The sequence below is a fragment of the Agriterribacter humi genome (assembly GCF_009192765.1).
Taxonomy (GTDB): Bacteria; Bacteroidota; Bacteroidia; order Chitinophagales; family Chitinophagaceae; genus Agriterribacter; species Agriterribacter humi.
Genome location: NZ_VOHQ01000001.1, coordinates 461,374 through 519,044, shown reverse-complemented (window position 1 = coordinate 519,044; position 57,671 = coordinate 461,374). Strand labels below are relative to the sequence as shown.

40 protein-coding genes (2 of these 40 only partly in view) are annotated in these 57,671 nt (G+C 42.0%); 30 read left to right on the top strand and 10 right to left on the bottom strand.

Going from position 1 to position 57,671, the window contains the following annotated elements; all coding sequences use genetic code 11:
* From aldA to FRX45_RS01940, 10 genes are all read left to right on the top strand, one after another.
* Positions 1 to 470: the 3' end of an aldehyde dehydrogenase gene (aldA, locus tag FRX45_RS01980; RefSeq protein WP_152266709.1), read on the top strand. It extends 991 nt beyond the left edge of the window; only the last 470 of its 1,461 coding nucleotides appear in the window; its start codon lies beyond the left edge, outside the window; its stop codon occupies positions 468 to 470.
* A 75-nt stretch (positions 471 to 545) separates the two neighbouring features.
* Positions 546 to 2,279 carry an apiosidase-like domain-containing protein gene (locus FRX45_RS01975; protein WP_193311551.1) on the top strand — a complete coding sequence of 578 codons (1,734 nt, stop codon included), beginning with the start codon at positions 546 to 548 and terminating at the stop codon, positions 2,277 to 2,279.
* A gap of 119 nt (positions 2,280 to 2,398) precedes the next feature.
* Positions 2,399 to 3,181: an SDR family NAD(P)-dependent oxidoreductase gene (locus tag FRX45_RS01970; RefSeq protein WP_152266707.1), complete on the top strand. Its 783-nt coding sequence runs from the start codon at positions 2,399 to 2,401 to the stop codon at positions 3,179 to 3,181.
* Between the two features lie 107 nt (positions 3,182 to 3,288).
* Positions 3,289 to 4,137, top strand: coding sequence for a sugar phosphate isomerase/epimerase family protein (locus FRX45_RS01965; RefSeq protein WP_152266706.1), 849 nt, complete (start codon positions 3,289 to 3,291; stop codon positions 4,135 to 4,137).
* A 41-nt stretch (positions 4,138 to 4,178) separates the two neighbouring features.
* The gene (locus tag FRX45_RS01960; protein ID WP_152266705.1) at positions 4,179 to 5,822 is read left to right on the top strand and encodes an aldolase/citrate lyase family protein; all 1,644 of its coding nucleotides are present in this window, start codon (positions 4,179 to 4,181) and stop codon (positions 5,820 to 5,822) included.
* Positions 5,823 to 6,193: 371 nt separating this feature from the next.
* Positions 6,194 to 9,277 carry a SusC/RagA family TonB-linked outer membrane protein gene (locus FRX45_RS01955; protein WP_226804850.1) on the top strand — a complete coding sequence of 1,028 codons (3,084 nt, stop codon included), beginning with the start codon at positions 6,194 to 6,196 and terminating at the stop codon, positions 9,275 to 9,277.
* 24 nt (positions 9,278 to 9,301) lie between these two features.
* Positions 9,302 to 10,849: a RagB/SusD family nutrient uptake outer membrane protein gene (locus FRX45_RS01950; RefSeq protein WP_152266704.1), complete on the top strand. Its 1,548-nt coding sequence runs from the start codon at positions 9,302 to 9,304 to the stop codon at positions 10,847 to 10,849.
* 144 nt (positions 10,850 to 10,993) lie between these two features.
* A complete protein-coding gene (locus FRX45_RS01945) occupies positions 10,994 to 13,795 on the top strand; it encodes a family 78 glycoside hydrolase catalytic domain (RefSeq protein WP_152266703.1) in 2,802 nt (933 codons plus the stop codon).
* A 17-nt stretch (positions 13,796 to 13,812) separates the two neighbouring features.
* On the top strand, positions 13,813 to 13,935 hold the full coding sequence (locus tag FRX45_RS23680; RefSeq protein WP_262884194.1) for a hypothetical protein: 123 nt from the start codon (positions 13,813 to 13,815) through the stop codon (positions 13,933 to 13,935).
* Between the two features lie 15 nt (positions 13,936 to 13,950).
* Positions 13,951 to 16,479, top strand: a complete 2,529-nt coding sequence (locus tag FRX45_RS01940) for a glucosidase family protein (RefSeq protein ID WP_152266702.1) — start codon at positions 13,951 to 13,953, stop codon at positions 16,477 to 16,479.
* Between the two features lie 288 nt (positions 16,480 to 16,767).
* Here FRX45_RS01940 and FRX45_RS01935 read toward each other — a convergent pair whose 3' ends face one another.
* Positions 16,768 to 17,460, bottom strand: a complete 693-nt coding sequence (locus tag FRX45_RS01935; protein ID WP_152266701.1) for a sigma-70 family RNA polymerase sigma factor — start codon at positions 17,458 to 17,460, stop codon at positions 16,768 to 16,770.
* Positions 17,461 to 17,631: 171 nt separating this feature from the next.
* On the opposite strand from FRX45_RS01935, the gene FRX45_RS01930 reads away from it, so the two are divergent.
* The 10 genes from FRX45_RS01930 to FRX45_RS01885 all read left to right on the top strand — a co-directional run bounded on the left by FRX45_RS01930 (position 17,632) and on the right by FRX45_RS01885 (position 31,352).
* Positions 17,632 to 18,306, top strand: coding sequence for an FAD-binding oxidoreductase (locus tag FRX45_RS01930; RefSeq protein WP_152266700.1), 675 nt, complete (start codon positions 17,632 to 17,634; stop codon positions 18,304 to 18,306).
* A 229-nt stretch (positions 18,307 to 18,535) separates the two neighbouring features.
* Positions 18,536 to 19,840: a hypothetical protein gene (locus FRX45_RS01925; protein ID WP_193311550.1), complete on the top strand. Its 1,305-nt coding sequence runs from the start codon at positions 18,536 to 18,538 to the stop codon at positions 19,838 to 19,840.
* Positions 19,841 to 19,981: 141 nt separating this feature from the next.
* Entirely contained in the window at positions 19,982 to 20,587 is a 606-nt protein-coding gene (locus FRX45_RS01920) for an RNA polymerase sigma factor (protein WP_152266699.1), read from the top strand.
* Between the two features lie 114 nt (positions 20,588 to 20,701).
* On the top strand, positions 20,702 to 22,366 hold the full coding sequence (locus tag FRX45_RS01915) for a BACON domain-containing protein (RefSeq protein ID WP_152266698.1): 1,665 nt from the start codon (positions 20,702 to 20,704) through the stop codon (positions 22,364 to 22,366).
* 616 nt (positions 22,367 to 22,982) lie between these two features.
* The gene (locus FRX45_RS01910; protein WP_193311549.1) at positions 22,983 to 24,128 is read left to right on the top strand and encodes an SGNH/GDSL hydrolase family protein; all 1,146 of its coding nucleotides are present in this window, start codon (positions 22,983 to 22,985) and stop codon (positions 24,126 to 24,128) included.
* Between the two features lie 159 nt (positions 24,129 to 24,287).
* Positions 24,288 to 24,515, top strand: coding sequence for a hypothetical protein (locus FRX45_RS01905; RefSeq protein WP_152266697.1), 228 nt, complete (start codon positions 24,288 to 24,290; stop codon positions 24,513 to 24,515).
* A 205-nt stretch (positions 24,516 to 24,720) separates the two neighbouring features.
* Positions 24,721 to 27,084: a PDZ domain-containing protein gene (locus FRX45_RS01900; RefSeq protein WP_152266696.1), complete on the top strand. Its 2,364-nt coding sequence runs from the start codon at positions 24,721 to 24,723 to the stop codon at positions 27,082 to 27,084.
* 214 nt (positions 27,085 to 27,298) lie between these two features.
* Positions 27,299 to 27,727, top strand: a complete 429-nt coding sequence (locus FRX45_RS01895) for a hypothetical protein (RefSeq protein WP_152266695.1) — start codon at positions 27,299 to 27,301, stop codon at positions 27,725 to 27,727.
* Positions 27,728 to 27,802: 75 nt separating this feature from the next.
* Entirely contained in the window at positions 27,803 to 30,088 is a 2,286-nt protein-coding gene (locus tag FRX45_RS01890; protein ID WP_152266694.1) for a TonB-dependent receptor, read from the top strand.
* A 37-nt stretch (positions 30,089 to 30,125) separates the two neighbouring features.
* On the top strand, positions 30,126 to 31,352 hold the full coding sequence (locus FRX45_RS01885; RefSeq protein WP_152266693.1) for a sialidase family protein: 1,227 nt from the start codon (positions 30,126 to 30,128) through the stop codon (positions 31,350 to 31,352).
* Between the two features lie 145 nt (positions 31,353 to 31,497).
* Here FRX45_RS01885 and FRX45_RS01880 read toward each other — a convergent pair whose 3' ends face one another.
* On the bottom strand, positions 31,498 to 34,416 hold the full coding sequence (locus tag FRX45_RS01880; protein WP_152266692.1) for a two-component regulator propeller domain-containing protein: 2,919 nt from the start codon (positions 34,414 to 34,416) through the stop codon (positions 31,498 to 31,500).
* Positions 34,417 to 34,606: 190 nt separating this feature from the next.
* Between FRX45_RS01880 and FRX45_RS01875 the strand changes: the two genes are divergently transcribed.
* The 5 genes from FRX45_RS01875 to FRX45_RS01855 all read left to right on the top strand — a co-directional run bounded on the left by FRX45_RS01875 (position 34,607) and on the right by FRX45_RS01855 (position 43,005).
* Complete coding sequence (locus FRX45_RS01875) at positions 34,607 to 37,717, top strand: SusC/RagA family TonB-linked outer membrane protein (RefSeq protein ID WP_152266691.1); 3,111 nt, start codon at positions 34,607 to 34,609, stop codon at positions 37,715 to 37,717.
* A 24-nt stretch (positions 37,718 to 37,741) separates the two neighbouring features.
* A complete protein-coding gene (locus FRX45_RS01870; protein WP_152266690.1) occupies positions 37,742 to 39,454 on the top strand; it encodes a RagB/SusD family nutrient uptake outer membrane protein in 1,713 nt (570 codons plus the stop codon).
* A 182-nt stretch (positions 39,455 to 39,636) separates the two neighbouring features.
* Positions 39,637 to 40,443, top strand: a complete 807-nt coding sequence (locus tag FRX45_RS01865) for a glycoside hydrolase family 16 protein (protein ID WP_152266689.1) — start codon at positions 39,637 to 39,639, stop codon at positions 40,441 to 40,443.
* 336 nt (positions 40,444 to 40,779) lie between these two features.
* Entirely contained in the window at positions 40,780 to 41,784 is a 1,005-nt protein-coding gene (locus tag FRX45_RS01860; protein WP_226804848.1) for a phytanoyl-CoA dioxygenase family protein, read from the top strand.
* Positions 41,785 to 41,835: 51 nt separating this feature from the next.
* A complete protein-coding gene (locus tag FRX45_RS01855; protein WP_226804846.1) occupies positions 41,836 to 43,005 on the top strand; it encodes a M20 metallopeptidase family protein in 1,170 nt (389 codons plus the stop codon).
* 105 nt (positions 43,006 to 43,110) lie between these two features.
* Here FRX45_RS01855 and FRX45_RS01850 read toward each other — a convergent pair whose 3' ends face one another.
* Entirely contained in the window at positions 43,111 to 43,575 is a 465-nt protein-coding gene (locus FRX45_RS01850; protein ID WP_152266687.1) for a DUF1572 family protein, read from the bottom strand.
* A gap of 310 nt (positions 43,576 to 43,885) precedes the next feature.
* Between FRX45_RS01850 and rpsA the strand changes: the two genes are divergently transcribed.
* The 3 genes from rpsA (at position 43,886) to FRX45_RS01835 (ending at position 47,136) form a co-directional block, all read left to right on the top strand.
* Positions 43,886 to 45,826, top strand: a complete 1,941-nt coding sequence (gene rpsA, locus FRX45_RS01845; protein WP_152266686.1) for a 30S ribosomal protein S1 — start codon at positions 43,886 to 43,888, stop codon at positions 45,824 to 45,826.
* A gap of 251 nt (positions 45,827 to 46,077) precedes the next feature.
* Entirely contained in the window at positions 46,078 to 46,311 is a 234-nt protein-coding gene (locus FRX45_RS01840) for a thioredoxin domain-containing protein (RefSeq protein WP_152266685.1), read from the top strand.
* Positions 46,312 to 46,521: 210 nt separating this feature from the next.
* A complete protein-coding gene (locus FRX45_RS01835; protein WP_152266684.1) occupies positions 46,522 to 47,136 on the top strand; it encodes a MarR family winged helix-turn-helix transcriptional regulator in 615 nt (204 codons plus the stop codon).
* A gap of 153 nt (positions 47,137 to 47,289) precedes the next feature.
* Here FRX45_RS01835 and FRX45_RS01830 read toward each other — a convergent pair whose 3' ends face one another.
* The 5 genes from FRX45_RS01830 to FRX45_RS01810 all read right to left on the bottom strand — a co-directional run bounded on the left by FRX45_RS01830 (position 47,290) and on the right by FRX45_RS01810 (position 52,735).
* The gene (locus FRX45_RS01830) at positions 47,290 to 49,251 is read right to left on the bottom strand and encodes a M1 family metallopeptidase (RefSeq protein ID WP_152266683.1); all 1,962 of its coding nucleotides are present in this window, start codon (positions 49,249 to 49,251) and stop codon (positions 47,290 to 47,292) included.
* Between the two features lie 130 nt (positions 49,252 to 49,381).
* Positions 49,382 to 50,134: a hypothetical protein gene (locus FRX45_RS01825; RefSeq protein WP_152266682.1), complete on the bottom strand. Its 753-nt coding sequence runs from the start codon at positions 50,132 to 50,134 to the stop codon at positions 49,382 to 49,384.
* A gap of 38 nt (positions 50,135 to 50,172) precedes the next feature.
* Positions 50,173 to 50,532 (bottom strand): dihydroneopterin aldolase, encoded by a 360-nt coding sequence (gene folB / locus FRX45_RS01820; protein ID WP_152266681.1) that lies wholly within the window; start codon positions 50,530 to 50,532, stop codon positions 50,173 to 50,175.
* A 126-nt stretch (positions 50,533 to 50,658) separates the two neighbouring features.
* The gene (gene trxB, locus FRX45_RS01815) at positions 50,659 to 51,606 is read right to left on the bottom strand and encodes a thioredoxin-disulfide reductase (protein ID WP_152266680.1); all 948 of its coding nucleotides are present in this window, start codon (positions 51,604 to 51,606) and stop codon (positions 50,659 to 50,661) included.
* Between the two features lie 271 nt (positions 51,607 to 51,877).
* Complete coding sequence (locus tag FRX45_RS01810) at positions 51,878 to 52,735, bottom strand: sigma-70 family RNA polymerase sigma factor (protein ID WP_152266679.1); 858 nt, start codon at positions 52,733 to 52,735, stop codon at positions 51,878 to 51,880.
* A gap of 364 nt (positions 52,736 to 53,099) precedes the next feature.
* Between FRX45_RS01810 and FRX45_RS01805 the strand changes: the two genes are divergently transcribed.
* Positions 53,100 to 54,143 (top strand): threonine aldolase family protein, encoded by a 1,044-nt coding sequence (locus FRX45_RS01805; RefSeq protein WP_152266678.1) that lies wholly within the window; start codon positions 53,100 to 53,102, stop codon positions 54,141 to 54,143.
* A 185-nt stretch (positions 54,144 to 54,328) separates the two neighbouring features.
* Positions 54,329 to 55,981, top strand: coding sequence for a glucose-6-phosphate isomerase (gene pgi / locus FRX45_RS01800; RefSeq protein WP_152266677.1), 1,653 nt, complete (start codon positions 54,329 to 54,331; stop codon positions 55,979 to 55,981).
* An 83-nt stretch (positions 55,982 to 56,064) separates the two neighbouring features.
* Here the strand turns inward: pgi and FRX45_RS01795 are convergent, their stop codons facing one another.
* Both FRX45_RS01795 and FRX45_RS01790 read right to left on the bottom strand, forming a co-directional pair.
* Complete coding sequence (locus FRX45_RS01795; RefSeq protein ID WP_152266676.1) at positions 56,065 to 56,493, bottom strand: DUF3276 family protein; 429 nt, start codon at positions 56,491 to 56,493, stop codon at positions 56,065 to 56,067.
* Between the two features lie 117 nt (positions 56,494 to 56,610).
* A protein-coding gene (locus FRX45_RS01790; RefSeq protein WP_152266675.1) for an ABC transporter ATP-binding protein crosses the window boundary here: on the bottom strand, positions 56,611 to 57,671 show its 3' portion. 793 nt of this gene lie beyond the right edge of the window; 1,061 of the gene's 1,854 nt are visible here — the last part of the coding sequence; the start codon falls outside the window, past its right edge; the stop codon is at positions 56,611 to 56,613.

The following is a 57,671-nucleotide window of genomic DNA, read 5'->3' as shown; positions in this document are numbered from 1 at the left end:
CGCAGATCAATACAAAGCAACTGGACAAAATAAATTCAATGGTAAAAAAAGCGCAGGAAGAAGGAGCTAAAGTTGTGTTGGGAGGTAAGAAGAATGAAAGCTTTTCAAAAGGATATTTTTATGAACCAACTGTATTGGTAGATGTAAAGCAGCATTTTGAAATAATGCAAAAGGAAATATTTGGACCTGTTTTACCTGTGATGAAAGTTAAAAATTTTGATGAGGCGCTGCAATTGGCCAACGATAGTGATTATGGACTAACATCTTCAGTATACACTACAGATCTTAATAAAATGCTTAAAGCAACAAAGGAACTTAAATTCGGTGAGGTTTATTTTAACAGGGAAAATTTTGAAGCCATCCAGGGATTTCATGCAGGCTGGAGAAAATCAGGTATTGGCGGAGCTGATGGAAAACACGGGTTGGAAGAATACCTCCAAACGAAAACAATTTATATACAACAGAGCTGACGACTTTTTTAAAAATTATACCTGTCTTACTTAAATCTGAAAATTGATATTATGAACAATTGCATACCTGAATATATGAACAGAAAAAGAGAATTACTGCAGTCAGATCAGACGGCCATCAAACATGCCAGCAGATCTTTTAGTGTGTATATGCCGTTAATTTCAATGATCATATTGTTATGCTGTGCAGGACTGCCTGCAATCGTTAAAGGCAATGATCTTGAAGTAAGAACCGAAACCAATAAAATGGCGGAAATCACGCTTACGTCCACCCGCACTTATTCTGATCCCTTTAACCAGGTGATGCTTGATGCTGTATTTACTGATCCCAATGGGAAAGAATTTAAAGTGCCTGCATTTTGGACAGGTGGCAATGTCTGGAAGGTGCGGTATGCCTCTTCTGTAAGGGGTAATCATCGTTTTAAAACGATATGTTCAGAAACAGATGACAACGGCCTGCATGGCATTTCGGGTATAGTGATCGTTAAGAATTATACAGGACAAAATCAGCTTTATAAACGCGGCGCCATAAAAATTGCAGATGATAAGCGACATTTCGCTTATGGCGATGGCACACCTTTTTTCTGGCTGGGGGATACCTGGTGGATGGGATTAACAAAGCGGTTACGGTGGCCTGAAGATGTTAAAATGCTTGCTGCCAACCGTCAGGAAAAGGGATTTAATGTTATACAAATTGTTGCAGGATTATACCCGGATATGCCCGCATTTGATGAGCGTGGGGCAAACGAAGCAGGATTTCCCTGGGACACGGCATACACTGTTATCAATCCGGCATACTTCGATGCAGCAGATCAAAGGATATTTTTTCTTGCTGATCAGGGCTTTGTTCCATGCATTGTAGGCGCATGGGGATACCATCTGCCCTGGCTTGGAACTGGAAAAATGAAACAGCATTGGCGTTATTTAATTGCACGCTGGGGAGCCTTGCCCGTGGTATGGTGTGCTGCAGGTGAAACAACTATGCCCTTCTACCTTTCTAAAAATAAAGAAGCAGATAAGGAATTGCAGAAAACTGAATGGACAAAAGTTATACAGTATATGCGTGATACAGATCCTTTTCACAGGGTTGTAACAACGCATCCATCAAGAACGGCCCGGGCCTCATTGAGCGATCCTTCTCTCCTTGATTTTGATATGCATCAGAGTGGCCATGGTTCCGTTGCTTCCAAACAATCTGCGTTAGCACTGGAAGGTTGGAATACAGAACCTGTTATGCCTGTTATCAGTGGTGAGGCAAGATATGAAGCATTGGCTATACCTATCCCACTTCCTGCAGCGGCTGCAAGGCAGGCATTCTGGGCGCATACAGTTAATTCAGGTTTAGCCGGACATACGTATGGCGCCAATGGTATATGGCAGGTAAATGGTCAGGATAAACCTTATGGCGCTTCGCCCGGGGGAAATAACTGGGGAATTACTCCCTGGCAGGATGCGATGAATTTAGCAGGATCAGCACAGCTTGGAGCAGCCAGAAAGCTAATTGAATCACTTCCGCAATGGAATAAGTTTGAGCCGAAACCTGAATTGATCACAAGCTGGTCAGGAAAAGATACTTCGCTTTGTGCTGTAGCGGGTGAACAGACAGCTTTAGCATATTTGCCTTCGCCGGGTACAATAAAGCTTCGGTTATCCGGCGCCGGTACTAAGTATACAGCTTCGTGGTTTGACCCTGTTGCAGGCAATAAGCTTCCGGAGTTTATACTGACTGCCGATAGCTCAGGAAATGTCACCTCAACATCCCCCGCCGGGAATCAGGACTGGGTGCTTACGCTCAAAAAAAGAAAATAAAGGATAAACAATCCTATTGCATCAGGAGTAATTTGAAATATGCTTCTGCCTGAAAAAGACAGATCTAAGTACAATTAATATAAATACAATCAACCACGAACGTAAAAGGAAAAGATACAATGAGTCAAAGATTTACAAATAAAGTTGTTTGGGTGAGCGGTGCAGCACAGGGAATTGGTCGTGGAATAGCGGAGTATTTCGCAGAGGCAGGGGCAAAGGTAGCTTTGATAGATATCAAGAAAAAAGAAGGTAGTGAAGTAGCTGAATCAATCAGAAGCGGAGGGGGTATTGCCGAGTTCTTTTTTTGCGATCTTAATGTAGAAGAATCAATCCATAGCTCTATAGAAAATACCGTAAAATTTTTCGGCGATCTTCATATATTGGTCAATAACGGAGCAGTGAACTTTGTAAAAGACCTGCATGAATATAGTTCAGAAGAATGGGACTGGCAGATGAGTGTAAATCTGAAGGCTATATTCCTGAGCTTTAAGTATGCTTATGCGCATTTGAGAAAACATGCGTCAAGCCATATTGTAAACATAGGTTCAGTCAGCAGTTTTGTTGGTCAGGCCAAAACACCCGGATATATTGCCGCCAAGGGTGCTGTAATTATGCTAACGAAATCTATTGCCATAGATTATGCATCTGAAGGCATACGATGTAATGCTGTTTGCCCGGGTATAACGGATACACCCATGCTTAGAGCACACATGGGTAATGATGTGGATATACAGGAACGCCTGCAAAGAGTGCCCGGAGGACGTATGCTCAAACCAAAAGAAATAGCTGGAAGTGTGGCATACCTGTGCTGCGATGATTCGGCCGGCGTTACAGGCATAAGCTTAATTGTAGATGGCGGTTATCTCGCAACAGCGGAATGGAAAGGGATACCGGCTTTATGATAACCATTGAGGTATTTGTTTTGTTACACCTGCTTATTATTCATTTGCTGGTGAATATTTATAAGCTTGATTATTTGATGTGTAAAAGATGATAAAATAGTGAACACATGAAGGAATTACAACTATCATGCGCAGATTTTACTTTCCCTTTACTACCGCACGATAAAGTGCTTAGGCTTATTGCTATGCTTGGGTTTAAAGGGATAGATGTGGGTCTTTTTAGCGGACGTTCTCATTTAACGGCGGAAAGCGAATTTCCACAAATAACTAAGCAGGCAAAAAATCTTAAAAAGAAAGCGGGTGACTGCGGACTGATTGTAGCTGATATTTATCTGCAACTCGATAATGATCTTGCGAAATATGCTGTCAATCATCCTGATAAGAAGCGCAGACAATTTGCAAGAGATGGTTTTTTGAAACTGCTTGATTACGCTAAAGAAGCAGGTGCAGATCATATTACATGCCTGCCGGGAATGCAATTTGAAAAAGTAGAGCCACTTGATGTTTCTATTGGCCGGAGTTACGATGAGTTAAGCTGGAGGATAGAGCAGTCCAAAGCTATGGAACTTTCTTTTTCTGTAGAAGTACATGTAGGGTCTCCTTTTTTGGGATTGAAGGCTGTTATGGCTTTAGTTAAAGCTGTGCCGGAATTGCGGCTTACGCTGGATTATACACATTTTATCAGGAATGGCTTTTCACAAAATAATGTGGATTCTCTATTGCAATATGCCAATCACTTTCATGCACGTGGAGCCAGGAAGGCAAAACTGCAAACTTCGATGACGGAGAATGTAATAGACTATAAAGATATTATTAGAAAAATGAAAAGCATGCAGTATAGCGGATGGATTGGCCTTGAATATATCTGGATAGCCTGGGAACAATGTAACCAGGTAGATACACTATCTGAAACAATTCGTTTGAAAAAAGTTATAGAAGCCGCATACGCAGGTTAAAAGCATTTGGTAAGAAAAAAATATTTGAAACAGCATTATAAATGAAAACGGAAGCACTTAAATTATTCAGAGAAAAAATATCCAGGAACGAATGTGTGTATGGAATATGGGTAACCCTTGAATCTGCAAGCATTACTGAAATAGCGATAGCATGTGGTATGGATTGGGTAGTAATTGATGCAGAACACGGGCACCTTGACTGGCAGGATATTATGCAACACATACGTGCCGCAGTACGGAGCAATACGGTAATATTGGTTCGTATCTCACATCTTGATGAAGCGCTTATTAAACGTGTGTTGGACATAGGTGCAGATGGAATAGTAGTTCCTCATATAGAAACTGCAGATGAGTTGCAATGTGCGTTATCCTTTGCAAAATATCCACCTGCCGGCAGCCGGGGTATTGGAGCAGAACGTGCCACTGCCTGGGGGGCATGTTTTATGGACCATGTAAAAGAGTCCAACGAAAATGTTTTGGTTGTTCCTATTATTGAATCCGTTTCCGGGGGAAATAATATCAAAAAAATGCTGGAAGTTTCCGGCACGGATATTTTCTTTTTTGGACCTGCAGATTACTCCGCTTCTGCAGGTTATGCAGGCCAATGGGAAGGCCCCGGCATTGCCACTCAAATTAGCAACATTAAAAATGCTGTTGTAGATGCAGGAAAATCCTGTGGCATCATAGCCTCTGGTATAGATGATATATTATACCGGACCAGGGAAGGGTTTCGAATGATAGGCTTAGGTACTGACGGCGGATTGATTTTGAAAACAATGAAAAATCTTTTAACAAACCTGGGGAAAGAGATTAATATCAGGCCTGATCTTTCTGTAACCAATATAAAGGCTGGTGAACAATATACATTACCGGACAATATACCACAATCCAATCGTTTAGAAACGATTTGTAAAACAGGCGAAGGCGACAAAGTTGAATTAGCACCGGGAATTATTTGCGAAGCGCTTACAGGAGCACACAATAATGCAGTAGCATTATTTACGGCTATTGTAACATTTGATAAAGGTTATACTGTATTACCCGCACACACACATCCGCATTCAGAATCAATAACACTGATCAGCGGAAGTGTATGCATTGAAGTAGAGAACCGGAGATATTTTCTTCAGCCCTTAGATAATATTACTATTCCGGAAGGACAGGCTCATTGTGTTAAAAATACGTCTATGGAGGAGAACGCGGTTTTGCATATCGCTATGCCGGTTGATTCACCACAACGTGACCTGGCAAAGATGTCTGAAACCGGACTCAAAAATATACCTGATGATTTTTGCGGGCATGCCGGTCCTGAACGTATTACCCGCTATAATTTTGCACGGCGTTACAGTGCAGGGCCTAATACTGAGTTTATTGATTTCTTTAATGACAGTATGATGCCTGGAATTGGTATGAGTGGCGGGTTTGGGCTTTTTTATGAGGGTGGCAGGTTGCCGGCGCATTTTCACGATTTTGACGAATCCATTTGTATCACTTCCGGAAAAGCGACCTGCTTTGTGGAAGGAAGAGCGTATATCATGTCTGACTTAGCCACTGCGTTACAGCCACGCGGACGGATACATTATTTTACCAATCAGTTTTCACAACCAATGGCAATGATATGGGTATATGCCGGTGCAATGCCGGTTAGGGTAGAGGTTCCTGATAAATATGCATTGCCAAAATAAATATATAATGTTAGATAGTCTCTAAATAATATAGCCGCATTCTGTTCGCCTGGTAGAATCAGACAATAAAAAATCTGTTCATCAAATCTCATCTTCATCAAAGTAGGGCAGGACCTTATTTTAATTAATCAGCTTTGATAGAGCGGCAATCAGGAATTTTAACACTCTTAATAAGTAGTGCTGAACAATAATTTTTTATGCTGTTTTAACAATAAAACAATCAACAATCAAAAAGTATAAATGAATTGTCAGGATGTCCATTTCAACTCAATTATCATTACAGTAATTTTAGCACATTAATATTTCCTTTATTCCAAAACTCACTTTCACAACGCAGCAACAAATCTGTAAAAAAACAAAAACTAGTTATTATGAAAAAACGAGGATTGCCATTCCCGTCCTGGAAGATGTGTAGCATGATATTGATTGTACTACTCGGCTTTCACAGTTATTCTTCCGCTCAGAACCTTTTAAAAGTTTCCGGTATAGTTGCCGATTTGGCAGACGGAAATCCTTTGGTCGGTGTTACTGTAACGGTTCAGGGTACCAACAAAGCTACCAAAACCAACAATGCGGGTGCTTTTACTATTGAAGCTGTTAAGGGCGCTTCTTTGGTATTCAGCTTTACAAGTTACAATTCACAAACCGTAGTGATTAACGATGACAACGACATTAATATTACTATGAGCGCAGTATCACAAAACCTCAGCGAAGTAGTAGTAGTCAGCTATGGTACACAGAAAAAGAGAGAAATAACCGGCGCCATTAGTAATATCAGTGCCAAAGAATTAAAAGACTTGCCGGTTACCAATGTAGGACAAAAATTACAAGGCCGCTTAGCCGGGGTTCAAATTAATCAGAACACCGGGCAGCCGGGTGCTAATATGGCCATCCGTATACGTGGTGCGGCATCTATTAATGCAGGTAATAATCCATTGATTGTAGTAGACGGGTTCCCTATTGAAAGCGGATTGAATGCCATTGATCCGGATATGATTGAATCGGTGAGCGTGCTTAAAGACGCGGCAGCATCTTCGCTTTATGGTTCAAGAGCTGCTAACGGCGTATTATTGATCACCACCCGTCAGGCTAAAGCGGGTCAGCGCAACATACAATTCACGAGCTATGTAGGTGTGCAAACCGTTTCAAACCGCGGCAAGCCCGATTTAATGGATGCACGTGAATTTGCACAGTTCAAAAAAGAATATTACGAAGACGCTGCGAGATATGAAGGCTATACCGGTGGCGTGCCGGCACAATACCAGAATCCTGAACAGATTGATCCATCTAAAGGAACCAACTGGTTTGATGTATTGTTGAGAGATGCACTTATCCAGAATTACAGTTTATCGCTTTCATCGGGTAGTAAGTTTGTAAGATCAGTAGTAGGCGTAAGCTACAATAACCAGGATGGAGTAATGATCAATCAAAATTCCAAGAGGTTTACAGCATCAACCAATAACACGTTTTACGCTTCAGATAAACTTACATTTGGTTTGAACGCGGGTATTACGCATCAAACAGATAATATTACACCTGGTCTTGGTAATGGTCGTAATATTATACAGGTAGCCTACCTGAGTGATCCGGCGCTGAAATACAAAAATGATGATGGAACCTACCCCATCGGGTTCGCTCCTCCGGGCATGTTCTCCACTCCAAACTATTACAAGGTGTTAATGGAAACCGTTAATCCCAATAAATCATTAACGCTCATAGGTAGTGCCTACGGTGCGTATAAAATAATTGACGGACTTGAGTTCAAAAGTAGCATCAACGTTAATATTAATAATACAATTAACAGGACATTCAGGCCTTCAACTATCCTGGGCGGTCCTCAACCGGCTGCCTCTGCATCGGCCAGTTACAATACCAGCAGCTTTACATCATGGATGACTGAAAATACGCTCACTTATACCAGGCAGTTGTTTGAAAAGCATAACATCGAAGCGTTTGCAGGCTATACTGCACAAAAAGTTACGTTTGAAAACAGCGGTATCAATGGTTCGCAATTCCCTGACAATAACATTGAATGGCTGAACGTAGCGGCTACCAGAATTGGTACAGTAAGCGCTAACGATTACTCGGTATTGTCATATATAGGCAGGGTAAATTACAACTATGATGGTAAATACATTTTATCGGTTGCACTTAGAAGCGATGGCTCGTCAAAGTTCGGAACCAACAACAGGTACGGTACCTTTCCGTCTGTTTCTGCCGGTTGGGTAGTATCGGATGAAAAATTTATGGGTGGTATCAGCGCCATAAACTTCCTTAAGCTTAGAGGTAGCTGGGGTAAAGTAGGCAACAATAATATTGGTTATTATACTTACCTGGCAGGCGTAGCCCAATCCAATTATGTATTCAATAATCAACTGGCATCAGGAAGTGCTTTAAATGGTATTGGCAATGCTAACTTAACCTGGGAAACTACAGAAGGATATGATATAGGTCTGGATGTGTCGTTATTGAATAACCGTATTTCATTTGCATACGACTACTATCGTAAAAAAACGGATGGTTTACTATATGGAATTGACATCCCTGTACAATCCGGTTTTTCTACCATTACTTCCAATATCGGCCGCTTTGATTTCTGGGGTCATGAATTTACCATTGATACCAGGAATCTGACCGGGGCACTCACATGGAACACAAATTTCAATATTTCCATACCCAAAAACATTGTTAAAAAACTGGGAACCAATGATGCGCCTATAGGCGGTTACCAGGAATATTGGGATGACAACAGGACTGCTGTTGGTATGCCAATAGGGATGTTTTATGGTTATATCAACACCGGTGTTTACATGACACAGCAGGAATGGGAAGCACAGCCGCACAATTCTACATCAATGGTGGGTACTGCACGGTTTGCAGATGTTGGCGGTCCTGACGGAAAACCTGACGGAAAAATTGACGCCAATGACAGAACCTGGATCGGCAATCCCAATCCCGACTTTTTGTTTGGTATGACCAACAGCCTGGAGTACAGGAATTTTGACTTCAGCGTAATGGTTTCGGGTTCCGTAGGAAACGATATTGCGGATGATGCCTTTCAATCAACAGAAAACCTTGATGGCGTATTTAATGTTAGAAAAGGCGTAGTCAACAGGTGGAGGTCTGAAGAAGATCCCGGTGATGGCATTTATCCCAGAACCAGGGCGGGTACTACTGCTGATTTCAGAAACTTTACTACAAGGCAGGTGTTCAGTGGTACTTATCTTGCAGTTAAAAATATTACATTAGGCTACCGTGTACCGCTCAACACCAATGCAACAATAAAAAGTGTTCGCGTTTATTTTACCACTCAAAATCCATTTATGTTTACTAAATATCCGGGAATGAACCCTGAAATTAGTTTGAATGGTTTAGATGGCTTAAGGTTAGGTCGCGACTTTACGGCATTCCCTATAGCCAAAGTATATACATTAGGTGTAAACGTTCAATTTTAAAACCTACACTTAAACTCTCATTATATGAAGAATAAAATATTATTAGCAATCATATCGGCGGTTTTCCTTTCTTCCTGCAGCAAGGATTTCTTAAACCTTACCCCGCCTACATCATTGAGCTCAGCATCCTTTTTTAAAGACCGTACCCAGTTCATGCAGGCGATGAACGCGGCATATGTTCCCTTACGCGATGTAGCTATTATAGGTGTTTATGAGGACGAAATGAGGTCGGACAACACCTTCTTTACTATTTACCAGGCCAACCGCGGCTTTGAACCTCACAGGGAAGCTTATTCACAGTTTACGAATAACGCGCAATCAAGTGCTACCCCCAATTCGCCCGGCAACAGGTGGGGCAGTGATTATGCTGGTATTTCGAGAGTAAATACCATACTCAACCAGCTTACAAACAGCGACTTCCTGTCGCAGGGTGCAAAAGATACCCTCATGGGTGAAGCTATGTTCCTGAGAGCTTTCTATTATTTTGACCTGGTTACGCACTACGGCGGTGTGCCTTTGCACCTTGAACAGATCCAGAATGCAGAAGAATCCTTTAAACCCCGTAATACGGTTGATGAGATATATACTCAAATAAAGACAGACCTTGCAACAGCTATTCCGCTATTGCCAACCGTTACCAGTTTTCCCCAAACGGGCCGTGCAAGCAAAGGCGCTGCAAAAATGTTGCTGGCCTATGTATACATGACACAGCCTGTGCGTGATTACCCGAAAGCCGAACAGGAATTAAAGGATATCACCAATATGAATTATTCGTTGCTTAACGACTACGAAGATGTATTTGACCCTGCCAATAAAAATCACAGCGAATCTATATTCGATGTGCAGTATATGTCGGATTTAGTGAGCGGGCAGCAAAGCCAGTTTGCATGGCAGTTTATGCCAAAGGCAACCAATCCACAGTTGATCATGGGCTTTGACGGAGGCCGCATGAATATCTTCAGCGGATGGAATGTGCCAACAGATGAAATGGTTGAATCTTATGAAGCCAACGATGAAAGGCTGCCTGCATCTGTTGCTGTGGTAGAAGGCACCATCAGTGGCGTGGAAGACTTTACCATTACAGAAATGAAGAGTCCTGTAGGTTATACGCCAACGCCAGGCACCAGTTTCAGGTATATGGTAAAAAAATATTTTCATCCGCCTTATGCAGTGTCTTTCAATACACCAGACAACTTTCCTGTCTTCAGGTATTCGGGAGCGTTATTATTACTGGCTGAATGTTTGGCAGAACAAGGCAGAGAACCTGAGGCGCTGCCTTATCTTAATAAGGTGCGCGACAGGGCAGGGTTGGATGATCTGGGTGTAGCCACCAAAGAAAATATTGCCAACGAGATGCGTCACGAACTGGCGTTCGAAAATCATCGCTGGCTCGATCTGATCCGCACTGGTAAAGCAATCGAAACAATTACAGCCAAAGGAACCCGCTTAAAAGCTATCTACGGCTGGATATTGCCCGCAGCCTTTACTGTAACGCCGGAAAAATTAGTTTATCCTATTCCGGCAAGAGAAATACAAATCAATAAAACCCTGGTTCAGAATACAGGCTATTAGTATCAACGGCACGGTAAATAACAGGAGATAATGTAACAATTATTTCCTGTTATCTTTTTAGAGCATACGGAATAATCAAAATCCTGCATGCTACGCTTTATCGATGGAAACAATCCTCTTTAATAGCATTATAAAATTGAGTTGATGAGAAACAGATACCAAAATATCATATGCGCTTTCCTGTTGGCAATGGTCAGCTTTGCGTTGGTGCCGGGTTTTAAAGAACAGGCATTGGCTGTAACTGAGCTGCGTTGTGAATATCTTGATAACCCCCTTGGCATTGATATGGTGAAACCCAGCCTCGGCTGGATCATTAAGCCGCCTGAAGGAAACAGTTTGACGGATATTAAGCAAACAGGATACCAGGTATTGGTGGCATCATCTCCGGCATTATTAAAGATGAATAAGGGCGATCTGTGGGATTCCAAAAAAGTAGCGTCTGAAAATTCTACACATATAACTTATGGAGAGGCTGTGCAGGGCGGGGCTATAGGGAAGGCACTTCGTTCTGAAATGCGCTGCTACTGGAAAGTAAGGGTGTGGACAAAATCAGGTAACGGAAAAGAGGTGGTTTCCGATTGGAGCGAACCTGCTTTGTGGACAATGGGATTACTCGATCAAAAAGAATGGACCGGAAGCTGGATCGGATTGAATGGTGATGCCGAAATCAAAGATACGGTAACAGAGCATCGCCGCCTGGCATCAAGAATGTTGCGCCGTGAGTTTGCAGTACAAAAAAAAGTATCACGCGCTACAGCCTATGTATGCGGTGTAGGCTTTTTTGATTTATATATGAATGGCAAACGCATTAGCGACCAACTCATGAACCCGGCATTGTCGGGGTATAATGAGAGGCTGCTGTATGTTAGTTTTGATATGACAGGCGAAATGAAACAGGGAAACAATGCAATGGGAGTGGTGCTGAGTAACGGCAGGTTTTTTGCGCCCAGGATAAAAGTGCCTGTTCCCATGCACAATTATGGATACCCGAGATTATTGATGCAGTTGCATGTTGAATACGAAGACGGAACAAAAGAAATTATCGGATCTGACAATAAATGGAAAGCTACAGCCGATGGACCTGTTCGTGCAAGCAATGAATATGATGGGGAAGAATACGATGCCCGGCTGGAAATGCCGGGATGGTCTGCGCCAGGATTTGACGACAGCAAATGGAAGCCTGCGCAGATGATGCCAAGCCCCGGAGGGAAGATGGAAGCGCAGATGATTGAACCCATACGGGTAACCGAAACGCTTCATCCCAGAAGAATTTTACAGCCAAAGCCGGGTGTATGGATGGTAGATTTTGGTCAGTCTTTTTACGGCGTTATCCGGTTAAAAGTAAAAGGTGCCCGCGGTACTACAGTAAACCTGCATTCTAGTTTTAATGTTTTGCCCGATGGTACGTTGAAGTATCAGAACGATCGCAGTGCGTTGAATATGGATAAATATACTTTAAAAGGAGAGGGAGAAGAAGACTGGCATCCACGGTTTCGTGGAAACGCTACGCGGTGGGTGCAGGTAGAAGGTTTTCCGGGAATTCCTGATATTAGCAATTTTGAAGGGCTTGTTACGCATACTGATTTTGAAAAGACAGGCATGTTCTCTTCTTCAAACGAATTATTAAATCGTGTTTATTTAAATGCGAAATGGGGTACCAGGATGCAGAACAGGAGTTTACCTATGGAGCCAGACAGGGATGAACGTATGCCCTGGAGCGGGCATCCTGCCAAAACCTCTGAAAGCGAAGGATGGGTATTTAATGTGGCAAGGTTTTACGATCATTTCTTACACAACTACAGAACACATCAGGGTAGCGATGGAAGCCTGCAGGAGATCCTTCCTCCTTATTGGACCTTTAACGGAAAAGGTATTCTTTGGCCCAGTGTAGCAACCATTATACCCGATTGGTTTTATAACTTTTATGGTGATGAGCGCATTTTGAAAGACAACTACCAGATGATGAAGCGCTTTGTGCTGTTCACTAAAAACGCGTACCTCAAGGCAGACTTTACTACTGATCACTGCGATTATGGAGATTGGGTGAATGCCATAAACATGGGTGGTTCGGGTGAACAAACACCGAAGGCATTAATGGGAACGGCCTATATATACAATAATGCAAGGATAATTCAAAGAGCCGCGAAAATATTGGGTAACAAGGAAGATGAATTATATTTTAAGGAATTGGCAGATAAAATGTATACAGCTTTTAATGACCGTTTCCTGGACAAACAAAATGGTATTTACCAGAGCGGGTCGCAATGCGCTTATGTGCTTCCGCTGGCATTTGGACTTGTGCCCGATGCGTATAAAGAAAAAGTAGTAAATAATCTGGTGAAAGATATTATGCAGACAAGGAAGGGACATACCTCTGTTGGATTGATTGGTATGCAATGGCAGATGCAGGTGCTAACGAATGTGGGGCATCCTGAAGTAGCATATACCATTGCAACACGAACAGATCTGCCAAGCTGGGGGTATATGATATCCAAAGGGGCAACCACCAGTTGGGAATTGTGGAACTCCGATACTACGGGGCCCGGTATGAATGGAGAGAGTCAAAAAATACTTTCCGGTAATTTTGAAGCATGGTGCTATCAAACGCTGGGCGGTATAAATTATGATCCTGAACGTCCGGGTTTCAAACATATTATCTTAAAGCCGGAACCTGTAGGTGATCTTAAATTTGTTGATGCTTCTTTTAAATCATTATACGGTGTAGTATCAAGCAGGTGGAGAAAAGATGAAGAAGCATTTAACTGGAATTTTACCATTCCGCCTAATACAACGGCTTCAGTATATATTCCGGTTGGTACTGAAAAAAATATCATCCTGGATGGTAAGCCTTTAATGAAAACCATTGATTCAGGGAAAGACAAAGTAACCGGCCGCATAGTACTCAACCTGGGATCCGGCGATTATAATATTTATGTTAAAAAATAAAAAAAGGTGGGCTGGAAATGCAGCGCAAAAAAACCGGAACAGAGTCCAGGCTATTGATAGAAAGCAGCTTTAAACAACGGGAGATCGCTCCCGATGATTTCCTGTTGTTTTTCTTTGTTGTACGATACCAAAATCTTTGATTTAATTTCTTTACCATGATCAATAATATTTCTATCAGGCACTTCCTGTTTATACTGATTGTACACCTGCAACTGGCTGTCCATAGCCAGTCCGCATTACAGGAAAATGAAAAGAACCGCTCAGTCAAAGTGCAGGATCGGAATGGTAATCTTGTTTTGCATATTAACTACGACAAAAAATGTGTAATAGATAAAGTGCAGATACCGGGTGAAACACCCGTATCTAATGATGAAGGTATTTTCAGCTCGGTTAAACTAAAAGGGGAATGGTTCAATACCCGGTCAGATATTCCCGCACCTGAAGTAAGTGTTATAAAAAACGGGCTTTTAATTGACGGTATTTATTATGGTGAAAAAAATAACCCGGTCAAAGAAAAGTGGACATTTCATTCCTATGCTGATTATATAGACTGGACCATCGAACGAAAATATCCCGGCACACTTACATTAGAAGACACCGGTTTTCCGCAATGGTCATTTAATAATATGGAAACCTGGACGGGGGCTTTACTGGGAACAGGAGGCGTAGCATGGTGCAAACTTTTTAATAAGCCCAATGCGTCACTTGCTAATCATACCGGTATCGTTACACTTTGGAATAAAGATAAAAGATCCGGACTTCGCATATATCCTGTTAGTCCAAAGCAAGAGGTAGCCGTACGCTTCAGCCGTCAGCCGGATAACAAATGGACACTCCATTATACAGCCAGTAACAACAGGCTTACCACAAAACATGGGCTTAGCCGGTTTATTGCAAACCGGCAGGACATCTGGGATACCCTGGAAGCAAGCGGCACAGTAAGCATTACCTATCGTTTGAAGGCGTTTGATTATGATAAGGATTTTTACAGGGGAGACTTTCCCGGATTCAACGGTAAGTCCATAGGCAGTGTACTCAACACCATTGCACGGGTGGGTATTATTGATGAAAACATTATTGGCTCTAACAACTGGCATCTCAGCGCGGGATTTGCGGTGCTGCACGAACAATGGATTGCCCAGATGGGGCTTGGGATAAATGATTCGAACTATCTTAAGAATTATCAAAAAACCCTGGATTACTACCGCGATAACGCTATTTCCAAAGACGGCCGTGTTAAATCGCGCTGGGCTTATGTCAAGGGGGATGAAGAGCCGGGCACCTATGATAAAAACGGCTTTTATGAGGCTCAGTGGGGAAGGCTCCTGGATTCAAATACCGACCAGGTAATAAATGTTGCAGAATTGTTTCACATGAATGGTGATTTTAGCTGGGTAAGAACCCATAAATCCCAATGTGAAAAGGTACTGGATTATTTGCTGCGCAGAGATTCTGACAATGACGGGTTAATAGAAGCAATGACGGATTCATACAAAGAAAAAAAAGGAAGCGACTGGATAGACGTGATCTGGGCATCATACGAAAATGCCTTCCTCAATGCCAAGATGTATTATGCCCTGACCAGTTGGGCTGAAATAGAAAAAATATTGGGCGACAATGCACGGGCAGATCAGTACCTGTTGCTTGCAGATAAACTAAAACGCCGGTTTAACCAGTCAACAAAGGAAGGCGGCTTTTGGGATGAAAGCAATCAGTGGTATGTTTACTGGCGCGATAAAGATGACCGGGTACATGGCAATAATCTTGTTACACCCGTAAATTTTATGGCTATAGCTTATCGTATTTGTGATGATAGTACCCGGCAGAAGGCGATATTGGATAAGGTGGAAACATTAATGGAAAAGGAAAATCTTTTTATGTGGCCCATCAGCTTCTTCCCGTTTGCGGAAGATGAAGGACTGCATGTGAATTATCCTTTTCCCAATTATGAAAATGGGGATATTTTTCTTGGATGGGGTGAAGTAGGTACCCGGGCTTATAAACAGCACAATCCTGAAATTCCGGTTAAATATATCAGGAATGTTTTGAATCAGTACGAGAAAGATGGATTGGCATACCAGCGGTATAGCCGCGGAAAGCAGGAAGGTCAGGGCGGCGACATACTGGCCAATAACGCATTGCCCGTTGTTGGTTTATACCGTAATATATACGGTATTCAGCCAAAGTACAATCGTTTGTATATTGATCCCAGCCTCACGGAAGCGCTTAACGGCACTATGGTCCAATATTGGCTCAGGCATCAATATTATACTTTGTCGCTTTCAAAGAATGATTATTCACTGAGCGCTGATTTATTTTCCATACACAGTACGCAAGACTTTGGAATGGAGGTAAAAAAAGGTCAGCTATTATACTTCCATAAGGATAATTCCAGCCCGGCTATGAAAGTATCGCGCGGCAAACACAATGCTGTTGACCTGTACATTGATGCATGGGATGCGGATAGCAGGAAATGGCGGGTGAAGTCGTCAGCGAACGCGGTAAAATTAACGTATGAACTATCCTCACTGGCTCCTGGCAGTAGCTATTCAGTTTTTAAAAATGGGAAAATTTATTTAAAAGCAAAGAGTGACCGGTCAGGGAATTTAATTTTTTCTTTAACGGTGGATAAAAAAGAACAAAAGAATAAAATTGAACTTTCCCGGGTGTTGCCGGGGGTGTAAACTGCGGCCAATAAAGCCGGCGTCTTTTTATTGTAATTCTTTTCAAGCTGCCTTTGGTACAGGTAAAATATGTGCAGCCTTTACAGTGTGTTGATTAAGGACCGAAACTGCCCTCGTTGTTAAGGCTTTAATAAATAATTAACAATAAAATATGGTACTATTTTGCTTCTAATCCGTCTACTATAAGGACAATATAAGAATATATTCAATTTTCTCATAAGCAGTTAGTTTTGGTTGCGGCCCCTGTTTTTACAGGGGCCAATTTTTTGCATGTGAAATGGAAAATTGTCATGCCTGTTTATGCTCAATGTGCTGACTGAGCTGGTTAACATGCATCATCACGGTTTCCGCCATCCTGTCGCAGCGGCTAAGATGAAAGTGAAGTATATCTTCTTTTTTATAAAAAGCGCTCAACGCGTTCTTTAAAATAGCCTTCGCACGATTCAGTCTTACTTTTACGTTCGCTTCACTAATGTCGAGGCATTGCTTTGTCTCCGCCACATTCATATTTTCAATCTCACGCATAATAAAAACAACTCTGTAGATTTCCGGAAGTTGACGTATGGCTTCGGTAAGGATCATTTTTAATTCCGAATTAACCAGTTCAGCAGCCGGTGTAAGCGTTTCTTTCATTCTTTGATAATATACTTCATTTTCTATAACAGGAACATTCAAAGCAATTGACTTTCCACCCTTTTTTAATCTTGACAGGCACTCATTGATCAGTATCCTGGTTATCCACGTTGCAAAAGTGGATCTGAAAGCAAATTTTGATACGTTTTCATAAGCATTGATGTAGGTCACCTGCATTACATCCTCTACTTCTGTATCGTTATTGAGGATTGCCATTCCCACCTTGTAAAGCCGTTGGTTATAGCGCCGGACTATTACGGCATAAAGCTCTTTTTGCCCTTGCAGTACTCTGGCGATGATTTCATTGTCAGGAAGGTTTTCCAAAACAAAATTTTGAACATTTTTCATTTTAATAGTTAAAGCTTATGTTAGAGATGCCTGATCATGCGAAGGTTACAAATTTTTGGTCTTTTATTTTTGTAACCTTTCGGAATGATCCGGCTCTAATGGAAACAGGAAATCATTCCCGGCAGGCAATGATCCGGAAATTTGCTTAACAATTGAAATTATCATCTCAGCATGGAAACACTTGAACATACAGTCAAAGTTTTATCGGTAGAAAAACTTACGCACGACGTTTTACAGATCGTAATGGAAAAACCAGATGATTATACGTTTATTCCGGGACAGGCAACCGAATTGTCCATTAATAGCCAATACTGGCGTGAAGAAAAAAGAGCATTTACTTTTACCGGTCTGCCGGAGGAGCCGTACCTGGAAATGATTATAAAAACATATCCTGCGCTCAAAGGTGTTACCAACGAATTATTAAAACTCCAGCCGGGTAATGAACTGATCATACGGGAACCCTGGGGCGCTATTTCTTATAATGGCCATGGTGTTTTTATTGCAGGCGGGGCTGGCATTACACCTTTTATTTCGATTTTCCGGCACCTCGCTTCAATAAATCGCATCAATGGTAACAGGCTGATATTTGCCAACAAAACAAAATCGGATATTATTCTTGAAAATAAGCTAAAAGACTTGCTGGGGAACAATTGCATTAACATACTCTCGCATGAAAAAGTTGCAGGATATCATTATGGATTTATTACGAAGCCTTTTCTGAAAGATCAGATTGAAGCTTTTGACCAGAAATATTATGTATGTGGTCCGCCGCCAATGATGACGGCTGTAACGCAATCATTATCCGATTTAGGAGTCGCCAATGATTCCGTAATACTGGAGTTGTGAACGCTTCCGTAAAGTTTTTTACAGGTTGGAGCTTTTAGTTTTTATGATTGAGCGGTTCCGGTACAACCGGGACCGCTTTTACAGTATATCCTTATCGTATAAGGCAATGACTTTGATGACCACCTGAGCTCCTCAATAAAATTCCTGATTTCCCTGTAACCTTTTTCATTCGCTTAACTCTAATTTCTATAGCAAAGCTTATATGAAAGTTTTATCCAAAAAACCGTTTATGATATACAAAAAACAAACGATGGTTGTGTTATTTATAATCGCAGCCCTAAGTATTACGCAATGTACCAAAACAGATATCAATAAAATACCGGAGCATCTGGATCCGGCATTGGTTGCTGAAGGAAAAGATATATTTCGCTTTGATAGTTTTGGCGATGAGGATTTCTGGTCGGGTTTGTTGCATATAGATAAGGCTATTGCCGGGTCAAACAATGGCGGTTTTGGTAGTGGAGTGAGCCCCAAAACAGCGCTGGCTGTTGGGTTGAAAGTAGATGCTGAGGCATTGCCTGCCGAAATAGTATCTGGGATTGCATCGGGAACGGTTGATCTTGACGATCCGGCTACTACACTGGCTTTACTGAAATTAAATGCGGTAGTGGGAGTGAAGGGAAACTTTAACCCGGAAGGCGCTTTAACATCAATAGGTATAACCTGTGCCTCCTGTCATTCAACAGTAGATGACTCATTTGCGCCCGGCATAGGGAAAAGACTGGACGGTTGGCCAAACCGCGATTTAAATGTAGGCGCCATTGTATCGCTAACAGATAATGCGCAGCCCATAGCCAGTATGCTGCATGTTGACGAACCCACATTAAGAACAGTATTGGATATGTGGGGACCCGGAAAATTTGCCGCTGTATTATTTTTAGATGGAAAGGCGCTGAAACCTGATGGTACTGCTGCGGCTAACCTTATTCCTGCTGCTTTTGGCCTTAAAGATGTAAGTCTTACAACGTATACGGGATGGGGCGATATATCGTACTGGAACGCATTTGTGGGAACCCTGGAAATGCATGGAAAGGGAACCTTAATTGATCCGCGGTTAAATGATGCGTCAAAATATCCGATAGCCGTGGAAAATAACCTGGGCAACACAACGCATTCCCCGGATCTCATTACCTCAAAGCTTCCGGCGCTCCGCGCGTACCAACATTCGATTAGCGCACCTAAACCACCCGCAGGCAGTTTTGACGTGGCAGCAGCAGGACGGGGTAAGGGCATATTCATGAATAAGGCAAAATGTGCCACATGCCACTCGCCGAAGTTGTATAAGGATCCTTCGACTATTCTGCACACGGCTGCTGAAATAGGGATTGATGATTTTGAAGCGATGCGCTCACCAACGGAGAAATACCGTACGGCTCCTTTGGGCGGTTTATTTGCCAGGGCAAAAGGCGGGTTCTATCATGACGGAAGATTTGCAACAATACCTGATGTTATAAATCACTACAATAATCATTTACAGTTGAATTTATCAGCGAATGAAAAAGAGGATCTGGCTGAATATTTGAAATCGCTCTGATGGTTTGGATTTGAATGGCAGTTAAGCTCCTCCTTATGTAGTGAGGGGCTTATATCCCGTTTTAGTTTTAGCTGCTTTTCTGCAAATGAAAGGATAAGACATTAGATACCCCCTAAACAATTAGTGTAAGAAACATTATTTATGATGACCATTTCGGAATTGAAACATCATATTGCGTATTGCAGGTTAAATGAAAAAGATAGTCAGAAGAGAATATATAATTCCTATTATAACCAGGCAAGGCTTATTTGTGAACAGTATACGGAAGATCACCAGGAATTGACCGCAATAATAAAACAGGGCTTTCAGAAGATGTTTAACCAAATCAGCCATTTTAATCCGGAGCCTAAAAACTGGATAAGTTCCTTTGACAGCTGGTTAAGAAAAATAATGATCTATTCTGCCATTGATCATTTGAGGAAGCATTACAGGAAGGATCTTTTTCTTGAATTAGATACAGCAATAATAGCTGCTTCCATTAAAATGGAAAGTAATAAAGATAAAGTTTCCATGTCTGAAATTCAAAAAGCGATAATGAAATTGTCATCCGCAGACAGAACTTTCTTAAAGCTGGCCCTGATAGAAAAGTTGGACTTTCATGATATAGCAGAATGCCTGGATATATCTGTGCAAATTGCTGAGGCTAATTTTTTAAGAACCGGGAACAGGTTGCGGGAGTTACTATCCGGCTTCAGTTCTCCTTTAATGCCCGGGAACAGCACTAAGAAAATATTCAGTTCCCGCTAATACTTCCGCTTACCCACTTCATGAAACATATCCTGCAGTTCATGTATTACAGTATTGCTTTCCGCTGCACATCTTATTAGCATTGCGGAAATTTTTAAGCAAACAAAATCTGTAATGATGAATCAAAAAGCACGGAGATGGAACTCCATAAAGAAACAACTATTTATCGGCAGTATATTATTCGCACTGCTGCCGGCAACAGGATGTAAGAAAGATAAGGTAAAAGTTGAACCACCGCCTTCTTATCATGTGAAGTTTAATTCCAATACCATTGCAGTGCCTTCCGCTGCCGGTCAGGAGGTAATGGTGTTCGTTGAATCGAACAGCAAATGGAAGATCACGCTTTCACAGGCGGCAGACTGGCTGGATCTGAACAAAACCAGCGGTACAGGCAATGATAGCCTGAAACTGAAGGTTACCAAAGATAATGTAACCGGGCAAAAAAGAACCGTAACCATTACTGCCAGCCTTACCGAAGGACAGGCCAGCCCGGCACAACTGGTGGTAGAGCAACCTGTTTTCGTGAACAATGTAACCATTTCCTGGAAGAAAGTACTGGGTGGTAACGGTAATGAGTATGCGTATTCTGTTGTTGCCCTGCCCGATGGCAGTCACGTGATTGCAGGCAGCACTTCCAGCAATGCCAATGGCGATGTAGGCGCTACAAAAGGCGGCATAGATTTTTGGGTAATAAAGCTTGATGGCAACGGTGCATTAACCTGGCAAAAAACCTTTGGCGGAAATGGCAATGACGTGCCCGCTTCACTGGCCGCAACACCCGATGGCGGCTATGCATTGTGCGGATACTCCAACAGCAATAACGGTGATGTGGGCGAAAACAAAGGTGGCGTGGATTATTGGGTACTGAAGCTGGATGGAACTGGAAATATTCGCTGGAAAAAAATATTGGGCGGCACCCATGATGATTTCCCTAACGGTATTACTGTCACCACCCAGGGTGCTATTGTAGTGGCAGGGTACACAGCAAGCAAACAAACAGGCGATGTGGGCAATAACCAGGGCAGCGAAGATTATTGGGTAGTGGCATTGGAAAACAATAACGGCAATACCATCTGGAAAAAAACAATGGGTGGCAATGGTTCCGAAAAAGCCAGGTCAATTATTCCCACAGCCGATGGAGGCGTGATAGTAGGCGGCGATGCCAGCAGCAGTAATAATGGCGATGTGCCGGTCACAAAAGGCAATATAGATTTTTGGCTGGTAAGATTAACCGGGGATGGCAATACGGTATGGTCAAAAACCTTTGGCGGAACAGGTAATGAAGCGCTGTATGGGCTTGCAGTGGGCAGCGATAATACCTTAGTGGCAACAGGTATTACAAAAAGCAATAACAGCGGAGATGTGGGACAGTCGAAAGGAAATGAAGATTACTGGGTTACGCGGGTGAACAGTGAAACGGGTGCACTGATCTGGCAAAAAACGCTGGGTGGCAACGCGGCAGATTACGGGCGCAGCGTAGCCGTACACGATAATGGAATTGTAGTTGGCGGATATACACAAAGCGATAACATTGGTGATGTTGACAATAACCAGGGTGGTTCTGATTACTTTATATTGGGTTTAAATAACGATGGTACAGTGGTATGGAAAAAAACAATGGGTGGCGATTCGGATGAACAATTGTATAGCATCAGTGCAACCAAAGACGGCAATTGCATTGCAGTTGGATCTACCTACACGAATAATAAAGGCGATGTAGGCGCCAACAATGGCGGGGGAGATTTCTGGGTAGTGAAATTTAGTACATCAGACAACTGATACCTGGTCAGCGGGCTGCATTGATCTGTTGATAAAATCAATGCTTTACAGCTACGGAGGCTGTCTCAAAAACTTGAGACGCCTCTTTTCTTGTACCTGGCAGTATTGTTTTTGTGATGAACAGTTTTTATCTACATTTGTCCAGATCGGAATACCTCTTGCCATGACAACCCTTAGTGATGAACAACTTTTTTTGCTTATAAAACAGGGCAGCAGTCCTGCCTTTGATGAAATTTACAACAGGTATTGGTATACATTATTTAACAGTGCCTACAAACGACTGCGGGACAAGGAAATATGCAGCGATGTTGTGCAGGATATTTTCACCGATTTATGGGCTGGGAAGTGCCGGGAACTTTTGATGCAGGATTTGAATTCAGCGGTTTTGATTTGATGTACACACCGGTTCAAAACTAAATACGTGTAAGGATTACTTGCATAGAGCATCTGCCAGTATTGGCCGGAAGTATCGCGAACGTATAATGTTTCTGCTGCCGTCAGGAAATTGAATATTTATTACCGGTAGTAGTATTAAGCTGCGTGAGGATGAGATTAGTATCGGTACATTTTGTAATGATTTATCTGGCTATATTGTTTGATAATGATAATGGTTATTATGAGTAATAAAATATTTATACCGGCAGTATTTTTTTTAATGTTGCTGGGGCGGCAATCTGCTGCACAGGATAATAAAACAGCTAACTTGGCCTGGGCACGGTATGTTAATCTGAAGGACTATTTAAAACCATTTTGGAAAGCAGATACCATTTACAGTGAAGCGGTTCAGCCCATAAAGCATGGCAAAAAGGCTCCCGAAGGCCGGTTGTTATTTTCTGCAGGAAACATCATATCGGTGAAGGATACCTATTTGCAGCGGGAATATAAAAGGGGGAAAGATTGGAAATATAAAAATGGAAAAATTGTGCTTACACGGAAATCCGCTATTCCTTATTTTACGAAGGAGGAGTTGTTTTTTTCGGACAAAAAAGACGGGGTTTCTATGGAAAGTAACACTGAAAAACATTACGTGCTTTTTAGTGAAGGCGGATTGTTGCAGTCAAAACAATTGTCTGTAACCTACATAAGAGCATCTCAAAGTCAGTGGGAGGGTAAGGTTCCTTTGTATGCAGAAAAACAACTTCCCAATATCCTTTCAAAGTTAAAAACCGGTACACCGGTAAATATTTTATTTTACGGCAACAGTATAGAAGCCGGGGCAAATTCAAGTGCAACAATTAATAAGCCACCTTTTTTGCCAACCTGGCCGGAAATGATTATTAATAACCTGCGCAATAACTATGCAGGCCCTGTTCATTATAAAAACAAATCCAAAGGCGGAATGTTGGCCAGTTGGGGAGTGGAGAATGCCGTTGCCCTGTTGAATACTGAAAAGCCCGATTTGGTAGTGATTGGGTTTGGCATGAACGATGGAACGTTTAAGATTGCGCCTAATGTATTTGTACAACAGGTTAAGGATATTATGCAACAGGTAAAAACAGCACATCCTTCGTGTGAATTTATTGTGGTTACTCCTATGCTTGCTAATCCTGATGCTGTTCAGAGCAAGATTCAAAAAGAATATCAGCAACCGCTCTTAAATCTGAAGGATACCGGCATTGCCATTGCTGACATGACCGCTATACATGAAGAATTATTGCGGCATAAGGCATACCAGGATATGACTGGAAATAATGTTAACCATCCCAACGATTACCTTGCCCGGTGGTATGCACAGGTAGTGAGCGCATTGCTGATACGGTAGGTATAGGTGAACCCGCGTTAGCCAGTGGTTATCGGTTTTTTGATAGAAGTTATCTCTATTATGACAGAAAGGGTGCCTGCCAAACTTATTTATCATAAGACACCAATTAAGATACCTTGTTTTCCGTTATAGGAGGTACACTTCAATACCCGGATAAAAATGCACAAAGTTTTTTTCTTTACTAAGGAATGCAATATCACCAGCAATAGAGAAAAGGCCTACTACCGGGTAGAAATAGATAATAAAAAGCAAGCCTCCTTTTATAATAAAGGCTTTCTGTCAGCCCCATTTTATATTGAAAAGATTGATAATGTTGATGATGATAAACATTTGAAAACCTATCTTAAAATATTGTTGAGAGCAAAGGTAATGGTCTACGAAAATTAAATATGCTTTGCGTTTAAGCTCATAATGAATCCCCTTTTCGCTATTTTCCCTGCACGTTCTGCAATTGTGAAGTTTTACATCCGCTTACGCATGTGATGGCACTTTATCATCATAATGTAATATTCGGTTTGATTTTCACGGGTATTGGCATGGAACAATTAATTTTAGCATGGTTAAATAAATATTTTAAAATTACCCGGGGCATATGAAAAGGCTAAGAATAGAATTTGTATTGTGTTTTTTCTTTTTGTGCTTAGGAACAGTTGCAATGACGCAGGTTAAATTGTATGTAGCTGCGGGCGGAAACGACAATAATCCTGGCACCCTTGCCCGCCCTTTTAAAACCATCCAGCACGCTGTTAATCATTCACTTGGAAATAACGATAAAGACATAGCGATTGAATTACGGGCAGGTACCTACTATCTTAACAAGACCATTGTAATAAATGCAGCAGATTTTTTACCTGCTTCATTGCAAATCAAAGCCCATCAAAATGAAAAGGTCACCATCAGTGCAGGACGCCGTTTAAAGCTTCAATGGAAGCCATATAAAAATGGGATATATGTGGCTTCTGTTCCCCCGGATATTTCTTTTGAAAGATTGTATATCAATCAAAATCTGCAACCGCCGGCGCGATACCCGAATTACGATTCTGCTGCAAGAATATTTCATGGTACAGCGGCAAACGCTATCACCCCGGAAAGAGTAAAGCGATGGAAAAACCCCGTGGGCGGATATGTGCATGCATTGCATGCGTATGAGTGGGGAGGATTCCATTACCGTATAACCGGTGTTGATCGTACAGGTAACGTGCAACTGGAAGGCGGCTGGCAGAATAACCGCCCGAATGCAATGCATAACGAATATCGCTTTGTTGAAAATATTTTTGAAGAATTAGATGCGCCCGGAGAATGGTGGCTGGATAAAAAAAAGCAACTGCTCTATTATTATCCTCCAAAAGGAATAAATATCTCAAAAGCTGTAGTAGAAATATCGAACCTTAAAAATAGTATTGAACTGAAAGGAAGTGCCGGAAAGCCTTTACGCCATGTACAATTGCTTAACCTGAATTTTGCACACAACGAGCGCACTTTCATGGATACCAAAGAGCCACTGTTGCGCAGCGACTGGACAATTTACAGAGGTGGCGCTGTTTTATTAGATGGTACTGAAAACTGTAAAATAGCGGATTGTGTTTTTGAAGGTATTGGCGGCAATGCCATTATGTTCAGCAATTACAATAAAAAGGATACCGTAACTGGTTGTCACATTTATAATACTGGCGCTAATGCGGTATGCTTTATCGGCGACACAAAAGCAGTTCGTTCTCCATCATTCGGGTATGAAAATTTTATTCCTTATGCCCGGTTAGATAAAACGCCCGGGCCATTAACCAATAACTTTTCGCAGGAATGTATCGTTACCGACAATCTTTTTCACGACCTGGGCGATATAGAAAAACAGGCAACAGGTGTAGAAATAGAAGCAGCATCTTCCATTACGGTAAGCCATAACAGTATTTACCATACTTCACGCGCTGGCATTAATATCGGCGATGGTTGTTTCGGCGGGCATATAATAGAATATAATGACGTATTTAATACCGTGAGAGAAACAGGAGATCATGGATCTTTTAATTCGTGGGGGCGCGACCGTTTCTGGGCGCCAAACAGAAATTACATGGACAGCCTGGTGGCTGTTCATCCTGAACTGATACTACTTGATGCGCAGGAGCAAACCATAATCCGCAACAACCGCTTCCGTTGCGATCATGGCTGGGATATTGACCTCGATGACGGTTCATCTAACTATCATATCTATAATAATCTTTGCTTAAATGGCGGACTTAAGCTGCGAGAAGGTTTTTACAGGATAGTAGAGAATAATATTATGATCAATAATTCCTTTCACCCGCATGTGTGGTTTAAAAACAGTGGCGATGTATTTGAAAGAAATATCGTGATGAAAAAATACGCGCCTATTCAAATCAGCGACTGGGGAAAACGCATTGATTATAATTTATTTCCCGATACCACTGCACTCAATGATGCAAAGTCCAACGGGACGGATAAAAACAGTTTGGCAGGAGATCCATTGTTTGTTGATCCTGAAAAAGGGGATTATAGAGTTGCTGCCAATTCTCCCGCACTTAAAACCGGGTTTAAGAATTTTCCAATGGATGCATTTGGCGTAAAAAAACCTTCCTTAAAAAAAATAGCATTACAGCCGCAGATACCTGTATTGATAACAGATGCAGGACTGGAAGATAAATCAGTGGAAGTATCATTCCTGGGAGGTTCTGTAAAATCTGTTGACGGACTGGGAGACCGTTCGGCTTATGGACTTCCTGATGAAGCAGGGGTAATTGTTATATCAGCAGGGGATAACAGTCTTTTATCTTTATCCGGGTTGCAGAACAAAGATGTTATTCGCACTGCCGGGAACAAAAATGTTGAAGATGTAAAACAACTGATGGATGTTTATCAATCCCTGAACTGGACAGGTGAAATTACGCTTACCATTATGCGCAATCAGCAACTGGTAACCCTAACGCTTAGAACAAGATAACAGATCGCAGCTTTAACTCTCCCGGGGCTCACTTTACTTCAACCATCGTATTCTATCAAGGCAGGGGTATATGCGGAGCGGAAATAAAGGAGGGGTTTTGTAACCTTAACGCCGGCAAATACTCTAATATTGGTACCGGCAATTAAACTGAATAATGTTTTTCTTACCATATAATTTAAAACAGCCTTGATTATGATGAATATCATAAAAGAAAATGAACTGTTTTGATCTTTCCTGTTATATCTTTGCAGCATTAGATTATTATACCAGCAAATTGAAGGTTTTTACTACCATACTGCTTTTTACCATTATCTTTTTACAAACATTCAGCTCATTTGTAATTCGGGCAGATTATTTTTTTAATAAAAGCTATATAGCCAGGGTTCTTTGTATCAATAAAGAAAAGCCCCAAGCCCATTGTAACGGTAAATGTTATCTCACTAAGCAATTAAACCAGCAGGAGAAGCAGGATCAGCAGGCGCCTGTTCCCAAATGGGAGAAGTTCGACATGCAACTTTTTTTTCTTCCAAAATCACTCGACTTTTCAAATGATCCGTTTTTGGTTACAGCAGAGTACCATACTGAAAACGATATGCTTACTTCGTCCTTCCACCGTTCCATATTTCATCCCCCTTCGGCATAGCCTTATTTTACGGTTTTAAGATTGCAGTTGTCCTTTCTTAAGGATGAAATATTATTTACTTAAATTTTCTTTGGTATGAATAAGCCATTGTGCTTAGCCGTGCTGTTGATATTAGCGCTCCATGTTGCATACGCTCAAATAAAAATAGAAGGAAAAGTTATTGATGCAGCCACCAACCAGCCGCTTGGGGGCGTAACAGTTTCGGGTTTAAATAATCAAACCAGTGCCCTTTCAGGTAAGGACGGGAGCTTTACATTGTATTGCGGTTCAAAAGAGGATAGCATCAGGTTTAGTTCGGCCGGGTATGAGCCCAGGAATATTGCATTACCAGATTTTGGAGCCTTCGTTTTACTTACGCCTTCCTTTACCAATCTCAATGAAATTGTGGTTTCGGGCAGCAGGGATGCTCAACGGCGCACCGAAGTGCCGGTGGCTATTAATGTCATTTCAAAATCAGCGATAAATGATGCAAAAGCAACAAGGCTCGATATGCTGGTCAATAAAGTTCCCGGTGTATTTATGGTTGACCTGGGCAACGAACAGCACAGCATGGCGGTTCGCCAGCCCATGGGTACAAAAAACCTGTTCCTGTATCTCGAAGATGGCATTCCCATCAGAACGGTAGGAGACTTTAATCACAATGCACTGATAGAAATTAACCAGGCGTCACTCCAGCGTATTGAGGTTATTAAAGGCCCGGCATCCTCCCTGTACGGAAGTGAGGCCGTAGGAGGAGCGATCAATTTTATTACACAGGCGCCTTCTCCGTTTTTGTCGGGGAAAATCCAGGTAGAAGGCGGAAGCAGGGGATATAAGCGTACGGATTTCAATATGAGCAATACGTATAAAAAGCTCGGCATGTATATAGGTGGCTATTATGTTCATCAAAATCAGCCACCTGAGGAGCACAACGATTTTGAAAAAACAGCTTTAACACTGAGGACTGATTATAGTTTTAACAGCAAAATGAAACTGACTGCTGTTGCTGACTATATCAGCTATAAAACAGATCAGAAAGGAGGTTTGGACAGCGCTCATTTTTATAATAAAGATTATACCAGCTTTTACCGCTTCACCTGCAGGAAAGTGAATGCTTTTCGGTTGAGAACTACATTGAACAAGGAATGGAATGATGATAATAAAACAAATCTTACCATTTTCTACCGGAATACCACTATTGGTCAAAATCCTTTTTATTCAATAAGTAATATTGCCGGCAATACAGCAAAAGCTAAAGGACAGATCAATGAAGATGCTTTCAAAAGCTATGGAGCAGTGCTGCAGCATACAACAGAATTGAAAGCCATAAATGCGAGATTCATCTCAGGTGTAAGTATGGATTACAGTCCTGCCGCTTACCATGCACAGTTCACAGATATTGACAGGAATGCAAATGGAATTTATTATAACTATACAGCAAAAGACAGTTTGCTCACCTATTACAATGTGGATCTTTTTAATAGCGCTGTATATACCCAGTTTGAATATAAGCCAACCGGTAAATTGAAATTAGTAGCTGCGGCCCGTTACGACAGACTGGATTACCAGTTCGATAATCATTTATTACCTGGTGCATTTACAGGCGCCCGGGATGCTACAGATCACTTTGATAATTTTACGCCCAAGCTTGGTATTACCTACGACTTTGGAAAAAATAAAGGGGCCTATATTAATTACAGCGTAGGTTTTGCTCCTCCCAATATTACGGATATGTATGCCGGTGTGCAGGTGCCTGTATTAAAAGCAGCCTCATACCAAAATTATGAGGCGGGAGGATGGGTTTCATTTGCTGCCGGCAAAGGGTATGCAGAAGTTTCGGTATACAAACTGGATGGCAAAAATGAAATTGTAAGCGTAAGACTTGCGGATGGATTTTATCAAAATCAAAATACGGGTAAAACAAGCCACAAGGGCATTGAAGCCAATATAAAATATACGCTTGTGGAAGATATAGCCATTCGCATCGCAGGCTCTTATGCCGAACATACCTACATTGATTATATACAACAGGGTAAAGATTTTTCGGGCAACAGGATGGCACAGGCGCCGGCTTATATTTATAACGGAGAAATTACCTACAGACCTCACTATTGCAAAGGCCTTAGAATAGCAGCAGAATTGCAGGGCATGAGCAATTATTATACGGATCCTCAAAATACAGCCAAGTATAAGGGTTTTACGGTACTCAATGTAAGAGCAGGATACGGCTTCAAAGGGTTTGAGCTTTGGACAAACTGTCTCAATATAGCAAACAAAATTTACGCAACCACTGTAGATAAAAGCGCATATGGTACTTCCTATCGCCCCGGCCAGTTAAGAACTTTCAATGTGGGACTGGCATACAGTTTCAATGATCAATAATGAAAAGGGAGTGAGTTGTTTCTTCAAAATCAAAAGCATGAAAAAAGAGTTAATTTTAGTAGCATTCATAAGCGCTGTCTTTATTTATGGGTGCCAAACCGAAAATAAAAAGCAAACCATTGCTGCTTCGCAGGGAACATTGATAGATGCGGCTAAAGGCTCCTGTCCTTATCTTACAAGAGACAATAAAAATAATATCGTTTTAAGCTGGGTTAAGCAGGTAGATACTGCCACCTCTGTTTTGTGTTATGCGGTTTCCGGGGACGAAGGAAAAACGTTTAACAGACCTGTTGAAGTACCCGGAAGTAACAATGTTCATCCGCATGGTGAGAATATGCCAAAAATAATATTTAAGCCATCCGGGGAGATCATTGCTGTTTGGGGCGCCGCTAATCCGAATCCAGAAAATGCTTATTCCGGTTTAGTGTACTATACACAATCATTTGATAACGGTAAAATATGGACGAAGCCTGTTTCTTTAACGAAAGATACTGCCAGTTTCGATCAGCGCTATTTTGATGTGGCATTGTTGCCCGGTGGGGAAGCCGGTATTGTTTGGCTGGATAACAGGAAGCGGTCAAAAAAAGAAGGCTCGGGATTATACTATGCCGTAACAAAAGGTAATAATGGTTTTGAAGATGAACAATTGATCAGCGAACCTTGTTGCCAGTGTTGCCGTACGGATCTGTTTATTGATAAAAAGGAAAATATCCATGTATTATACCGGGCGATCATCAATGACAGCATCCGGGATATGGTGCATATCGTATCCACAGATAAAGGATATTCGTTTTCATCACCTAAAAGAATAAGCGAAGACAATTGGGTCATTAGTGGTTGCCCGCATACCGGTCCGGCAATAGCGGAAAATAAAGAAGGTTTGCATTTTACATGGTTTTCGGGCGGAGGTAGTGCGGGTGTTTATTATAATAACTCTTCTGATAATGGGCAGTCGTTTTCAAACCGTAACAATGTAAGTGGTAAGGCCTCCAAACATTGCCAGATCGCATCACTTTCTAATGATAATATCTTAATCGTTTGGAATGAAAGTTTCGCGGATGGCGGAAATTTTAATAGCCGGATTGGTATTGAAGAACGGAACGCAGACGGAAATGTAATGAGCAAAGCATATATCACGGCTGTTAACGGTGATGCTTCTTTCCCGGTTATACATCCTGTTAATGCAAATAAGGTATTGGTTGCCTATACTGAAAGAATAAAGGATAGTGAATATGTTTTGTTTAAACAGGTAATGCTGGAGTGAAGAGGAGCAGGTTTCAAGTTACAGGTTTCAGGGAAGGATTTGAAATTTGTTTGTCATGGTGAGGAACGAACCATCTGTATATAATTTGGTTCTTGTTTTTTGTTTTTTGATGCTTTTGCAGTCCATTAATACCCGGCATTCCGAATTAGTTCAATTCATGGTTATCTTCTTTGCCATTTCCGTGAAAATTGAGTAAGTACGTAAACAAATTGGTTTCTGTGGGGATTTGTAATTTTTTTCTCAGTCGGTACCGGCTTATTTCCACGCCTCTAACGGAAATGTTCATGAGTTGTGCCATTTCTTTGGTGCTGAGATTCATACGCAGATAGGCGCATAATTTCAGCTCGTTGGGAGTAAGATTGATGTGTTTTTCCTTTAGGGCTACAAAAAAATCATTATGCGCTTTATCAAAATGAACCGTAAAATGATCCCAGTCCTCATCCACCTTGTCGTCCTCACCTAAGGTCCTGATCATTTTTTTTAGTGCATCCAGCGATTTTTCTTCCCCTGTATTTTTAGTAAGGCGCTGCAATTCATCTTTTATCCGGGTTATCAGCTCTCCTTTTTTTACAAGGTGCATGGTGGCTGAGGCCATCTCTTTGTTTTTATGATTTATTTCTGCTTCAAGCTTTTCATTGCGCAGCGTTACAATTTCCTTTTCATTTTTTTCCATCTCAAGCTGGTGCAGGTCACGCAGTTGCTTCTGCCTTTCTTCATATCGCTCACGCTGCCGCATGAATTTTTGTTTTTGCCAGCGGTATATCATATACAAGCCATACAACAATATACAGGCATAAATGGCGTATGCCCACCATGTTTGATACCAGGGAGGAAGTATCATAAATGAATATTTGTATACCTGCGATTCACTCCCCATGTTATTTCTGCCTCTTATCTCAAGCGCGTAACTGCCTGCCGGCAGGTATACATAATCCCTTTCTGTTTTATTGTTCCATTCCGACCATTTGTTGTCGTAGCCTTTCAAAAAGCAACTGTATTCAATATTGGATTGTTGCTCATAGAGGGGAGATGAAAATTCGAAATGAAATGAATTCCATTGATATGAAACAGCAGGTGTAGCGATCTGCAGTTGTGGTTCGTTAACCTTATTAAAATAGCCGTTGAATAAAAGGCTGTCTGTTGCCCCCCTTGCCGTAGCTTTCCGTAGCTGTACCTGCAGGAGTGGGTGATTGCGTTTGTATTTGGCGTAATTGATATGAAAATATCCTTTTTCTGATCCAACAAAGATATTGCTCTCGTCTGCAGGATATACCTGTTCAAATCCACTCACTAATTTGCGGTTAAGCTCGCTTATATAAATGATATTTGGCTTATTGGTTGAATAGTCTACTACTCCAAGGTTTTTGCCAAACACAAACCATATATTTCCTGCCGGATCTTCTTTCAGGTAACGCACAATGGTTTGCCCGAAAAGAGATCTAAAATAAGCGGAAGGCTCAAATTGATCAGACTGTTCATTGTATTCATATATACCGTTTTCAGTAGCAACCACCACCCGGTTCTTTATTTTAAAAATATAGTTGCCATTGAGGCTGAGTCCTACACCTTGTTTACCCGTATATGCTTTTACTATTGGCTCACCATTGCTCTGCAACTGCACACGGTATATACCTTTATAGGGATGAGACACCCATACATTGTTATTGGAGACGGTTACAAAACGGGCCGACTCAAAGTTTGCGTCAACATGTTTCTTACTGAATTGCCCGTTTTGATAATTATAAAATCGTATCCCATTGTAAGTGCCTGCTACCATAACAGGGGAGGGGAGAACGGAAGTTAAAGGCAAAAAGGTCCAGAATCCTATAGTATTATCCATAGTAATGGCCCTGTCGCCTTTGACCTCACGGAAGCCTTCATGATGTCCGATCAGCAGTTTTCCATTTACTTCAGAAAGATTCCATACCTGCCCCCTGGTGTTTTCAACCAGCTTAAAGCTTCCCTTTACAAAGCTTAGATCTTCATTTTCATATAATGGAGCCTGGTATAAACCATTGGTAGTAGCTATATATAAATGATTGTTGTAAATAATGGAGGAATAACCGGCTCCTTCATTGGGCATATCAGGAAAGATGTGCTTGATAGCGCTGTTATAAGCTATGAAATCAATACCGCTGTCAAGTCCCAGCCAAAGATTTTTATTCTTATCAGGGAAAATACTAAGCACATTATTATTTTGGAGACCTTCCAAACGCGAAAATTGCTGAACGGGGTTGCCTTTTTTATCTATTATGATGCAACCCTTAGTGGTGGTAGCAAGGGCAAAGCGGTTCCCATCAATAACTGCAGCACTGTATATATGATACGCTGCAATGGCTTTAAGCGCTGGTGAAGAAAAGGGAGTAAGGCTGTTTTTTGTGTACAGGTATATGCCATGTTTTAGACTGGTTATAAAAGCGCTGTCTTTTCCGGCTGGCAGTACGGCTGTAATAAGGAAACCCTCTGGCAATGCACCTTTGCCGGCAACCGGTATCCACATATCTTTATCGAATTTGAGTATACCCCTGTAATAATCCTGTGCAATGAACATGTCTTTGGTGGCGCCCATGAATAACCAGTTGGCGGCAGGGTGCACCGTAATTGTGCTGCCCGAAAACTGTAATATTTGTTCATTGGAACGAAAAAAAACCTGGTTATCCCTGCAAACAATATCCCATACATCGGCAAAGGATCTGTATTTTTCCGGAATAAGGCTTTTTAGGGAATGATAAGTCAGGGAGCCATTTGAATCGGGTGAAAAATAACCGATCTCATCCTGCCCGCCCGTATATATATTATTGTCGGCGCCTATGGCTACCGAACGAACAATTGTTTTATTGGGAAGCGGGTAAATTTTCCAGTAGGTACCATCAAAGCTTAAAAGCCCTTCATTATTGGCAAAATAAAGAAGCCCGTTTGCATCCTGGCAAATGTCCCAATTTTGAGTTCCGGCCTTATACACATGTTTGGAAAAGTTGATGATTTCCGGGAGTCCAATCGTATTTTGACAAAGCCCGCATACAGAGCATTGTAAGGCAATCAGCAATGCAAACGTTTGCTTCATATAGCAGAAAGTTAAAACTAAATTAAGGAAAAAGCACTTAGATGTATTATTGAAGTAGCAATTTAAATGCAGATAGTATGATATGATGAAGTAGTGATGTAGTGTAAAACCAATCAATAGCGATTTTTTTTGATAGTTTTATGATCTGACCAAACTATTCATCACTACTGCCATTATTAATTGATTGCTTATGAAAATGAAAATTGCATTGCAACTATGCATAGTATTTCTATTGCATAGCCTCACTTTTAAAGTTTTTTCACAATCACTACAGATTTCGGGTAAAGTAACCAGCAGGGCAACAGGCGAATCGCTGCCAGGCGCTACTGTTAGTATAAAAGACGGGAGTGCGTCTGTTATTACTGATGCGCAAGGGAGCTTTACAATCACTGTCCCTAAGTCGGGCAGTATTTTAGTGGTAACTTATGCCGGCATGGTGAGCCTGGAGCGGGTAATCACTAATGGCGGCGTACAAAATTTTGAGCTGGAAACCGGTGGCGACAATTTAGAAGAGGTGGTGGTAGTGGGATATGGTACGCAAAAGAAAACCTCGCTCACAGCCTCGGTTTCCTCTGTTAAAGGGGGAGATATTCAACGCCAGCCCGTAGGCGACCTCACCAATGCGTTGGGTGGCAGGGCATCCGGCGTATTGTTTACCCAAGCCAGCGGCCAGGCGGGTAACGATGCTTCCCGGATAATGATACGGGGTATTGGCACTAATGGTAACTCAGCTCCGCTGATAATAGTGGATGGAGTTCCCAGGAACTTCAGCCAGTTAAACCCGGCGGATATTGAAACCATTAATGTATTAAAAGACGCCGCTGCCGTGGCGCCTTACGGCCTGGGTGGTGCTAACGGAGTAATCCTGGTTACCACAAAAAAGGGGAAAACCGGGAAACCTACCCTGAGCTATGAAGGGTATGTGGGCTTTCAAAATCCTACAGTTATCCCGCGTTTCGTTAATTCGTATCAGTATGCCCTGATGAAAAATGAAGGCGCCCGTAATGCGGGATCAACAGAAATGCCTTTTGACGAAAATGAATTACAAAAATACCGGGATGGCTCTGATCCGGACAAATATCCCAATATTGACCCGGTAGGAGATATGATTTCAAAAAATACCTTAATAACGAGTCATAGTTTAACGCTTAATGGCGGTACGGAAGCAATTAAGTATGCAATGGGGTTGGGCTACCTGAACCAGGAAGGGATGTTCCCGGGTATAAAATACCAGCGTTATAATGTTTCTGCCAGCCTCCAGGCTCAGGCTACCAAAACTACAACAATAGACCTGTCATTAAATGGTCGCGTTGAAAAAAGAGACCTTACCGGTGCAGGATATAACAACCAGAGCCTTTTTGAAAACCTGATCAACACCGTTTCCAACAGCACTCCTTTAATATATAGCAACGGGCTGCATCCTTACATGTATGCCTATTTTTATGATAATCCAAGTTACCAGGATATTACAGGTAACACGCTGCTTAGTCAGCTCTCTATAGAGCAAAAATTACCAGTAAAAGGATTGAGCCTGAAATTTGTAGGTTCATACGATTTTAATCCCTTCGACCCGTTCAATACTACCAATAGCGGTATAGCAAGTGTTACCCGTGCGTGGTACGAGCCTTTTCCTTTTTATACTGTTGATACTACTACAAACCCTTATACTTATCCATTGATAGCGCCATCAACACTTCCATCATTCAGCCAGGAGTATCACCAAACCCAGGCATTTACTTACCAGGGCTATATCAATTATTCAGGAAATTTCGGTAATCATGATGTAACCGGTTTAGTGGTGCTTGAATCAAGAAATACTACGTCACAACGTTTTAGTGCCGGCAGGAATAATTATAACCTGCCCATCCCCGAATTGTTTGCAGGTGGTTCGGGCGAAACCGATCTCAGCAATGATGGTAATTCTATGGGCACCAAACAACGTTCGGTAGTGTATAGGGTAACATATGGTTACAACGACAAATATTTGTTCGAAGCTGCAGGCCGCTACGATGGGCACTACTTTTTTGCCCCGGGCCGCAGGTTTGGATTTTTCCCGGCATTTTCCGCCGCATGGCGTTTATCGCAGGAAAAATTCATGGAGAACATAAAGTGGATAGATGAACTGAAACTGCGTGGATCATGGGGGCAGTCGGCAAATCTTGCAGGAAGTCCCTACCAATATCAAACAGGGTTTACCTTATACGGCAATTCGGCAATTTTAAACGGATCGCAAACCCAGGGCTTGTATGAAAGGGCAGAACCCAATCCCAATATCACCTGGGAAAAAGCATCTAAAACCGATATTGGTATTGAAGCGAGATTGTTTGGAGGCTTGTTGAATATCGAGGCCGATTATTTCAAGGAGAAAAGAGCTAATATGTTGCTTGCTCCTAATGTAACCGTACCGGTGGAATATGGGGTAGACCTTTCGCAGGTGAATGCCGGTATCATGGATAACCGCGGCTTTGAATTCACTGTTTCAAGCGGCTACAATATCAATAACGATCTTCGGGTAGGCGTCACCGGTAACTTTACCTATGTGAAGAACAAAATGGTAGAGATATTTGAAGATCCTGCCACCTTCGACAATCCGAATCTTCGTAAAACCGGCAGGTCATTGGATGTGCCGTTTGGATATAAAGCGACCGGATATTTTACTGAAGGTGATTTTTCCGCTCCGGGGGTTTTGAAAGATGGAATTGCAAAGCAGGTATTTACCCAGAATTTGTATCCGGGCGACATCAGGTATGCAGATATCAGCGGACCTGATGGCAAACCCGATGGATTGATTGATTTTAACGACCAGGTAGCTATGGGATATCCTACTTATCCTGCTATTATATATGGCTTTACGCCCAGCATCAGTTGGAAGGGTTTTGAATTGTCTTTGCTTTTCCAGGGTGTGGGGCAGCGGGATATACAAATTTCGAGCAGTGCGGCCTGGGCATTCGATAACAACAAGAACGCCGCGATTACTACACTCGACTATTGGACACCGGAAAACCCAAATGCCTCCTATCCAAGGATGACCACCACGCCCAGCGCAAACAACGTACAAACTTCTACCTTTTGGCAGAGAAGTGTGGCTTACCTGCGCTTAAGAACAGGAATGCTGAGCTATACCATTCCTAACAGCATTACCAGCAAGTGGGGAATGAGTATGGTTTCTGTATACCTGTCGGGACAGAACATCATTACCTGGACGCCTATAGAAAACTTCGATCCGGAAGTGAGCAATGGCAGGGGTTGGTATTTCCCTACGCAAAAAGCATTGACAGCAGGATTAAGAGTACAATTTTAATCGTAAACCTTAATTGTAAACGTTATGACATTTATCATAAATAAGAATCGATTTTTTTCATTGAGTGTTGCTGTTGCTATTTTATTTTCGGGTTGCAGCAAAGACGATTTTCTGGAAGTACCCAACACTGGCGCGGTGACCAGTGAAACGGCATTTTCTACCGAAGCATCTGCCGACCTGGTGTTGAACGATGTATACAGTAATCTTCCCGACTTGTACAATTTTATATTCGAACCATTTGACGCGTGGACAGATGATTTAATGACAGGTTTTAACTGGAACATCAGTTCGCAGGTGGCAAGGAGCAAGACTACCATAAACGCGAATACGGTTCTTTGGTACGATTGGGCGCCTGCTTCTATGTGGCTCGACTGGACTACACTGTACAAACGAGTGAGAAAATGCAATGTGTTTATCCAGGGAGTTGAAAACTCAGTTTTGTCTGATGAATATAAACAAAGAAAGTTGGGAGAAGCAAAAGTATTGCGTGCTTATTTTTACCACCAGCTATGGATGCTGTACGGGGGCGTGCCACTTATCACTAAGCCAGACAACCGCGAAACTGACGGAGAAGCGATCTTTCATCCCCGGGCCAGTTTTGACGAAACTTTTGATTTTATACAAAAGGAATTGGCAGATGCCGCTGCGATGCTGCCCGCAAACAACGGTAATGATGGCGCCGGAAAGATAACCAGGGGTGCAGCTTTGACCATTAAAGGCTGGGTAGAATTGTTTTACGCAAGCAAACACAACAACCCCGGTAATGAATTGAGCAGGTGGGCTACAGCCGCCGCTACCAACAAACAGGTAATGGAAATGGGTTATTCGCTTCATCCCAAATACGATGAATTTTTTCTCACCACCGGCAACAACAACAACGAAGGAATATTGTACCGCGAATACCTTACTGTAAAACAGGGCAGTAATATTCTTGGCTACCAGGGACCTAACAACGTGGGTACGCAATGGCTGAGCTGGGGCGGTTCTACACCTACGCAGGAACTGGTAGACGATTACGCCATGGCTAACGGTAAGGCTATTACGGATGCAGGATCGGGATATGATCCACATAATCCTTATGCCAACAGGGAGCCGCGTTTCATGCAGTCGATCTTATATAACGGCAATACATTTAACGGGCTACCCTTTATGAGTGCTGTAGGATCGGGTAGTAATGAAATAGACCTGGCAGATGCCAGCGATAATACCAATACAGGCTATTGCACCAAAAAGCGCATGGACACTACAGTGAACATTTTCCAGTGGGCGGCCAGCGCGCAGAATTATTACTATTTCCGCTATGCGGAAGTATTGTTGAATTATGCTGAAGCACAGAATGAAGCTGTGGGTCCCGATGAATCAGTATACGCGGCAATAGACGAAATAAGAACACGTGCCGGCATTCCAACTTTTACTGAAGTGTATCCTGGCGCCACGCAGGCAGAAATGCGCGACCTGATCCGTAGAGAAAGAAGAATAGAACTGGCGTTTGAGGGTAAACGTTATTTCGATCTGATCCGCTGGGAAATAGCAGAAGTGAACCTCAACAAGATAATGCATGGAATGAAAATTACTCCCAAGAGTGGTGGTGGGTATAACTACGAAAGAATCAGTGCCATTCCTCCTGCGGCGCCGCAATGGTCGTTTGACAAAAATAAGAATTACCTGTTGCCTATTCCGTTGAGTGCATTAGGACGAAATCCGGCGTTGACGGATCACCAAAACCCCGGATACTAATGCTGTTCTCTAAGGTGAAAAATGAAAGGGGTAATACCGGTATAATAACCTCTTTTTTAGTATAGAACTCCTGTTTGTATTGCTGTTGTTGTACAAACGTGCAACAACAGCAACAGGGGGTATTGGGGCAGACATATTGTAGCGGCTAGCTGTAACGATTTTTTACATTTTAAAAAAGGAAAATGATTAGAAAAATTGCGATACTAATAATAACAACGTCCGGCTTCTTTTGCATGGCTGCAAAAGCACAGAAAGATGAACCCGGAAAACTGAAAAGAAAATTGGTGTGGAGCGATGAGTTCAATTATACAGGCCTGCCCGACAGCACCAAATGGGGTTATGATACCGGGGGACATGGCTGGGGCAATAATGAAAAGCAGTATTACACTCAAAAAAAACTGGAGAATGCTTCAGTAAAAAATGGTGTATTGAATATTACAGCTATTAAAGAAAACATTGGTGAAGTTTCCTATACATCTGCGAGGCTGTTAAGTAAAAACAAGGGCGACTGGAAATACGGAAGGTTTGAGATAAGGGCTAAAATGCCAGAGGGGCGTGGTTTGTGGCCTGCCATCTGGATGTTGCCCACCGAATGGAAATACGGCGACTGGCCGGTAAGTGGCGAAATAGATATAATGGAACATGTGGGTTATTTACCCGATTCGATTTTTGGTACCGTGCATACAGGAGCCTACAATCATAGTATCGGTACACAAAAAGGGGCAAAAGTATTTCGTTCTGATTTATCGGATGCTTTTCACGTGTATACCCTGGATTGGAATGAAAATGAGATTAAAATTTTTATAGATAAGGAGCTGTACTTTACTTACACAAATGAAAAGAAAACATTCCGGGAATGGCCTTTTGATCAGCGTTTTCATTTGTTGCTGAATGTTGCTGTTGGTGGCGATTGGGGAGGGAAAATGGGAATTGATGATACCGTTTTTCCCCAGACAATGGATATAGATTATGTGAGAGTATACCAGTAAGCAGTTCAAGAAAAACTGTTGTAAGCCAGATTGACCGCAGTGGTGGTGCGTTAACACAAAATGAGGGATAATAGAGTTATTGTGCTTGAATATGACTAAAGAAGCCATTCCGGGTATCTCCGGAATGGCTTCTTTGATTTCCCGGATTTTAAACCAATACGAACCCGGTGCCGAAATAACTGTTTTTTAATAGTAAAGGAGAAAGCAGGAAGGAATGATAATCGTCGGCAATATGGATGATAAACGATAAACAGCTTGCATCTTCATTCTTCAAAATTGATCGCCGTATTGTAGTAATTGCGCATGCAAAGTGTATTTGTATCATAACATGTAAGCATGGAATACAGGCAAAGAATTATTATTACAGATGAAAATGCTATTTTTAGCGTTCGGGAAAATAAGCATCTTGCTATACTTTGTATATTTACTTCAAATCCAGGCAATATGAATCATGCAATCATAAAAGATTTATCTACTGCTTCTTCACCTGTTTCAGATTTTGTACAATGGCCATCTACTCCTGCAGGATGGGAACAATACAAACTCACGCAGGCGCAAATTGATTTTTTTAATGAATATGGCTATATCAGCGGCATTAAATTGCTTGATAGCGAACAGGTTGAACAACTGAATAAGGAATTGGCTGAAATAACAGATCCTGCTCACCCGGGCAACAGGCTTTTTCACGAGTTTCATTCTAATGAATCGGCCGATCCGGACACGGTATTGTTCCATGCACTCGGACATTGGCGGATTACGCCTGGTTTTCATGATGTGCTCTGGAATCCTGCCTTTGTAATGGCTGCCAGCCAGTTGTTTGGTAATGCGGCGGTGCGGTTCTGGCACGACCAGCTTTTTTGCAAGCCCGCTCATCACGGAGGTGTAGTGGCATGGCACCAGGATTATTCTTACTGGACACGTACCGGCCCGATTCAGCATCTTACCTGCTGGGTGGCATTGGACGATGCTACTACCGAAAACGGGTGTTTATATTATATACCCGGAAGCCATAAATGGGGATTGCTGAAGAAACCTGAACTGGCGGGAGAAATGGATGGGTTAAAGCAATTTTTAACGGAAGAGCAAAAAGCTGCTTTCAAACCTGTGCCCATTGAATTAAAAGCCGGGTATGCCACATTTCATCACCCGCTTATGGTGCATGGATCGCATGAAAATCGTTCTAACCGTTCACGAAGAGCTTTTGTGCTCAATGTATTTAAGGAAGGCACCATTTCCAATACAGATGAAGAACTGCTGCAGGGTGTGCCCGTTATAACCAAAGGACAAAAAATGGAAGGACAATTCTTTCCACTCCTGTTTGATCCCGCTGAAGTAAAATGATATCGCTTATCAAAAGCCATAGCTGCTGAATGTATGTTAAAAGAAGAGATAATGCAACTGGCTAAAAATATTCATCAAACGGTAATCAATAACCGCAGGCATTTGCACGCACATCCCGAATTGTCTTTTAAAGAATACAATACTTCGGCATTTGTAAAAGCCCGGCTGGATGAAATGGGCATTTCCTGGAAAGCCATTGCCAACACGGGAGTGGTAGCTATTGTAAAAGGAGCATTGCCTTCTGATAAAGTTATAGCCTTACGTGCAGATATGGACGCTTTGCCTATTACGGAAGCCAACGAGGCAGAATATGCTTCTCAGCATGAAGGGATAATGCATGCCTGCGGTCACGATGCACACACTTCATCCCTTTTGGGCACAGCGCACATATTACAATCCGTTAAAAACAAATTCGGCGGAACAGTAAAACTCATTTTTCAACCAGCGGAAGAAAAACTTCCCGGAGGAGCCAGCCTCATGATTGAAGAGGGTGTATTAGAAAATCCCCGGCCTCATTGTGTAATTGGTCAGCATGTGATGCCATCCATTGAATGCGGTAAAATAGGAATAAGAAAAGGAAAGCTCATGGCGTCTATGGATGAACTGCTGGTTACGGTAAAAGGAAAAGGCGGTCATGGCGCCCAGCCTCAGCAGAATGTTGATCCTGTTTTGATCGCCTCGCATATTGTTATTGCATTGCAGCAAATTGTAAGCCGGATGGCCAATCCAAATAATCCAACCGTTTTATCTTTTGGAAAACTAATGGCTGATGGTGCAGTTAATGTAATTCCGGATACGGTGTATATGGAAGGCACATTCCGCACATTAAATGAAAGCTGGCGCAATGAAGCGCATATTCAAATAAAAAAAATGGCAACAGGTATTGCAGAGAGTATGGGGGGCAGTTGCGATTTTATTATTAACCGCGGCTACCCGTTTTTGATCAACGAAGAAAAGCTTACCGGGCAGGTGGATGTTTTTGCGGAAGAATACCTGGGTAAAGAAAATATTATTGATCCTGGTACCTGGATGGCTTCGGAAGATTTCGCCTATTATTCACAGTTAGCGGATAGCTGCTTTTATTTTCTGGGAGTTGGCAATGCGCAAAAGCAAATCCATTCCGCTCTTCATACCCCCACATTTGATATTGATGAAAATGCATTGGCGCTCAGTACCGGGCTTATGGCCTACATAGCCATTCGCCAGTTGGAAAACAAATAGAAGCGGCCCTATGGCAATACCGGTGATATGCCATTTCTGGGAAAAAGAAACGGCAGAGATTGCCCCCCATTTCTTTTCTTTTATTTTTTCGGGTAATTATCCTCCTTAATTTTCTGTTTTTGGAGTTCCGGCTATAATCCGCCGGTGATAATTGATTTGCCCGATATGATAATTTAGATGGGAGAGCAGGTATATAAGAAAGTAACTGGTATTTGTTTTTTCATCCAGAACCGGCAGTATATAATCTTTTTGTAAATCGTTTTTAGAAAGCTGTTCCAGGGTATCTGTAACAACAGAACGGGTAGTATCTATATCTTCCAGCAGCTTGCTCCGGGGTATATTCTTCACCCGGAACTCCGCATCCCTGTTCCGCACATAGCCCGAGTCGCCCAGTACCGCCCCAATAAAATGCTGGAGGTTGCCGGTAAGATGCAGGCAGAGATTTCCCCCACTATTGTTAATGCCTTCTTTTACTTGCCATAGTTGTTCATCTTTGGGGTAAAGGCTGATTTCTTCTTTCAGTTTGTCAAGGTCTTTTTGAAAAAGAGGAATGAGATGTTTGGTGATCATACTTAAACTTTAAATGTATTGTGGTATACGAACGATGTTGTTAAACAAAAATTTTATTAAGATGCCTTTTCATCAAATCCTATACCATGTCTTTGTTCGCTGCGATGTTTAATTAAAACTTTTTCCGGGCCAAAAGGTAATGCAAATTTAGATTTTCTCTAAAAAAAATCTTTTACCTCCAAATAGCAATTGTCTGATTAAGAGTACTTTAATCGTGATTTAATAAGCAAAAAAACCGGAATAATCCTTGCCTGTTGCGGTTATATGTAGTAACTTTGCCGTCCCAATTTAAAACCGTTGGGTTTATATCATGTCAGAAGAAAATCAAATTATTAACCTGCCTGCCGGACAAGAAGGCACAAACGCTGATGTACAGGAGGTTGCCCATGAGCCTGCAGCGACAACAAATGAACCTGTAGCAGCAGTAGCCGAAGAGCCGGCCACTGCGCATGACGATTTTGACTGGAGCATTGACAAACGGAATGTTTCTTCTTATACCAAAGAAGAAAAAGAAAAGTATGATACCGTTTACGAAGGCACTTTCAAGGCTATTACGGATAATGAAATGGTGGAAGGCATTGTGGTAGGCGTTACAAAAACCGATGTTGTAATAAATATTGGTTTTAAAAGTGACGGATTAATCTCTTTAAACGAATTCCGCGATTTACAGGGATTAAAAGTAGGTGATGTAGTTGAGGTAATGGTAGTGGAAAAGGAAGACAGGGAAGGTCACCTGCACCTGAGCCGCAAGCAGGCCCGTATTACACGTGCATGGGAACGCATTGTGGAAATACATAAAACAGGTGAAGTGGTAACTGGTATCGTTACCAGCAAAACCAAAGGTGGTTTGATTGTAGATGTGTTTGGTATGGAAACCTTCCTGCCCGGTTCACAGATAGATGTGAAACCCGTTACAGACTACGATCAGTTTGTTGGTAAAACCATGGAATTTAAAGTGGTTAAGATCAATGAAACCATTAAAAACGCTGTTGTATCTCATAAAGCACTTATTGAAAGCGATATTGAAGCACAACGTGCAGAAATTATCAGCAAGCTGGAAAAAGGCCAGGTGCTGGAAGGAACCATTAAAAACATTACAGACTTTGGTGCATTCCTTGACCTTGGCGGACTGGATGGGTTACTGTATATCACCGACATCAGTTGGGGACGTATCAGCCATCCAAGCGAAGTACTGAAAATGGATCAGAAGCTGAATGTGGTTGTTCTTGATTTTGATGATGACAAAAAGCGCATCAGCTTAGGATTGAAACAACTTACACCACATCCATGGGATACATTGCCTGAAGCAGTAGGAGAAGGCAAGGTAGTGAAAGGTAAAGTGGTGAATATTGAAGATTATGGTGCTTTCCTTGAAATATTACCGGGAGTGGAAGGACTGGTGCATGTAAGTGAAATTACATGGGCCAATACGCCTATCAACGCTAAGGAATTCTTTAAGTTAGGCGATGAGCACGAAGCTAAAATTGTAACGCTTGACAAAGATTCAAGGAAGATGAGTTTGTCTATTAAACAGCTTACTCCCGATCCATGGAATGAAATTGAGAACAAGTATCCGGTTGACAGCCGTCATAAAGGGCTGGTAAAGAACATCACTCCCTATGGTGTATTTGTTGAACTGGAGCCAGGCATTGGCGGCATGATCCATATCAGCGATCTGAGCTGGCTCAAACGTTTCAATCACCCAAGCGAGTATACCAAAGTAGGATCTGATATAGATGTAGTAATTCTCGGTATTGATAAAGACAATCGTAAACTGCAGTTAGGACATAAGCAATTAGAAGAAGATCCCTGGAATGCTTTACAGGATACTTTTGCAGTAGGCTCTGTTCATGAAGGCGCTGTAACGCGTAAGGATGAAAAAGGCGCTATTGTTCAATTGCCTTACGGATTGGAAGGTTTTGCACCCAACCGTCATCTGTTGAAAGAAGATGGAAAAACAGTTGGCGCCGATGAAACCAGCCAGTTTGTAGTGATTGAATTCGACAGGAACGAGAAACGCATCGTACTGAGCCATACCCGCATTTGGGAGCAGGCAAAGGCCGATGAAAAAGAAGCAGAGAACAAAGAAAGGAAAGTAGAAGCTGCAAAAACCAAAAAGGCCGTAAAAGATATACAGGGTAAAGTTGAAAAAACTACCTTAGGCGATTTGGGTGTTCTTGCGGAACTGAAGAAAAAGATGGAACAGGGTGGCGAAGCTCCCGCTTCCGGCGAAAAACCGGCAGCAGAGTAACAGCAGTACGTTCCTGTTTCATGAAAATATAATCCGTCATGTTTAAAAGCATGACGGATTTTTTTATGGGGCAGGCAAAAGAAAAGCCATCGCAACCTGTGGTGTGACCCTCCCTTCTTTGGATATTGTATACTAAACTAAACACGGAATTCAAAAAGCTTAAAAATGTTGGTTTAAAATTTTATTTAGTTAGGATTCCTAACTAAATTTGAGGCGGCAATATTGCCATGAATAATTTAATACAGAACAAAATGAGCAAAACCATTTTTTATCACGCAGGATGTCCTGTTTGTATAAGCGCAGAACACGACATTATTAACCTTATCGGCAAAGACAATGTGGAAGTGGTTCATATAGGAGAAAACAGGAGCAGGATTGAAGAAGCGGAAAAATTGGGTGTAAAATCTGTTCCCGCCCTGGTAACTCCAAACGGCAATGTACTCCACATTAATTTTGGCGCTTTGATAGCTGACGTTAAAGGGTAAAAATTACCCTGAATGGTTAGGATTCGTTATCACGATCCTGGCCATTCTGATTTTTTTAAAATGTAAATAAATCATTCAATCCTGGTTGAGCGGCGTTGCTTATTTACCGGCAACCACTCAAAACCAATAATTCACAAAAATGAAAATAATGGTCCGGGATATTGATGATGGAAAAGGATATTATATTTATGAAACGGAAAATGGTAACGGATGAAAAAATCAGATTTTGACCTGGATCACCAGAACCAGAGCACGGAAAGCAGGATAGTGGCTTCTTTGGAGAAAATATCGCAGGCTTTCCGCGTTTTGCTATGGCAGGAAAGCAGGGATTTTGCATTAAGTCCGATACAGGTGCAGGTATTGATTTTTTTGCTGTATCACAGCGAAGAAAAAAGAAAAGTGAGCTACCTGGCAGCCGAGTTTAATATGACCAAAGCTACCATCAGCGACACGATAAAAGCGCTTGATCAAAAAGGGCTGATAAGGAAAGCGTATGAACCGAACGACACCAGGAGCTACATTATGCACCTCACGGAAAAAGGCAGGGAAATAGCAAAAAAAACTTCACTTTTCACCCGGGAAATACATGCTCCTGTTGACCAATTGCATGCTGATGATAAGGAGACCCTGCTGTTGAGCCTGCTTAATATCATCCGGCATTTAAACAAAGCAGGCGTTATTACCATTCAGCGAATGTGCTTGACCTGCGCTTATTATCAGCCGTCCGAAAATGGGCAAAAGCATTTTTGTAAATTACTAAATCAAAATTTGCAGGTTACAGACCTCCGGATAGACTGCCCCGAATACGAAATGAAAGCAGATTGAAACGGACTGCTTCATCTGCTCTAAAACAAAAACCATTTCGTAATTATCGTGTGCAGGTTCCTTTTTCTTCTATTGTGTTCCTATGTGCCTACTGTGCCTATGTGTTTTTCTTTTAACAAACCGGTTCCCGTCTCCCAACAAAATTTGCACTAATCATTTTGTCCAGGTATTGTTCGAGTCATCTACATCCGGAAATACATGGTCAGGATCAATCACTACTTTGCTCAATGCTTCTTTGGTGTACACTTTCAATATCCATGTATTATTGTTTTGCCAGATTTCAACAGGTAATGTTTTCCTTGCGGTTTTGCCGCTTGCAGTAGTATATTCCACAATTACCGGCATTGCCATCTGATCTGCATTCTCTATGCTGATCAATGCGCCTTGTGCCGGATCGTCATTTACATATTCCACATTTTTAAGCACCTGGTCTAATGCATAATTATCCAGGATCATACCTCTCCAAAACCAGGCTAAATCTTCCCCGGCACTATTTTCCATGCTGCGGAAAAAGTCCCAGGGTGTGGGATGTTTATATGCCCAGTCCCTGATGTATTTTTTAAAGGCATAATCAAACCTGTCCTGTCCCAGAATATGATCACGTAATAACCCCAATGCATAACCGGGTTTAAAATAAAGCAGGTTACCAATATTTCTTTCCTTCATTGCATCCGGTGTATTGTATATGGCTTCAGACTGCGGACCAAACATATACCCGATCTGGTGAGCATCTCTTCTTTGAGCTTTGTATTCTCCTTTATTGAAATCGCCGGAAGAAATGCCGTTAATAAAAGTATTGAAACCTTCATCCATCCAGCCATACCTTCTTTCGTTGCTGCCAACAATCATTGGAAACCATGTATGCCCGAACTCATGATCGGTTACCCCCCACAATCCTGAACCAGTAGCTTTTGCCCCGCAAAATACAATGCCTGGATATTCCATTCCCCCTACATTGCTTGCCACATTTACGGCTGAGTAATAAGGATAGGCGAACCAGCGCTTCGAATAATTTTCTATAGAAGCTTTGGTATATTCTGTAGACCTGCCCCATGCGCCTTTTCCATCCGATTCAACCGGGTATACCGACATAGCCAGCCCTTTTTTTCCATCGGGAAGATTGATCTTAGCCGCATCCCAAATAAATGACCGGGATGCAGCCCACGCAAAATCGCGTGAGTTACTGATCTTAAAATTCCAGGTAAGTGTTGATTTTCCCGGAGGCGCTTTTGCTTTGGTTATTTCATCTTTTCCACGAATGATTATCGTTTTATCACTTTCTTTAGCCTGGTTATAACGTTGCAGTTGTTGCGCCGTTAATACTTCTTTAGGATTCTGCAATTCTCCGGAGCCAACTACAATCATACCGGAAGGGGCGGTAATGTTTACATCAAAGTCACCATATTCTAAGTAAAACTCACTGGCTCCCAGGTAAGGATCGGTGTTCCATCCCCTTATGTCGTCAAACACGCACATGCGGGGATACCATTGGGCTACAGAAAAGATATCTCCATTGATGGTATTTAAAATACCTGTTCTGTCGGCGCCATATTGCGGTATAGTGTAGCTATAGGCTATTTTAAGTTTCAACTCGCCGCCTTTTGATGCAAGGGGCTTATCAAGCCTCACCTGCATACGCGTATCCGTTATTATATAACTGGCATTGGTCTGTGTTTGTCCATTAACCAGTTTAACGGACTGAAGCCGGTATCCGCCTTTAAATTCGCTGCTGGCATCTCCATACCGGCTACGCCCCGTTGCTGGTATTTTGGCATGCCCCCTTGATGTATCGTTAAATAAATTCTGATCGAGTTGCAGCCATAGGTAAGGAAGCTGGTGAGGGCTGTTGTTTTTGTATTCGAGGGTAACCGTTGCCGTTACTTCATTTTTACTGTCGTTTAATGCCGCGTCAATCTGGTAGCTGGCCTTATTTTGCCAGTAGGCAGAGCCCGGCTCACCATTTGCTGCGCGGTATTCATTGCCGTTATAGGTGTAAAAGAGCGGGGAAAACAGTGCATGATAATCAAAACCTGAACCTGTTGCCGGCGCTACCTGCGCCATCATTTCCATAGAGGTGAATGCTGTAATCAAAATCAGTAAACTTTTCTTCATCATCTGGTTATCGTTTTTGTGCAGGTGGCATCGCCGGCATCATGGCATATCCTTAACGCTGCTTATTTAAGATTGTATGGCTGAAAATAGGTAAAACGGGCAATGTAAATTTGCTTATTTTATAAATGGTTTGTTATTGCAGGGAAGCCAATAAAGTTCTGCCCTCTGCTTTCAGCGATTCATCATCGCCGGTACGAGGCGGCATTTTTACCATTTTATTGAGTATTTCTATTGCTTTACCGGTGCTGTGATTTTTTATATAAGTATTGGCCAGGTCAAAGTAATTGACCAGCATCCACGGATTGGCGGCACGGGCTTTTTCAAAATTCAGGATGGCAGTTTCAAGTGAAGCTTTGGGCATTCCTCCAAATAATACCTTAACAGCAGCTTTTTCAGCTACATTAAGGTTATAAATCTCGGTATTCCATTTCCCTGTTATATATAAAGCTCCCGCATGTGCGGGGTTGAAAAGCAAAGCAGAATCAGCATAGTATTTCATATCTCTCAGATATGCTGCCTTTTCTTTGCCTTTGGTCACGGTAGCCATTTTCATAGCTGCATATGCCATTGCGTAATTGGCGTCTGCGTAGTTCTGTTTTTGTTTTAACGCCGCTTCAGCATAAGATTTCGCGGTGGTAAAATATTCAGTTTTCTGATTGTCGTCTTTAAGCCTGCTGCCAATTCTTCCTGTAAGTTCTGCTGCCCTGCATAAAGCTTTAACATTAGAGGGTTGAATCTTCAATACAGAGATATATGTATCTAATGCTTCTGTTTCTTTTAAATTTTTTTCGAGCTTTGCGGCTTCCTCCAAAACGGGCTCCATATCCTGCGTATACACCATACAGGCAAACAACAATGCTATTACAGATAAAATACCATATTTCATAATTGAATACTGGTTTTGGATGATGAGTGATCGTAATATCAACCGGAATACCGTTTACTATAGGTAACGCTGGTTTCACCCTGAAAATTAAGCATGGGCGGGTTAATTTTGCTTACAGAAACGTTAATTTCACACACTGCAGGAAATTGCTTTTTAACCTGTTGCGCAAGATCCATTGCTACGGTTTCCAGCAGAGGTTCGGGGATGGCCATTCTGTCTTTTACCAATTGGTATAATACGGCGTAATTAATAGTATCCTGCAACCGGGTGATCATTTCCACGGATTCATTAAAATATGCATCTAAGTTTACTTCAAAATCATTGCCGGTAGATCTTTCTTCTTTATACAAACCATGAAAAGCATGAAATTTTAAGTGATGGAGGGATATCTTTAGCATATAGGTATGAGGTATCTGGTTGAGGTTTCAGCTATCGGCAGTCAGCTATCAGTTGAATATTACTAATGATGGGCCTGGTACTCCTTCCCTCACTATTCGCTATTCACTATTCACCACTCACTTCTCTCAATGCAACCCTTTTTCGCCCAGCCATCTTTCGGCATCTAATGCGGCCATACAGCCGGTGCCCGCTGCCGTTACTGCCTGGCGGTATACTTTATCCTGCACATCGCCGGCAGCGAATACGCCTTCAACGTTGGTTTTGGTAGTTCCGGGTATTGTTTTAAGATAACCCGCTTCATCCATTTCGAGCCAGCCCTTAAAAATAGTGGAATTGGGCTCATGACCTATAGCCACAAAAAATCCGCTAACGGGAATAGTTTGCGATTCGCCGGTTTTTATATTTTTTATGCGTACAGCCTCTGTTTTATTTTCTCCGAGTATTTCTTCTGTTTCTGTATTCCAGTAAATCTTTATATTAGGTGTTTTAAAAACCCTTTCCTGCATCACTTTTGAAGCCCGCATTTCATCACGGCGCACAAACATGTGTACAGCAGAGCAGAGTTTGGAGAGGTACAGGGCCTCCTCAGCAGCGGTATCGCCGGCCCCCACAATCGCCACTTCTTTTCCGCGAAAGAAAAATCCGTCACATACCGCGCAGGCGCTTACACCAAAACCATTCAGGCGTTCCTCGCTCTCCAGTCCAAGCCATTTGGCAGAAGCACCAGTTGCAATGATCACTGCATCGGCTTCTATTAATTTTTCATCATCTATCCATACTTTGTAGGGTTGTTCTGAGAAATCAACCTTAGTTGCCAGCCCAAAACGAACATCGGCGCCCATACGGGTAGCCTGCTTTTCAAAATCAACCATCATTTCCGGCCCCTGCACACCATCGGCATAGCCTGGGTAGTTTTCAACTTCTGTAGTAATGGTCAGTTGTCCGCCGGGTTGAATGCCCTGGTATAAAACAGGTTTCAGGTTTGCACGGGCTGCATAAATAGCCGCCGTATATCCTGCTGGTCCCGAGCCAATAATTAAACAATGTACTTTTTCCGTTGCTTTATTATCCATAATACGTTCTTTTAATCGTCTTGCCACGTGTTATAACTAAACCACATGTCTATTTTTTATCAAATAAAATCCTGCAAAATTAACTGTAATTATGCAATCGGTAAAAAGGCATATCGCAAGCATTGAATATCATGTGAATAACTCAGCATGCTATCAGGGGGGTCTCATTAAATGCAGGATTGATATTTTAGAATTATATACAAATAAAAAATCCCGGCATCTGAATTTTTCAAATACCGGGAATATTTTCAGGCTTTTCTTTTTTAAGAATTTATCCCAAATATGCTTTCAGTGAGCTGCTGTAACGTGCCTTTTGGAGGCGTTTGATCGCTCTTTCCTTGATCTGGCGGATACGTTCTTTGGTAAGGTCGTATTTTTGTCCAATCTGTTCAATTGTAACGCCGTTTTCGCCATCCAGTCCAAAATAAGCATTCACAATTTCAGCTTCACGCGGGCTGAGTGACTTCAATACCCTGCGAATTTCATTGCGCAAAGAATCCTTCATTACATCATCATCTGTTTCTGAGCCACCTTCCAGCAGGTCGCCCATTGCCACATCTTCCGCTTCATGCACGGGTGCATCTAAAGAAGTATGGCGGGTATTGCTTTGAAAAATGTTGTTGATCTCTGTTTCGCTCATTTCCAGCAGTTCGGCCAATTCTTCGGTGCTCGGTTCGCGCTCATGTTCCTGTTCAAATGCCATATAGGCTTTATTGGCCTTATTATAGGTGCCAATTTTATTTTGAGGTAAACGTACCAAACGACCCTGTTCGGCCAAAGCTTGTAAAATAGACTGGCGGATCCACCAAACTGCATAAGAAATGAATTTAAAACCCTTGGTTTCATCAAATCGCTGTGCAGCCTTAATTAAGCCCAGATTTCCCTCGTTGATCAGGTCACTCAATGATAGCCCCTGGTGCTGGTATTGTTTTGCAACGGAAACAACGAACCTGAGGTTAGCCTGCACCAATTTATCCAAAGCCCTCTGATCACCCATTTTAATGCGCTGTGCCAGCACAGTTTCTTCTTCTGGTGTGATCATAGAAATTTTAGATATTTCCTGCAGATATTTTTCAACCGCCTGGGAATCACGGTTGGTAATTTGTGTTGCAATTTTTAATTGTCTCATATCCTTTTAATTAGTATAAAATGATTTTTTAATATAAGCGGTCCTGAAAAAACGAATTAGCTAAAAAAGCTGCATGCGTCTGGATAGAGACAGGTTTGTGGGCTTATGAGTTGCAATCTGAGTGCAAACGATATGTTATTTTTCCCGAAACTGTGCCTGAGACGATTGGCAAAGGTAATACACAGAATTTTCATCTCATAATGTTTGGGAGAAAAAGACCCAAAAATGACAAAATAAAATGTGTAATTAACATTTGCCACTGAATGCAAACGATTGCGTTGTTGCAGCTGTGCTGTACTGTCTTGGTTAATTTTGTTGGATAGGCTTGTATATTTTTAATTTTTCCTTTAATTATATTCGCAATATGACTATAGATTTTCGTTCAGATACGGTTACCCGGCCAACCCCAGCCATGCTGGAAGCCATGATGAAGGCTGATGTTGGGGATGATGTTTTTGGTGAAGATTCCACTGTAAACAGTTTGGAAGCTTTTGCGGCGGATATGTTCGGGATGGAAGCCGGTATTTTTTGTGCAAGTGGTACTATGACAAATCAAATTGCCATAAAATGCCATACACAACCCGCTGAAGAAGTAATCTGTGAAAAACAGTCGCATGTTTACCAGTATGAAGGTGGTGGTATAGCTTTTAATTCGGGCTGCCAGGTTAATCTCATTGAAGGCAACCGGGGACGTATAACCGCAGAAGAGATCTGCGCTGCCATCAATCCCAACGATGTACACAAACCACCCAGCAGGCTGGTGAGTCTTGAAAATACTTCAAACCGCGGCGGGGGAAGCTGCTATGATATACATGAGATAGAAAAAATAAAGGAATTGTGCGATCAGAAGAATTTACAACTGCATTTAGACGGGGCCAGGTTGTTTAATGCAATGGTAGCCCGTAATGAGGCTCCTGCTGTTTACGGAAAATTATTTGACAGTATATCCATTTGCCTGAGCAAAAGTTTGGGCGCACCTGTTGGCAGCATATTATTAGGTAAAAAAGAATTTATTCATAAAGCGCGGCGTATAAGAAAGCTTTTGGGCGGAGGCATGCGCCAGGCAGGTTACCTGGCGGCTGCCGGCCTATATGCATTGCAGCACCACGTTAGCAGGTTGAGCGAAGATCACCGCCATGCACAACAAATAGCAAAAACATTACAGGAGCAGCATTTTGTAAAAAGTATAATGCCTGCAGAAACCAATATCATCATATTTGAAGTAAGCCCTCCCTATACTGCCATGCAGGTTACAGAAAAATTAAAAGAAAAAGGAGTGCTCGTATATGCTATTTCGCTTACACGTATACGTATGGTGCTGCATCTCGGTGTTACGCCGGCTATGGTAGATGCAAGCTGTGCTATTGTGGCCGGTTTGCAGTTAGATGAGAAAGAAAGAGGTACCTGATCTGAAATTTGATATTTAAGATATAGGATGTCCTTCGGCCGGGAAGTTTATGGTTTTTAGTTTTTTGTTTATCGTTGTATTCGATTTCGGATTTGGAATTTGTTTGTTTTTTTTGCGATTTGGTTTTTGATGCTTTTCTCCCGGGTAATTGCAGGACTTCCTATCTTTGGGCAAATCAACCACATATGTCATTCCCTCATGTAAATCCGCTTCAAACTGCTGCCTGGAAAGCCCTTGATGAACATTATGCTGCTATGCACAGTAAAAAAATAAAGGAGCTTTTTAAAGATAACCCGGCGCGGTTTGAGCAATATTCAATTTCTTTTGAAGATATTTTATTCGACTATTCCAAGAACATTGTTGATGCAAAAACACTTTCATTGCTTTTTAACCTGGCTGGGGAATGCCATTTGAAGGATGCTATAGCGGCAATGTTTAACGGGGAAAGGATCAATCAGTCGGAAGATCGCGCCGTATTGCACACCGCTTTACGTAATTTTTCGGGGAAGCCGGTTATTACGGATGGAAAGGATGTGATGCCCGGTGTACAGCGTGTATTGGCGCAGATGAAAACATTTGCAAACCGTATACATAGTGGTGAATGGAAGGGTTATACGGGTAAAAAAATAAAGTATATCGTTAATATTGGTATCGGTGGCAGCGACCTTGGGCCGGTGATGGTAACGGAAGCGTTGAAGCCTTATTGGGTAGAAGGGATACAAACCTGGTACGTGTCGAATGTTGACGGCACTCATATTGTTGAAACTTTAAAAAAAGTAACACCGGAGGAAACCCTTTTTCTTATCGCTTCTAAAACTTTTACTACGCAGGAAACCATGACCAACGCCCACACGGCAAGGAACTGGTTTTTGCAAACGGCCAAAGATGAGAAGCAGGTAGCCAAACATTTTGTAGCCCTTTCTACCAATGAAAAAGAAGTAGTGGCTTTTGGTATTGACAAAGCCAATATGTTTGAATTTTGGGATTGGGTAGGCGGCCGCTACAGCCTTTGGAGCGCTATCGGGCTTTCTATTGTACTTACTATAGGCTATGATAATTTTGAACAATTGCTGAAAGGCGGATATGCTGCCGATCTTCATTTTCAAAGCACGACTTTTGAAAAAAATATACCTGTTGTTATGGCGCTTGTTGGAATGTGGTACACCAATTTTTTTGGTACGCAAACTGAAGCCATACTTTCTTATGATCAGTATATGCACCGCTTTGCCGCTTATTTTCAGCAGGGCAACATGGAGAGCAATGGCAAATATGTTGACCGTAATGGTAAAAGAACTACGTATGCCACGGGACCTGTTATATGGGGTGAACCGGGAACCAACGGGCAGCATGCGTTTTACCAGTTAATTCACCAGGGTACAGTTCTTATCCCCTGCGATTTTATTGCTCCGGCCATCAGCCATAATCCTGTCGGTGATCATCACCCGAAATTATTATCCAATTTTTTTGCGCAAACAGAAGCGTTAATGAATGGTAAAACAAAAGAAGAGGTGGAAAGTGAGTTGGGCAAATTAACCGAAGCGCAAAAGGAAAAACTTGTACCATTTAAAATTTTCGAAGGCAACAGACCCACCAATTCATTTTTAATTAAAAAAATTACACCATACAGTTTGGGACAGTTGATTGCATTGTATGAACACAAAATTTTTGTACAGGGTGTAATATGGAATATTTTCAGCTTTGACCAGTGGGGTGTAGAATTGGGAAAACAATTGGCCAATAAAATTTTACCGGAGTTACAGGACAATGAAAAAATAACTGCACATGATGCTTCAACCAACGGGTTGATTAACCGGTATAAGGAAATGAGAAAATTGTAATGGAATATTTGTATAGCAAGAAAAGACCCCGGGCATGTATCCGGGGTCTTTCAATATGTTAGGCAATTAAAGCAATGAACCGGTTACCACTTATCTACTTCTTCATCCGCACCGTTATTTTGAACGGGGGCTTCATTAACAACAGGCGTTTCGGCTACTACCGCTGTAACTACTTCTTCATTTACTGCTTCAACTTCTGATTCTTCATTTTCACCAACAGGCGTGTCATGATTGAATGCATCAAAATCAAAATCGGGCATCAATTCGGTTTTTACATGATCAACAGCTTCATTAAGCGCCTTAATGAATTTGTTGAAATCTTCCTTGTACAGAAAGATCTTGTGCCTGTCATACCCATTGTCATTAAAACGCTTGCGGCTTTCAGTGATCGTTAAATAATAATCCTGATTGCGTGTGCTTCTAACATCAAAGAAATATGTTCTGCGTTTTCCTGCGCGGATGCGCTTGCTGTACACACTCTCCATCCTTTTGTCATTGTTGTCGTACGCCACAGTAATAATTTTTTAAAGGTTTAACTTGTCCTGTTTTTAAGAGTGACAAAGATAAAATTGTTTTTGAATTGACAAAATTTTAACCTAAACTCTTATAATGCTGATTTGCAGGCATTTTTATTCTTCTTTTAATTCCTGCTCCTGTTGCTGGCGGTACATTTCGGTATAATAGCCGTTCAGCATCATCAATTCATCGTGCGTTCCTTTCTCCACTATTTTTCCGTCATCCATCACTATTATACTATCAAATGCAAAAAGACTGAAAATGCGGTGCGTAATGATTATAGCTGTTTTTTCTTTTAAAAATTCATATAAATTACCAATAATCTCATTTTCAGTTCTGGCGTCCACTGCACTCAGGCAATCGTCAAATACCACGATCTCAGGGTCTTTGATCATAGCCCGGGCAATAGAGATCCTTTGCTTTTGGCCACCACTAAGTGTAACGCCACGTTCACCCACCAATGTTTTAAAGCCTTCCGGGAACCGGCTGATCTCTTTTTCCACGCTCGCCTGGCGGGCAGCTTTGTGGATCATATCTTCTGACGCTTCATCCAGCCCAAAACGAATATTTCCGGCTATGCTGTCGCTAAACAAAAACATATCCTGGGGCACATAGCTGATCTGAGCTCTCATTTGACGCATATCCATTTGCCGGATATCGGTTCCATCCATCAATATTCTGCCGCGGGTTGGATCATACATCCGCAACAGCAATTGTGCGATAGTAGATTTACCGCTGCCTGTTTTTCCGATAACTGCTATTTTACTGCCTTTTGGAATATCCAATGAAAAATCCTTCAGCGCCCTGATACCGGTGTGCGGATACGTGAAATCTACATGCTCAAACCGGATATGTCCCTGCAATTGAACTGAAACCGCCGCTGCAGCATTCTGGATGTCGGGAACCGTATCTAAAAATTCATTTAGCCTTTTTTGAGAAGCGGACGCTCTTTGTATCATACTGGCAACCCAGCCTATGGAGCTTACCGGGAAAGTGAGCATATTAATATACACTACAAATTCGGCGATGGTTCCGATGCTGATATCATCGGGGTTTTGTATATGGTATAAGCCGCCAATCATAATGGTAAGCAGGGTGCTTAGCCCGATCAGCAAACTTATAGAAGGAAAGTAAATGGCTTCGATCTTTGCGAGATTAACCGCACTTTTTTTAT

What these genes read in the sequence shown, in the direction of transcription:
- FRX45_RS01970 (WP_152266707.1), top strand. Translation starts at nt 2,399, where the DNA reads ATGAGTCAAAGATTTACAAATAAAGTTGTTTGGGTGAGCGGTGCAGCA.
- FRX45_RS01915 (WP_152266698.1), top strand. Translation starts at nt 20,702, where the DNA reads ATGATGAATCAAAAAGCACGGAGATGGAACTCCATAAAGAAACAACTA.
- FRX45_RS01880 (WP_152266692.1), bottom strand. Translation starts at nt 34,416, where the DNA reads ATGAAGCAAACGTTTGCATTGCTGATTGCCTTACAATGCTCTGTATGC.
- FRX45_RS01840 (WP_152266685.1), top strand. Translation starts at nt 46,078, where the DNA reads ATGAGCAAAACCATTTTTTATCACGCAGGATGTCCTGTTTGTATAAGC.
- FRX45_RS01930 (WP_152266700.1), top strand. Translation starts at nt 17,632, where the DNA reads ATGGAAACACTTGAACATACAGTCAAAGTTTTATCGGTAGAAAAACTT.
- FRX45_RS01910 (WP_193311549.1), top strand. Translation starts at nt 22,983, where the DNA reads ATGAGTAATAAAATATTTATACCGGCAGTATTTTTTTTAATGTTGCTG.
- FRX45_RS01835 (WP_152266684.1), top strand. Translation starts at nt 46,522, where the DNA reads ATGAAAAAATCAGATTTTGACCTGGATCACCAGAACCAGAGCACGGAA.
- FRX45_RS01900 (WP_152266696.1), top strand. Translation starts at nt 24,721, where the DNA reads ATGAAAAGGCTAAGAATAGAATTTGTATTGTGTTTTTTCTTTTTGTGC.
- FRX45_RS01830 (WP_152266683.1), bottom strand. Translation starts at nt 49,251, where the DNA reads ATGATGAAGAAAAGTTTACTGATTTTGATTACAGCATTCACCTCTATG.
- FRX45_RS01920 (WP_152266699.1), top strand. Translation starts at nt 19,982, where the DNA reads ATGATGACCATTTCGGAATTGAAACATCATATTGCGTATTGCAGGTTA.
- FRX45_RS01895 (WP_152266695.1), top strand. Translation starts at nt 27,299, where the DNA reads ATGAACTGTTTTGATCTTTCCTGTTATATCTTTGCAGCATTAGATTAT.
- FRX45_RS01870 (WP_152266690.1), top strand. Translation starts at nt 37,742, where the DNA reads ATGACATTTATCATAAATAAGAATCGATTTTTTTCATTGAGTGTTGCT.
- rpsA (WP_152266686.1), top strand. Translation starts at nt 43,886, where the DNA reads ATGTCAGAAGAAAATCAAATTATTAACCTGCCTGCCGGACAAGAAGGC.
- FRX45_RS01955 (WP_226804850.1), top strand. Translation starts at nt 6,194, where the DNA reads ATGAAAAAACGAGGATTGCCATTCCCGTCCTGGAAGATGTGTAGCATG.
- FRX45_RS01925 (WP_193311550.1), top strand. Translation starts at nt 18,536, where the DNA reads ATGATATACAAAAAACAAACGATGGTTGTGTTATTTATAATCGCAGCC.
- FRX45_RS01865 (WP_152266689.1), top strand. Translation starts at nt 39,637, where the DNA reads ATGATTAGAAAAATTGCGATACTAATAATAACAACGTCCGGCTTCTTT.
- FRX45_RS01965 (WP_152266706.1), top strand. Translation starts at nt 3,289, where the DNA reads ATGAAGGAATTACAACTATCATGCGCAGATTTTACTTTCCCTTTACTA.
- FRX45_RS01850 (WP_152266687.1), bottom strand. Translation starts at nt 43,575, where the DNA reads ATGATCACCAAACATCTCATTCCTCTTTTTCAAAAAGACCTTGACAAA.
- folB (WP_152266681.1), bottom strand. Translation starts at nt 50,532, where the DNA reads ATGCTAAAGATATCCCTCCATCACTTAAAATTTCATGCTTTTCATGGT.
- FRX45_RS23680 (WP_262884194.1), top strand. Translation starts at nt 13,813, where the DNA reads ATGCAGCGCAAAAAAACCGGAACAGAGTCCAGGCTATTGATAGAAAGC.
- FRX45_RS01945 (WP_152266703.1), top strand. Translation starts at nt 10,994, where the DNA reads ATGAGAAACAGATACCAAAATATCATATGCGCTTTCCTGTTGGCAATG.
- FRX45_RS01825 (WP_152266682.1), bottom strand. Translation starts at nt 50,134, where the DNA reads ATGAAATATGGTATTTTATCTGTAATAGCATTGTTGTTTGCCTGTATG.
- FRX45_RS01890 (WP_152266694.1), top strand. Translation starts at nt 27,803, where the DNA reads ATGAATAAGCCATTGTGCTTAGCCGTGCTGTTGATATTAGCGCTCCAT.
- trxB (WP_152266680.1), bottom strand. Translation starts at nt 51,606, where the DNA reads ATGGATAATAAAGCAACGGAAAAAGTACATTGTTTAATTATTGGCTCG.
- FRX45_RS01975 (WP_193311551.1), top strand. Translation starts at nt 546, where the DNA reads ATGAACAGAAAAAGAGAATTACTGCAGTCAGATCAGACGGCCATCAAA.
- FRX45_RS01860 (WP_226804848.1), top strand. Translation starts at nt 40,780, where the DNA reads ATGGAATACAGGCAAAGAATTATTATTACAGATGAAAATGCTATTTTT.
- FRX45_RS01960 (WP_152266705.1), top strand. Translation starts at nt 4,179, where the DNA reads ATGAAAACGGAAGCACTTAAATTATTCAGAGAAAAAATATCCAGGAAC.
- FRX45_RS01940 (WP_152266702.1), top strand. Translation starts at nt 13,951, where the DNA reads ATGATCAATAATATTTCTATCAGGCACTTCCTGTTTATACTGATTGTA.
- FRX45_RS01805 (WP_152266678.1), top strand. Translation starts at nt 53,100, where the DNA reads ATGACTATAGATTTTCGTTCAGATACGGTTACCCGGCCAACCCCAGCC.
- FRX45_RS01935 (WP_152266701.1), bottom strand. Translation starts at nt 17,460, where the DNA reads ATGAAAAATGTTCAAAATTTTGTTTTGGAAAACCTTCCTGACAATGAA.
- FRX45_RS01875 (WP_152266691.1), top strand. Translation starts at nt 34,607, where the DNA reads ATGAAAATGAAAATTGCATTGCAACTATGCATAGTATTTCTATTGCAT.
- pgi (WP_152266677.1), top strand. Translation starts at nt 54,329, where the DNA reads ATGTCATTCCCTCATGTAAATCCGCTTCAAACTGCTGCCTGGAAAGCC.
- FRX45_RS01885 (WP_152266693.1), top strand. Translation starts at nt 30,126, where the DNA reads ATGAAAAAAGAGTTAATTTTAGTAGCATTCATAAGCGCTGTCTTTATT.
- FRX45_RS01905 (WP_152266697.1), top strand. Translation starts at nt 24,288, where the DNA reads ATGCACAAAGTTTTTTTCTTTACTAAGGAATGCAATATCACCAGCAAT.
- FRX45_RS01950 (WP_152266704.1), top strand. Translation starts at nt 9,302, where the DNA reads ATGAAGAATAAAATATTATTAGCAATCATATCGGCGGTTTTCCTTTCT.
- FRX45_RS01810 (WP_152266679.1), bottom strand. Translation starts at nt 52,735, where the DNA reads ATGAGACAATTAAAAATTGCAACACAAATTACCAACCGTGATTCCCAG.
- FRX45_RS01855 (WP_226804846.1), top strand. Translation starts at nt 41,836, where the DNA reads ATGCAACTGGCTAAAAATATTCATCAAACGGTAATCAATAACCGCAGG.